The 57011-nt window shown below is 66.2% G+C and carries 49 protein-coding genes (2 of these 49 cut by a window edge); 21 read left to right on the top strand and 28 right to left on the bottom strand.

Annotated features, from left to right (window positions below; all coding sequences use genetic code 11):
* From FG94_RS11595 to FG94_RS11570, 6 genes are all read right to left on the bottom strand, one after another.
* Positions 1–173 carry the beginning of a hypothetical protein gene (locus FG94_RS11595; RefSeq protein WP_036211399.1) on the bottom strand. It extends 286 nt beyond the left edge of the window, so the window shows 173 of its 459 coding nt (coding positions 1–173); it begins with the start codon at positions 171–173; the stop codon falls past the left edge of the window.
* An 82-nt stretch (positions 174–255) separates the two neighbouring features.
* Complete coding sequence (locus FG94_RS28565; RefSeq protein ID WP_307188118.1) at positions 256–840, bottom strand: septal ring lytic transglycosylase RlpA family protein; 585 nt, start codon at positions 838–840, stop codon at positions 256–258.
* A gap of 57 nt (positions 841–897) precedes the next feature.
* A complete protein-coding gene (locus tag FG94_RS11585) occupies positions 898–2157 on the bottom strand; it encodes a cytochrome c (protein ID WP_036211396.1) in 1260 nt (419 codons plus the stop codon).
* Positions 2154–2879 carry a c-type cytochrome gene (locus FG94_RS11580; protein WP_036211393.1) on the bottom strand — a complete coding sequence of 242 codons (726 nt, stop codon included), beginning with the start codon at positions 2877–2879 and terminating at the stop codon, positions 2154–2156. The genes FG94_RS11585 and FG94_RS11580 overlap by 4 nt, the downstream gene beginning before the upstream one ends.
* A 56-nt stretch (positions 2880–2935) precedes the next feature.
* On the bottom strand, positions 2936–3577 hold the full coding sequence (locus tag FG94_RS11575) for a 3'-5' exonuclease (protein WP_036211390.1): 642 nt from the start codon (positions 3575–3577) through the stop codon (positions 2936–2938).
* Positions 3577–4143, bottom strand: coding sequence for a ProQ/FINO family protein (locus FG94_RS11570; RefSeq protein WP_373964922.1), 567 nt, complete (start codon positions 4141–4143; stop codon positions 3577–3579). Before FG94_RS11570 ends, FG94_RS11575 begins: the two co-directional genes overlap by 1 nt.
* Positions 4144–4710: 567 nt before the next feature.
* Between FG94_RS11570 and rpoD the strand changes: the two genes are divergently transcribed.
* Positions 4711–7431 (top strand): RNA polymerase sigma factor RpoD, encoded by a 2721-nt coding sequence (gene rpoD / locus FG94_RS11565; RefSeq protein WP_036211387.1) that lies wholly within the window; start codon positions 4711–4713, stop codon positions 7429–7431.
* A 123-nt stretch (positions 7432–7554) separates the two neighbouring features.
* Complete coding sequence (locus FG94_RS11560) at positions 7555–8337, top strand: transporter (RefSeq protein WP_036211384.1); 783 nt, start codon at positions 7555–7557, stop codon at positions 8335–8337.
* Here the strand turns inward: FG94_RS11560 and FG94_RS11555 are convergent.
* Both FG94_RS11555 and FG94_RS11550 read right to left on the bottom strand, forming a co-directional pair.
* On the bottom strand, positions 8232–9167 hold the full coding sequence (locus tag FG94_RS11555; protein ID WP_081925938.1) for a PEP-CTERM sorting domain-containing protein: 936 nt from the start codon (positions 9165–9167) through the stop codon (positions 8232–8234). The two genes, FG94_RS11560 and FG94_RS11555, sit on opposite strands and share 106 nt — an antisense overlap.
* Positions 9168–9170: 3 nt before the next feature.
* A complete protein-coding gene (locus FG94_RS11550; protein ID WP_036211380.1) occupies positions 9171–9539 on the bottom strand; it encodes a hypothetical protein in 369 nt (122 codons plus the stop codon).
* 225 nt (positions 9540–9764) lie between these two features.
* On the opposite strand from FG94_RS11550, the gene FG94_RS11545 reads away from it, so the two are divergent.
* Both FG94_RS11545 and FG94_RS26000 read left to right on the top strand, forming a co-directional pair.
* A complete protein-coding gene (locus FG94_RS11545; protein WP_161783962.1) occupies positions 9765–10877 on the top strand; it encodes a glycoside hydrolase family 10 protein in 1113 nt (370 codons plus the stop codon).
* Between the two features lie 57 nt (positions 10878–10934).
* Entirely contained in the window at positions 10935–11963 is a 1029-nt protein-coding gene (locus FG94_RS26000; protein ID WP_051996511.1) for a hypothetical protein, read from the top strand.
* 127 nt (positions 11964–12090) lie between these two features.
* Here FG94_RS26000 and ppc read toward each other — a convergent pair whose 3' ends face one another.
* Complete coding sequence (gene ppc / locus FG94_RS11540; protein WP_036211378.1) at positions 12091–14895, bottom strand: phosphoenolpyruvate carboxylase; 2805 nt, start codon at positions 14893–14895, stop codon at positions 12091–12093.
* Positions 14896–15120: 225 nt separating this feature from the next.
* Between ppc and hemC the strand changes: the two genes are divergently transcribed.
* The 5 genes from hemC to ppa all read left to right on the top strand — a co-directional run bounded on the left by hemC (position 15121) and on the right by ppa (position 19820).
* On the top strand, positions 15121–16065 hold the full coding sequence (gene hemC / locus FG94_RS11535) for a hydroxymethylbilane synthase (RefSeq protein ID WP_229445926.1): 945 nt from the start codon (positions 15121–15123) through the stop codon (positions 16063–16065).
* A 3-nt stretch (positions 16066–16068) separates the two neighbouring features.
* Entirely contained in the window at positions 16069–16842 is a 774-nt protein-coding gene (locus FG94_RS11530; RefSeq protein WP_036211372.1) for a uroporphyrinogen-III synthase, read from the top strand.
* Positions 16839–17978 carry a uroporphyrinogen-III C-methyltransferase gene (locus FG94_RS11525; RefSeq protein ID WP_036211369.1) on the top strand — a complete coding sequence of 380 codons (1140 nt, stop codon included), beginning with the start codon at positions 16839–16841 and terminating at the stop codon, positions 17976–17978. Before FG94_RS11530 ends, FG94_RS11525 begins: the two co-directional genes overlap by 4 nt.
* A gap of 1 nt (position 17979) precedes the next feature.
* The gene (locus tag FG94_RS11520; RefSeq protein WP_081925935.1) at positions 17980–19176 is read left to right on the top strand and encodes a heme biosynthesis protein HemY; all 1197 of its coding nucleotides are present in this window, start codon (positions 17980–17982) and stop codon (positions 19174–19176) included.
* A gap of 104 nt (positions 19177–19280) precedes the next feature.
* Complete coding sequence (gene ppa, locus FG94_RS11515) at positions 19281–19820, top strand: inorganic diphosphatase (RefSeq protein ID WP_036211366.1); 540 nt, start codon at positions 19281–19283, stop codon at positions 19818–19820.
* Between the two features lie 119 nt (positions 19821–19939).
* Here ppa and FG94_RS11510 read toward each other — a convergent pair whose 3' ends face one another.
* From FG94_RS11510 to FG94_RS11465, 10 genes are all read right to left on the bottom strand, one after another.
* Entirely contained in the window at positions 19940–21403 is a 1464-nt protein-coding gene (locus FG94_RS11510; RefSeq protein ID WP_051996509.1) for a PA domain-containing protein, read from the bottom strand.
* Positions 21400–21810: a post-PEP-CTERM-1 domain-containing protein gene (locus tag FG94_RS11505; protein ID WP_036211363.1), complete on the bottom strand. Its 411-nt coding sequence runs from the start codon at positions 21808–21810 to the stop codon at positions 21400–21402. The genes FG94_RS11510 and FG94_RS11505 overlap by 4 nt, the downstream gene beginning before the upstream one ends.
* Positions 21811–21820: 10 nt before the next feature.
* The gene (locus FG94_RS11500; protein ID WP_051996508.1) at positions 21821–22525 is read right to left on the bottom strand and encodes a choice-of-anchor J family PEP-CTERM protein; all 705 of its coding nucleotides are present in this window, start codon (positions 22523–22525) and stop codon (positions 21821–21823) included.
* 235 nt (positions 22526–22760) lie between these two features.
* A complete protein-coding gene (locus FG94_RS11495) occupies positions 22761–23843 on the bottom strand; it encodes a branched-chain amino acid ABC transporter permease (RefSeq protein WP_036211521.1) in 1083 nt (360 codons plus the stop codon).
* A 5-nt stretch (positions 23844–23848) separates the two neighbouring features.
* Positions 23849–24871: a branched-chain amino acid ABC transporter permease gene (locus FG94_RS11490; protein ID WP_036211360.1), complete on the bottom strand. Its 1023-nt coding sequence runs from the start codon at positions 24869–24871 to the stop codon at positions 23849–23851.
* An 8-nt stretch (positions 24872–24879) separates the two neighbouring features.
* Positions 24880–25617 carry an ABC transporter ATP-binding protein gene (locus FG94_RS11485; protein ID WP_036211357.1) on the bottom strand — a complete coding sequence of 246 codons (738 nt, stop codon included), beginning with the start codon at positions 25615–25617 and terminating at the stop codon, positions 24880–24882.
* On the bottom strand, positions 25610–26410 hold the full coding sequence (locus FG94_RS11480; protein ID WP_036211354.1) for an ABC transporter ATP-binding protein: 801 nt from the start codon (positions 26408–26410) through the stop codon (positions 25610–25612). The genes FG94_RS11485 and FG94_RS11480 overlap by 8 nt, the downstream gene beginning before the upstream one ends.
* 1 nt (position 26411) lies before the next feature.
* Positions 26412–27614: a substrate-binding domain-containing protein gene (locus FG94_RS11475; protein WP_036211351.1), complete on the bottom strand. Its 1203-nt coding sequence runs from the start codon at positions 27612–27614 to the stop codon at positions 26412–26414.
* 19 nt (positions 27615–27633) lie between these two features.
* A complete protein-coding gene (locus FG94_RS11470) occupies positions 27634–28536 on the bottom strand; it encodes an alpha/beta fold hydrolase (protein ID WP_036211348.1) in 903 nt (300 codons plus the stop codon).
* 120 nt (positions 28537–28656) lie between these two features.
* On the bottom strand, positions 28657–30948 hold the full coding sequence (locus FG94_RS11465) for a TonB-dependent receptor (protein WP_036211345.1): 2292 nt from the start codon (positions 30946–30948) through the stop codon (positions 28657–28659).
* A gap of 272 nt (positions 30949–31220) precedes the next feature.
* Here FG94_RS11465 and FG94_RS11460 point away from each other — a divergent pair, with 272 nt between their 5' ends.
* Positions 31221–32132: a LysR family transcriptional regulator gene (locus FG94_RS11460; protein WP_036211342.1), complete on the top strand. Its 912-nt coding sequence runs from the start codon at positions 31221–31223 to the stop codon at positions 32130–32132.
* 21 nt (positions 32133–32153) lie between these two features.
* On the opposite strand, the gene FG94_RS11455 is transcribed toward FG94_RS11460, so the two are convergent.
* Together FG94_RS11455 and FG94_RS11450 are read right to left on the bottom strand one after the other, a co-directional pair.
* A complete protein-coding gene (locus FG94_RS11455) occupies positions 32154–32540 on the bottom strand; it encodes a response regulator (RefSeq protein WP_051306468.1) in 387 nt (128 codons plus the stop codon).
* Positions 32541–32603: 63 nt separating this feature from the next.
* Positions 32604–33743, bottom strand: a complete 1140-nt coding sequence (locus tag FG94_RS11450; protein ID WP_036211339.1) for a GNAT family N-acetyltransferase — start codon at positions 33741–33743, stop codon at positions 32604–32606.
* Positions 33744–33794: 51 nt separating this feature from the next.
* On the opposite strand from FG94_RS11450, the gene FG94_RS11445 reads away from it, so the two are divergent.
* The 4 genes from FG94_RS11445 to FG94_RS11430 all read left to right on the top strand — a co-directional run bounded on the left by FG94_RS11445 (position 33795) and on the right by FG94_RS11430 (position 39533).
* Positions 33795–35843, top strand: coding sequence for an NAD(+) synthase (locus tag FG94_RS11445; protein WP_036211336.1), 2049 nt, complete (start codon positions 33795–33797; stop codon positions 35841–35843).
* Between the two features lie 26 nt (positions 35844–35869).
* The gene (locus tag FG94_RS11440) at positions 35870–36208 is read left to right on the top strand and encodes a P-II family nitrogen regulator (protein ID WP_027866032.1); all 339 of its coding nucleotides are present in this window, start codon (positions 35870–35872) and stop codon (positions 36206–36208) included.
* Positions 36209–36397: 189 nt separating this feature from the next.
* Entirely contained in the window at positions 36398–37876 is a 1479-nt protein-coding gene (locus FG94_RS11435; RefSeq protein WP_036211333.1) for an ATPase domain-containing protein, read from the top strand.
* The gene (locus FG94_RS11430) at positions 37869–39533 is read left to right on the top strand and encodes an ATP-binding protein (RefSeq protein WP_051996504.1); all 1665 of its coding nucleotides are present in this window, start codon (positions 37869–37871) and stop codon (positions 39531–39533) included. Before FG94_RS11435 ends, FG94_RS11430 begins: the two co-directional genes overlap by 8 nt.
* Here the strand turns inward: FG94_RS11430 and FG94_RS11425 are convergent.
* The 4 genes from FG94_RS11425 to trxB all read right to left on the bottom strand — a co-directional run bounded on the left by FG94_RS11425 (position 39530) and on the right by trxB (position 44146).
* Positions 39530–40135, bottom strand: a complete 606-nt coding sequence (locus FG94_RS11425; protein WP_027866030.1) for a trimeric intracellular cation channel family protein — start codon at positions 40133–40135, stop codon at positions 39530–39532. The genes FG94_RS11430 and FG94_RS11425 overlap by 4 nt on opposite strands.
* A gap of 64 nt (positions 40136–40199) precedes the next feature.
* A complete protein-coding gene (locus FG94_RS11420) occupies positions 40200–42380 on the bottom strand; it encodes an ATP-binding protein (protein WP_229445921.1) in 2181 nt (726 codons plus the stop codon).
* A 116-nt stretch (positions 42381–42496) separates the two neighbouring features.
* Positions 42497–43165 (bottom strand): Smr/MutS family protein, encoded by a 669-nt coding sequence (locus tag FG94_RS11415; RefSeq protein WP_027866028.1) that lies wholly within the window; start codon positions 43163–43165, stop codon positions 42497–42499.
* Between the two features lie 15 nt (positions 43166–43180).
* Positions 43181–44146, bottom strand: a complete 966-nt coding sequence (gene trxB / locus FG94_RS11410; protein WP_036211327.1) for a thioredoxin-disulfide reductase — start codon at positions 44144–44146, stop codon at positions 43181–43183.
* Positions 44147–44352: 206 nt separating this feature from the next.
* On the opposite strand from trxB, the gene FG94_RS11405 reads away from it, so the two are divergent.
* From FG94_RS11405 to FG94_RS11395, 3 genes are all read left to right on the top strand, one after another.
* Complete coding sequence (locus FG94_RS11405) at positions 44353–46833, top strand: DNA translocase FtsK (protein ID WP_036211324.1); 2481 nt, start codon at positions 44353–44355, stop codon at positions 46831–46833.
* A gap of 87 nt (positions 46834–46920) precedes the next feature.
* On the top strand, positions 46921–47556 hold the full coding sequence (gene lolA / locus FG94_RS11400; protein ID WP_036211321.1) for an outer membrane lipoprotein chaperone LolA: 636 nt from the start codon (positions 46921–46923) through the stop codon (positions 47554–47556).
* Positions 47557–47636: 80 nt separating this feature from the next.
* Positions 47637–48572, top strand: coding sequence for an NADP-dependent oxidoreductase (locus FG94_RS11395; protein ID WP_036211318.1), 936 nt, complete (start codon positions 47637–47639; stop codon positions 48570–48572).
* Between the two features lies 1 nt (position 48573).
* Here FG94_RS11395 and FG94_RS11390 read toward each other — a convergent pair whose 3' ends face one another.
* Positions 48574–49122, bottom strand: coding sequence for a hypothetical protein (locus FG94_RS11390; RefSeq protein ID WP_152570948.1), 549 nt, complete (start codon positions 49120–49122; stop codon positions 48574–48576).
* Between the two features lie 145 nt (positions 49123–49267).
* Here FG94_RS11390 and FG94_RS11385 point away from each other — a divergent pair, with 145 nt between their 5' ends.
* Positions 49268–50572: a replication-associated recombination protein A gene (locus tag FG94_RS11385; RefSeq protein WP_036211312.1), complete on the top strand. Its 1305-nt coding sequence runs from the start codon at positions 49268–49270 to the stop codon at positions 50570–50572.
* A gap of 82 nt (positions 50573–50654) precedes the next feature.
* Here FG94_RS11385 and FG94_RS11380 read toward each other — a convergent pair whose 3' ends face one another.
* The gene (locus tag FG94_RS11380; protein WP_051996502.1) at positions 50655–52022 is read right to left on the bottom strand and encodes a choice-of-anchor Q domain-containing protein; all 1368 of its coding nucleotides are present in this window, start codon (positions 52020–52022) and stop codon (positions 50655–50657) included.
* 313 nt (positions 52023–52335) lie between these two features.
* A complete protein-coding gene (locus tag FG94_RS11375; protein ID WP_051996501.1) occupies positions 52336–53445 on the bottom strand; it encodes a right-handed parallel beta-helix repeat-containing protein in 1110 nt (369 codons plus the stop codon).
* Between the two features lie 331 nt (positions 53446–53776).
* Here FG94_RS11375 and FG94_RS11370 point away from each other — a divergent pair, with 331 nt between their 5' ends.
* The 3 genes in view from FG94_RS11370 to FG94_RS11360 are tightly spaced (at most 59 nt apart) and all read left to right on the top strand, a layout consistent with a single transcriptional unit that may run on beyond the window.
* On the top strand, positions 53777–55117 hold the full coding sequence (locus FG94_RS11370) for a lipopolysaccharide biosynthesis protein (RefSeq protein WP_036211309.1): 1341 nt from the start codon (positions 53777–53779) through the stop codon (positions 55115–55117).
* The gene (locus FG94_RS11365; RefSeq protein WP_036211306.1) at positions 55114–56442 is read left to right on the top strand and encodes a glycosyltransferase; all 1329 of its coding nucleotides are present in this window, start codon (positions 55114–55116) and stop codon (positions 56440–56442) included. Before FG94_RS11370 ends, FG94_RS11365 begins: the two co-directional genes overlap by 4 nt.
* Positions 56443–56501: 59 nt before the next feature.
* Positions 56502–57011: the start of an O-antigen ligase family protein gene (locus FG94_RS11360; RefSeq protein ID WP_036211303.1), read on the top strand. 666 nt of this gene lie beyond the right edge of the window; 510 of the gene's 1176 nt are visible here — the first part of the coding sequence; its start codon is at positions 56502–56504; its stop codon lies beyond the right edge, outside the window.

Here is a 57011-nt window from a genome sequence, read left to right as displayed (position 1 = left end):
TGCGAACCGGGGAATGGAGTGGCCACTCCGTCAAAAGTGTACGAGCATTTATATTGGCTGAGCAGTTGGTCGAAGCGATCCCAGTGGACAGCTTCGGTATCCTGCACGTAGATGTCCCGAAGCGACCCATCGCGCTCCCATAGTCCGGCTGCTTCGTGGAAGTTTGGCTTCATACAAGTGGACAACCGATTGGAAAAGTGTGCGGAATGAATGTCCGCTTCTGGCCGGGTCTGTCTCAGGAATGTACTGGAGCCTCTACGGCAGGATCAGGTCAATCTCGACCAAGGCCCTGCCTTTCGCCACATAGCCGAGCTTGGCGGCGGCCACATACGATAGATCAATGATCCTGTCAGAGAGGAATGGACCGCGGTCGTTCACGCGAACGACTAGCGTCCGACCGTTCTCGACGTTGGTAACCCTGACGTAAGAGGGGATGGGAAGCGTCGGATGCGCAGCCGTGAGCTTCATCACGTCGTAGAGTTCACCACTTGCCGTCGGCAATCGGTGGTAACGGGTTCCGTACCAGCTTGCCACGCCACGCGCACGGTAGGGCATTAACTTGTTCATCGGCCGGTAGCTGTTTCCCATGACAACATACGGCTTGAGGGTACCGGAGACAAGCCGTTCTGCCCTAGGTACTGGCTCCTTGACTGCATCGATCTGCGCCTGCGTTACGCCTTTTGGTGGGCCATCGTTGAGATAATAGCGCCCACCAGCTTTCGTTGGCTGAACTTTTGGTGTCGAACAGGCTACAAGAGACAGCGCCAGCGCAGCGACCAGCCCTAGTCTTGAACAGATAGGTAATATGCTTCTCATCGTTCCCTTCCACATGTTTTTCATCGCGCCCGACGGTTCGCAGACTTGTCACTATCTCAGGCGCTCCGAGCGCTTGCCCTGCTAATCCAGCGGCACGCTACGGTAACGGTTGACATCCGGCGCCGACACCGGCGCCGCCTCATTGCCCCAGCTGGCGCGCACATAGCTCAAGACGGCCGCCACCTGCGCATCGTCCAGCTCGTGGCTATAGAGCGGCATGCCATAGGGGCGCGGATTGCCGGCCGTGCCGGGCGGGAAGCCGCCATGCAGCACCATCCGGATCGCGTTCACGGCCGGGGTGAGCGTCACCGCGCGGTTACCGGCCAGCGGCGGATAGACCGGGGCCTTGCCCTTGCCGTCGGCACCATGGCAATCCACGCAATACTTGCCGTACAGGCGGCGTCCCTCGGCCAGCAGCGGCTCGCTCGGGCGTTCGCCGCTGTCCGCCGGCTTGTCCTGCGTCGCGGGCAGCGACTTCAGGTAGGTCGCCATGGCGCCCAGGTCGGAGCCGTTCAGGTGCTGCAGGCTGCGCACCACCACTTCGGCCATCGGCCCGGTGGCCGAGCCGCGCGGCGATATGCCGGTGGCAAGCAGGGCGACGATGTGTTCCTTGTCCCAGTCGCCCAGGCCCGCTTCGCCGCTCGCGGTGAGCGAGGGGGCGTACCAGCCGATGGTCGGAATCAGGCCGCCCGAGAGCGTGTTGCCGGCCGCGCCCAGCCGGTTGCGCGTGCTGTGGCATGCGCTGCAGTGGCCCAGGCCCTCGACCAGGTAGGCGCCGCGGTTCCATTCGGCGCCGCGGGTGGGCTGCGGCGTGAACACGGCCGGGCGGAAGTACAGCAGGCGCCAGCCCGCCAGCAGCGCTTGCTGGTTGTACGGGAAGTCCAGTTCGTGCGCCTGGTTCGGGCGGCGCTGCGGCGCCAGGCTCCGGAAGTAGGCGAACATGGCATCAGAATCGGTGCGCGAGACCCGGGTGTAGTTGGTGTACGGGAAGGCCGGGTAGAGCAGGCGGCCGTCGCGCGACTTCCCGTTGTGCAGGGCATTCCAGAAATCGTCGGCGGACCAACGGCCGATGCCGGTTTCCGGGTCCGGCGTGAGGTTGGGACCATACAGGCGGCCGAAGGGCGTGTCGAGCGCGCGCCCGCCTGCATACTTCGCTCCGCCGCGCGCGGTGTGGCAGGCCACGCAGTCGCCGGCGCGCGCCAGGTAGGCGCCGCGCGCGATGTTCTCGGGCGTGGCCGCCCACGCGGCGGGCGAAGTCGAGGGGATGAATTCCTCGCGCGGCCAGGCCAGCGCCACGACGGCGGCGGCAACCAGGGCCAGGACCAGGGCGTAGCGCTTCATGGCGCCTCCGGGGCGCTGCCGCAGGCCAGCGGCAGGGGACGCGCGATCGAGGCGGCCGGGCGCGGATCGCTTGGTGTGGGCTGGGCCGCGAGCCAGTGCGAGACGGCGTTCACGTCTTCCAGCGTCAATCTGGCCGTGATCTCGGCCATGCAGTCCGGCGCATGGGCGCGGCGCGCCTTGTTGCGCCAGGCGCCGAACTGCGCGTTGACGTAGTCGCGCGGCAGGCCGAGCAGGCCAGGGATCGTCGGTTCGACGCCGGTCAGGCGCTGGCCGTGGCAGGCCACGCAGGCCGGCAGCTTGCGCGCACTGTCGCCCTGCATGACCAGCTGGCGTCCGCGCTCGAGCAACTGGGCCGGCATGCTGGACGCCTCGGCGGCGTGCGCCGCGGGCGGCTGGGCGGCGAAATGGCCGGCGATCTCGCGCAGGTAGGCGTCGGGCAGGTGGTCCACCAGGTAGGTCATGAGCGGATACTGGCGCCGGCCTTCGCGGAAGTTGAGCAGCTGGTTGTACAGGTAGCCGGCCGGCTTGCCGCTGATGCGCGGGAAGTAGCTGTCGTTCACGGGATTGCCGCGCGCGTCGATGCGCGCATGGCAGGAGGCGCAGGCCAGCAGGCGCTGGGCCAGGGTGTCCGGCACCTGGGCGGGCGGGCTGGCCTGCGGCGCGGCCTGGAGCACGCCCGCGGACAGGATCAGGACTGCGAACAGCATGCGGCGTCGACTCATGGATGAACTCGGCAGTAGCAATGCCGGCATGATAACGCGGATGGGGCTGTCGTAGGTCAGGAAGCGCGGCGCGGCGGCAGGCTGGTGTCGTCGGCGGGCGGATTGGCGAGCCAGTGGCGGTACAGGCGCAGGGCCACGTGGGCGTCGTCGGCCGCGTACAGGACTTGCTTGTCGCTCAGTTGGGGCAGGGCCCAGTTGGTGGTAGTGATGCGGCGCGACTTCTGCAGGCGCTGGCCGAAGAAGCGCGCCACCGCGGTCTTGGCGCCGAGCGTGTTGCGTTCGCCGCGCCGGCGCATGGCCGTGGCCAGGTCCAGCACCTTGCGCGCGTCGATGCCGAGCTTGCTGCGCAGGCGTTTCAGGTCGTCGCCCAGCCCGAAGCCGACCTTCAGGATGCTCTCGGATTCGAGCACGGGCTTGAGCACTTCCAGCGCCGTCTGTGCGCTGGCGGCGCTGCCGATCTGGAACAGGTAGGCGATGTCGTCGGTGGCAAGCTGCACCAGGTGCGGTCCGGTCGAGACCTCGCCCTTGGAAAAGGTGGGCTTGGATTCGGTGTCGAAGCCGATGACATCGGCCTGCGACAGGGCCGCCAGCGCGGCCGCCGCCTCGACCGGCGTGCGCACGATGCGCACGTCCGCTAGGCGGATGCCTTCGTAGGGCGGCAGCAGTTCGTCGGACTCTGCGACGCTCGGCCCGGACATCAGTTGCGCGAGAACTTGGCCGCGAGGGCGTTGAGCTTTTCCTGGCGCTGGCGGTTCGCCTCTTCGGCCGCGGCGGCCTCGCGCTCGGCCTTCTTGCGCTCGGCTTCTTTCTTGAAGCGCTCCTGCAGCTGTTCCTTGGCGTGCTGGCGATGGGTGTCGGTGACTTCGGCGCCCGGGCTGCCGTCGAGGTTGTAGCGGACCTTGGCCTTTTCCATGGCGCGCAGGTAGCGCATCGAGCCGGTATGGATGCCGAGCGCGGCGCGCATGGCCTTGCGGTTCAGGTCGGGCATCTGCGCCAGCAACTGCTTGTCGATGCCGATCGCCAGCGGCAGGCAGTCGCGGAAGGCCGGGAACGCCTGTTGCAGCTGCTTGAGCAGGGCGCGGGCCGACGGGGCCGGGGCGGCGCCCGCAGGGGCGGCGGCCGGCGCTTCTGCGGCAGGCGCGGCACCGGCCGCCCCGTCCTGTGCGGGCGCCGGGGTGGACGTGTCCACGGACGGCGTGTCAGGCGTGGCAGGAGCGGTGGTGTCGACGGTCTCGGCAGCGGTAGTGGTATTCATTGACTTCATTGTAAGAACGGGAAAGCGAAGGATAGCACGGCGCCCGTACGCCGGTGCGGGCCGTATTGTACTTGTTCCATTAATCTTGAGAATTTGATTGAAGATCCGATGCGGGTGGACAGGCGTGCTGCCGCGAAATCGTGTATGATCCGCCTCTTGCCTTGCGCACGGCTTGCGCCGGCGCAGATGGGTCGGAGGACCCGGCGAAGCGCCCGTGTCATATTCAGATTGGTGATATCCCTTATCGGATATTTCAATTATCACCAATTCTTGCAATGCGGCATAATATCGCCTTCCTCCTGTTCTTCGCTGAACATGAGATGCAAGCCCGTTTCATCCGACGGGCTTTTTTTCGTTCCGACATGCACACCGTGATTTCAAACACCGTTTATTTCTCCCCAGCCCGCCGCCATCCCGCCAGGAGTGCAGGCAGCCTCGGGGGAACCGTGCTTGAAGTCCGCGTGTCCGCCCTCAGCTAGGGCCATCCCGCTTCCAAACCCACACCGGACCCGACCCTGGGTCTTGCTGACATTGATTCGCAGGCAGCCGCATGCCTCGACTGGAGAGAGTTTTACTATGAAAAACACCGCCAAGACACTGACACTGACCGCCAAGAAAACGCCCGCCAAGGCGACGGCACAGCTGGCAGTGCCGAAAACCGCGACCTCCTACTTCCTCGAGACGGAAGCGGCGGCCAAGGTGACGGTGGTGAAGACCCGCTCGCGCCTGGCGTCGGCCAAGGCCGCGCTGGAAGCGGAGCAGGCGCCTGGCGAGGTGGATGTCGCGGCGAACGAAGCCGTGCTGGACACCCCGGCCGTCGCCGAGCCGGTGGCGGAAGTTGTCGAAGCGGTCGCCGAAGTTGCACCGGTTGCACAGGCCGAAGCTGTTCCGGCCGCCGAGCCGGCGCCGTTCGAAGACTATACGGCTGCCGTGCCGAACGCCGCGGCGACCGTGGTCGTGCGCAAGCGCGGCTCGAAGCTGGCCGCCCTGAAAGGTGCGGCGCATGCGCTGCACGCTGCCGAAGCGCCGCAGGCCGAGGCCGAGGCTGCGCCCGCAGCGTCGGCAGCACCCGCCGCGCCGGCCCTGGAAGAAGCCCCGGCCGCGCCGAAGGTCGTGCGCACCCGTACCCGCCGCACCGACGCCAACGCGCTGCCGGCGCCGGCAGCCCCGAGCACCGCCGTGGGCGCCGTCAGCGCCACCACCGACGCCGCCGCACTGGCCGCGATCGACACCTCGGGCTACCTGCTGCCGCAGGTGAAGGTCCCGGGCCGCCGCGGCCGCAAGCCAAGCGAATTCGTGCCGGAGAACGACGAAGTCGCGGCACTGAACGCGGTCGAACGCGCCGAAATGAAGGCCGCCTCCAAGCTGCGCGAGCGCAAGGCCAAGGGCCTGGCCGGCATGCTGGGCGGCGAAAGCGGCTTCTCGGAAGCGGAACTGGAAAAGCGCCGCCAGCAGATCAAGAACCTGATCAACATGGGCAAGGAGCGCGGCTACCTGACCCACGCCCAGATCAACGACCAGCTGCCGGAAAACATTGTTGATCCGGAAGCGATCGAAGGCATCATCGCGACCTTCAACGACATGGGCATCGCGATCTACGAGCGTGCTCCGGAAGCGGAAATGATGCTGCTGTCGGATAACGTACCGACCGCCACCAGCGACGACGAAGTGGAAGCGGCCGCCGCGACCGCGCTGTCGACCGTCGATTCCGACTTCGGCCGCACCACCGACCCGGTCCGTATGTACATGCGTGAAATGGGCGCGGTGTCGCTGCTGACGCGCGAAGGCGAGATCGAGATCGCCAAGCGCATCGAGGACGGCCTGAAGGACATGGTGCAGGCGATCTCGGCTTGCCCGACCACGATCTCGGAGATCATCGCGCTGTCGCACAAGATCGCGTCCGACGAGATGAAGATCGACGACGTGGTGGACGGCTTCGTCGACCTGAACGATGCCGCGCCTGCGCCCGCCGCCGCGCCGGCACGCGCCGGCGACGACGAGGAAGAAGAAGAGGAAGTCGAGGAAGAGGAAGAAGAGGGCGCCGCCGGCGGTGGCGCGGCCGGCTACTCGACCGAGCAACTGGCGCAGCTGCGCAAGAGCGCGCTCGAGAAGTTCGCCCTGATCGAGAAGCAGTTCGACCGCATGGGCCACGCCTTCAAGACCAGCGGCTATGGTTCGGACGAGTACGAGGAAGCCCAGGCCATCATCTCGAACGAGCTGCTGGGCATCCGCTTCACCGCCAAGATCGTGGAAAAGCTGTGCGACACCCTGCGCGGCCAGATGGACGAAGTGCGTTCGATCGAGCGCGCCGTGCTGGACATCTGCGTGAACCGCTGCGGCATGCCGCGCGCCCACTTCATCAAGGTCTTCCCGGGCAACGAGACCGACCTGGCATGGGGCGACCGCGAAGTCGACTGCGCCTACCCGTACAGCGCGGTGCTGAGCCGGAACCTGCCGGCCATCAAGGAACTGCAGCAGCGCATGATCGACCTGCAGGCGCGCGTGGCGCTGCCGCTGGCCGACCTGCGCCGCATCAACAAGCAGATGGCGGCAGGCGAGAAGCGCGCCCGCCAGGCCAAGCGCGAAATGACCGTGGCCAACCTGCGCCTGGTGATCTCGATCGCCAAGAAATACATCAACCGCGGCCTGCAATTCCTCGACCTGATCCAGGAAGGCAACATCGGCCTGCTGAAGGCGGTGGACAAGTTCGAGTACCGCCGCGGTTACAAGTTCTCGACCTACGCGACCTGGTGGATCCGCCAGGCGATCACGCGTTCGATCGCGGACATGGCCCGTACCATCCGCGTGCCGGTGCACATGATCGAGACCATCAACAAGATGAACCGCATCTCGCGCCAGATCATGCAGGAAACCGGCAGCGAGCCGGACCTGCCGACCCTGGCGGCCAAGATGGAAATGCCGGAGAACAAGGTTCGCGAGATCATGAAGATCGCGAAGGAACCGATTTCGATGGAAACCCCGATGGGCGAGGACGGCGATTCGCAGCTGGGCGACTTCATCGAGGACAACACCACCCTGGCGCCGCTGGACGCCGCGCTGCACGCCTCGATGCGCAACGTGATCAAGGAAGTGCTGGACTCGCTGACCCCGCGCGAAGCCAAGGTGCTGCGCATGCGCTACGGCGTCGAGATGTCGAACGACCACACGCTGGAAGAAGTAGGCAAGCAGTTCGACGTCACCCGCGAGCGTATCCGCCAGATCGAAGCCAAGGCGATGAGCAAGCTGCGCCAGCCGTCGCGGTCGGACAAGCTGAAGACCTTCCTGCACAACCAGTAATTTTTACCGTTTGGTAAAAGATGCCGTCCAGTGATGAACTGGACGGCATTTTTTTGTCCGGTGCGGCCGGAGCACCCGGTTTGCGCTACCTTTCATGCAAGGCATCCACTTCGCGAGCATCCCATGAAGCACACCACCATGCTGGCTGTGGCAGTCGCCCTGTGCGCAGCCGGCGCGCAGGCCCAGGACGTCATCGAAAGCGGCCGGCCCGACTTCGTCGAATCGAGCACGGTCGTGGGCAAGGGCCGGTTCCAGCTCGAAGCCGGCCTGCAGTATGAACGCGACCGCAACCGGGCGGGGCGCGAGCGCGTCCTGTCCACGCCCACCGTGCTGCGTTTCGGCGTCGCCGACACTGTCGAGCTGCGCGTCGAGACCGAGGGGCGCATGAATCGGCATGTTGGTGCGGGCGGCGGGCGCAGCACCGACGCAGGCTACGGCGACACCACGCTGGCCCTGGGCTGGCACCTCATCGACGCCGCCGGCAGCCGCCCTTCGGTCGGCCTGCTGGCCTCGGCGGAATTCGACAGCGGCTCGCGCGCCTTCCGCGGCGAAGGGGTACGGCCCGCGCTGCGCGTGATCGGCGAGTGGACCTTGCCGAACGGTATGGCGCTTGGCGTCATGCCGGGGATCGGCGTCGAACGCGATGGAGAAGGCGCAGGGCGCTACCGCTACGGCCTGTTCGGCATCGTGCTGGCGAAGGACTTCGGCGAGCGCCTGCGCGGCATCGTCGAAGTGGCGCTGCCGCATATTGCGCGCAGCCGCCACGGCGGCACCGAGGCGAGCTTCGACGTCGGCGCCGCTTATCTCCTGTCGAAAGACGTGCAGCTCGACGCGATGCTGTCGCGTGGACTCAATAGCCGCACGCCGGATGTCGCCTTCACCGTCGGCCTGTCGATCCGGCGCTGAGTGCGCGCGCGGCGCCATCCGAGCAGGGCGGCGCCCGCCAGCAGCATGGCATGGCTGGACGGCTCGGGCACGGCGCTGATGGGCGAGGCCCAGGCTTCGGCGCCGAGCGACAGCTGCAGGTCGGCCCAGCGCGCGTATCCGTAGGGATTGCTGAAGTCGACCGTCAGCGTGCCCGTTTCGGCGAAGCCCGGTGCCAGGCCCGCAGCCGTGCCGGTCTCGCGCTGGACACGAATCTCATCCCTGTTACCGTAGGTCAGGTAGTCGACCACGCCGAAGCCCAGCAGGAGGCGCAGGTACTCGCTGTGCGAGTCCTGCTCCTCGGCGCCGGCACTGCCGTTCATGTCGACGCTGAGCGAAACGCGGGTATTCGGCGACAGCCAGAATCCCAGCTGTTCGCTGCGCACGTCGGCCGTGAGATGCGTGTATGCTCCCGCCGGCGGGGCGGTCTCGACCGATAGCGACAGCAGCTGGCCGAGCGGGTCCGGATGCGCGTACGCGGTCGACAAGGAGACATGCGGGCCGGGCGCGTAGTCGATCTGGGCAGGCTGGCGCGCCTCGGGATTGGCATAGCGGTTGTAGTATTCACCCCAGCTCCAGTCGGTGCTGGAGGCATCGTACATGACCGACATGTAGCCGTTCGACCCGCTCCAGCCCTGGTTTTGCGGAAGCACCCATTCGAGCGATGGCGTGACCGCATCGTTCGGATCGAGATCGATCAACGTGAAGCGCAGGTTTCCCAGCGTCGCCTGGCCCTGCACGTCGGCCAGCGCCGGGGCGCTGGCGAGGGCGCAGGCAATAGCCAGCGCCTGGAGTCGCATATCGGTTTTCATGGTTCACCTCCTGGTCAATGCGCTGGTCGTGGCGTCCTTCGCGGGCAACGGCCCAGCAGGGGTGCGTCGATGGGCAGCATGGCCCAGGACGCGGGTTCGGGCGCCGCGCTGACCGGCGTCGTACACTCTCTCACTTGTATGGATTTCGACATGGCCACCCCGGCCGAGCGTGGCATTGGCTGCGGCGTTATCGCCAAGGCTGTGGGCGAGCGAGGACGGCAGGCCGGGAATGAGCAGTGAAGGCGTCACCGCATCCCCAAGGTCGAGGTCGAACCGGCCACCCTGCAGCGTGCCGGCCGCTGCCTGCCTCACCACATCCGGCATGCCATTCCGGATCGCCATGGCGGCCTCCTCAAGGATTGGTGCTGCCATCCTAGCATCGCATTTGCGCTGTCCGGCACGATTCTGCTGCGGCCGTGGCCGCCACGCGACTCATGCATGACAGTTATGCCGGCCCCAGCTAAATTCATTGGTTGTCAAAATTGCTCGCGCGTACCCTGTTTTGCGGATGGCAACACATCGGCGCGTGGAGAGGCGCCGGTGAGCGCCACCAGCGCTCCCCTGGTGCGCTCACCTCAACCTGCAAAAAAAGACAACATGAAAAAACTTTTGCTTGCAGCGGCAGCCGCCATGCTCGTCGCTTCCATTTCCCACGCCGATGCACAGACGGTGTCACCCAAGCGCGAGATGCGCGGCGTGTGGATCAGCACCCACATCAGCCTGGATTGGCCCAGCCGCCTCGATACGCCGGCCCAGCAGCAGGCCAAGCTCAAGGCCATCCTGGACCACAACAAGGCCACCGGCATGAACGCCGCCTTCCTGCAGGTGCGCAGCCAGTCCGACGCCATGTACCCGAGCGAGCTGGAACCCTGGTCCTACTACCTGACCAACCAGCAGGGCCGCGCCCCCAGCCCCGCCTGGGACCCGCTGCAGTTCGCGATCGACGAGACCCGCAAGCGCGGCATGGAATTCCATGCCTGGATCAATCCCTACCGCGCGGTGGCCACGGCATCCAACCAGAACAACACGGCGATGTACGCGCCGAACCACGTGTCGCTCGCCCATCCGGAATGGCTGCTCACGGTCGGCACCGTGAAGATCCTGAACCCCGGCCTGCCGGCGGTGCGCGACCACGTCGTGAACGTCATCATGGACATCGTCAACCGCTACGACGTGGACGGCATCCACTTCGACGACTACTTCTACCCGAACGGCACCACCGGCGACGACGCGGCGTACTACGCCGATCCGCGCGGCTTCCCGGATACCGCAGCCGGCCGCGCCGACTGGCGCCGCGACAACATCGACATCCTGATCGCGCGCGTGAACGACAGCATCCGCGCGGTCAAGCCCTGGGTGAAGTTCGGCATTTCGCCGTCCGGCATCTACCGCAGCAGCACCGACCCGGCCGTGGGCTCCCCGACCAGCGCCGGCGCCCTGCAGCACTACACCCACATGTTCGCCGACACCCGCAAGTGGATCCGCGAGGGCTGGGTGGACTACCTGGCGCCGCAGGTCTACTGGTACATCGGCCAGGCCGGCTCGGACTACAAGCTCCTGGTGCCGTGGTGGAACGACAACGCCTACGAGCGCCACATGTACATCGGCCTGGCCGACTACAAGATGCGCGACACGGCAGGCTGGAGCAACCCGAACGAGATCAACAACCAGATCGCGCTGAACCGCGCTTCGGCCAACATCTCGGGTTAGGTCCACTTCCGCCACCAGTTCCTGCAGAACGACCCGCTGGGCTACCGTACTTCGCTGATGAACAGCACCTATGCGCGTCCGGCACTGCTGCCGACCATGGCCTGGAAAGGCACGGCGGCACCCGGCGCACCGTCAGGCCTGGCGGCCAGCGTGGGCGAGAACAACGCGGTGAACCTGGCCTGGGCGCCGGCGGCGGAGAGTAGCGACGAACTCGAGAAGACCCGCAAGTACGCCATCTACCGCTCGCCGGATCGCGAGATGGACCTGGACAATCCGGCCAATCTGCTGGGCGTGACCGACACCGCCACCAGCGCCTTCGCGGACGCCAGCGTCGCGCCGGGCCAGTATTACTACTACACGGTGACGGCGCTGAACCGCCTGAGCACCGAGAGCGCGCGCGCGGGCACGGTCAGCAACGACTTCGAGGCGCCGACCGTGCGCACCCGGGAGGTCTCGGTCACGCTCGCCAACGGCAGCGCCTCGATCGCCGCGAGCGAGCTCGATGGCGGTACCAGCGACAACTGGGGCGTGGAGTCCTTGACGGCCTCGCGCACCAGCTTCTCGTGCTCTGACATCGGCGCGCAGAAGGTGGTGCTGAGCGCCGTCGACAAGGGCGGCAACAGCGCCAGCGCGGAAGGCCTGGTGCGGGTGCTGGGCCACGTGCCGCAGCCGTCGATCAGCGTGAGCCCGGGGCCAGGGGAAGCCACCGGCCTGCCTGCGAACACGATCGCGCTGGGCTACGGTCCGCAGAGCGTGAGCCTGACTGCGAGCGATGCGGCGGGTTCGTCGACCTTCACCTGGAGCCCGGCCGGTGGGCTGTCGACCGCCAGCGGCGCGGTGACCAGCTTCGCGCCGAGCGCTGCGGGCAGCTTCAGCTTCACGGCGCAAGCAAGCAGCCCGGAAAGCTGCTTCGCGCAGGCCAGCACCACGGTCAACGTGATCGATGCGCGCTGCGGCGAGGGCAAGGTGATGGTGTGTAACAAGACCGGCAGCGCGGGCAATCCGGGGGCGCAGGTGTGCGTGTCGCCGAATGCGGTGCCGGCGTTCCTGAAGAAGGGCAGTGTGCTGGGAGCCTGCTCCAGCTGATGTTCGTAGGGTGGGCGGATTCTCCGCCCACGCGGTGATCGTTAGCAGCAAGATCATCCGGTGCGAAAGCGGAGTCGCTATCTATCTCCGCGTGGGCGGGAAGACCCGCCCACCCTACAATAACGGCTCAGCCGGTATTTCTCAGGCCCGCCGCCACCCCATTGATCGACAAGTGAATCCCGCGATGCACCCGCGGATCCGCATTGTCCCCCAGCTTGCGCCGGCGATGGATCAGCTCCACCTGCAGGTGGTTCAGCGGGTCGAGGTAGGCGAAGCGGTTCTGGATCGAGCGCGCCAGCAGCGGGTTGCCCGCCAGCCGTTCGCTCACCCCCGTCACCGATTTCAGGCAGCGCAGCGTTTCGCCATGCTCGGCGGTGATGCGGCGGAAGATGCGCTCGCGCAGCTCCACGTCCGCCACCAGCCCGGCATAGCGCGAGGCGATCGCCAGGTCGGTCTTGGCCAGCACCATGTCCATGTTCGACAGCAGGGTCGCAAAGAACGGCCAGCCTGCATGCATCTCCTGCAGCAGCGCCAGGCGTTCCTCGCGGTCGCCGTCCGCCAGCCAGCCGCTCACCGCGGTGCCGAAGCCGTACCAGCCCGGCAGCAGCAGGCGGCACTGGCCCCATGAGAAGCCCCAGGGAATCGCGCGCAGGTCTTCGATGCGGCGGGTCGACTTGCGCGAAGCGGGACGCGAACCGAGGTTCAGTTCCGCGATCTCGGCGATCGGCGTGGCGCTGAAGAAGTAGTCGGTGAAACCCGGAGTCTCGTACACCAGGTTGCGGTAGGCGCGGTAGGCGCGCTCGGACAGCTCGGCCATCACGGCTTCAAAGCGCGCCAGTCTGGCGTTGTTCACCTCGTCCGCCGGGTGCGGCACCAGGCTCGCCTCCAAGGTCGCCGCCACCAGCAGTTCCAGGTTGCGCCGGCCGATCTCCGGATTCGAGAACTTCGAGGCGATGATCTCGCCCTGTTCGGTGAGCCTGATCTGGCCGTTGACGGTGCCCGGCGGCTGGGCGCGGATCGCATCGTAGCTCGGGCCGCCGCCGCGGCCCACGGTGCCGCCGCGGCCGTGGAACAGGCGCAGCTTGACGCCCTTGGCGGCGAACACGTCGACCAGCTTGAGCTCGGCCTGGTACAGCTCCCAGTTCGAGGTCAGGAAGCCGCCGTCCTTGTTCGAGTCCGAGTAGCCGAGCATGACCTCCTGCAGGCGGCCCTGCTGCTCGATGACGCCGGCCACCAGCGGGATCGACATCCACTCGTCCATGATGCCGCTGGCGCGCTGCAGGTCGGGGATGGTCTCGAACAGCGGGATCACCATTACGTCGCTGGTGCCGCTGGATACCCGCATCAGGCCGGTCTCCTTCTGCAGCAGCAGGACTTCCAGCAGGTCGGACACGGTCTCGGTGTGCGAGATGATGTAGTTGCGGATCGCGCGGCTGCCGTAGCGCTGGCGGATGTCGCGCGCCGCGCGCAGGATCGCCAGCTCGGAATTGGTCTCGTCCGAATAGCTCTCGTAGGGCGAATACAGGGGGCGCGGCTGCGCCAGTTCGCGCAGCAGCAGCGCGACCTTGTCCGCCTCGCCCAGGGCAGCGTAGTCCGTTTGCGCGCCGGCGCGCGCGAACAGCTCGGCCAGCACGCGCTCGTGCACGTCCGAACTCTGGCGCATGTCGAGCGAGGCCAGGTGGAAGCCGAAGATGCGCGCGGCGCGCTTCAGGCCTGCCAGGCGCGGCTCGACCAGGACGGCGCCGTGGTTCGCGCGCAGCGAATCGGCCAGCACCTCGAGGTCGGCCGCGAACAAAGCGGCGTCGAGGTAGGGCGGGGCTTCGCCGACTTCCTTGCGCAGGATGTGGTCGACGCCCAGTTCGCGCGCGGTGGCTGCCAGGCGCGCGTAGATGCCGATCAGGGCGCGGCGGTAGGGCTCGTCGCTGCGGTGCGGGGAATTGTCGACCGAGGCATCGGCCAGCGCCTGCATCTGCGGCGTCACCGGCACCATCAGGGTCGAGGTGGACAGTTCGGCGCCGAGGGCGTGCACCTCGTCCAGGTAGAAGTCGAGGATGGTGGTCGACTGGCGCACCAGCGCATGGCGCATGGTGTCGGCATTCACGTTCGGATTGCCGTCGCGGTCGCCGCCGATCCAGCTGCCCATCTGCAGGTACTGCGATTCGCCCAGCCTGGCTTCGCCGCCGTAGCAGGACGCGATCTCGTCCTCGATGTCGTCGTACAGGCCCGGCACTTCGCGGAGAAAAGTAATGCGGTAGTAGGACAGCGCGTTGTCGATCTCGTCGGCGACGGTCAGCTTGGAGTAGCGCAGCATGCGGGTCTGCCACAGGGTGGCGATGCGCGCCTGCAGCAGCTGGGTGTTGCGATTGAGTTCCTTGGGCGTCAGGCCGCGGTCGCGCTCGGCCAGCAGGCGCGCGATGTCGTGCTCGGCGTCGAGGATGCTCTTGCGCTGCACTTCGGTCGGGTGCGCGGTGAGCACCGGCGCGATCAGGGCGTCCTTGAAGAAGTCTTCGACGACCTCGCGCGGCACGCCGGCATCGACGAGCTTGCCGAGCGCGTGGCCAACGCTGCCCTGGCGCGGCGCCGCGCCGCGCATCAGGTGGGCGCGGCGGCGGCGGATGTGGTGCTGGTCCTCGGCGATGTTGGCCAGGTGCGAGAAGTAGGAGAAGGCGCGCACCACCGAAATGGTCTGGTCGCGCGTGAGCCGGTGCAGCAGGGTGGTGAGTTCCTCGCCGGCGACCGGGTCGGCATCGCGGCGGAAACGCACCGCCGTCTGGCGGATGGTCTCGACCACCTCGAACACGGCTTCGCCTTCCTGTTCGCGCAGCACGTCGCCGAGCAGGCGGCCGAGCAGGCGGATGTCTTCTTTCAATGGCGCGTCCTTGTCCAGGGCGCTCTGTACGGCAGGGTTGTCTAGTGCAGCAGGGTTTTCCATATCGACCACAAATGAATTGTTAGTGCATGGCGGTTGGCCATCGTCTGCAGGAGGCCCCATGCTAAAATTTGTGATCTTGAGCAAGGGCCGTTAACCGGCATCGTCCTGGTAGGCTAGATGACAGTGAAAGAATCCGTGTTGAAAGCAAATGAATCGGCGCAGGAAGCGCCAGCGAAGCTGACGCCTCAAAAGCTCATTATCGCATCCCGCGAGAGCCGCCTGGCCATGTGGCAGGCGGAACATGTGCGTGCCCGACTCGCCGCATTATATCCGCAGTGCAGCGTTGAAATTCTCGGAATGACAACACGTGGCGACCAGATCCTCGACCGGACGCTCTCCAAGGTAGGCGGCAAGGGCCTGTTCGTCAAGGAGCTGGAAGTGGCGATGGCCGAAGGCCGCGCCGACCTGGCCGTGCACTCGCTCAAGGACGTGCCGATGGAACTGCCGGAAGGCTTCGAGCTGGCCGCCGTGCTCGAGCGCGAAGACCCGCGCGACGCCTTCGTGTCGAACGACTATGCCAGCCTGGATGCATTACCGGCAGGCAGCATCGTCGGCACCAGCAGCCTGCGCCGCCAGGCCCTGATCGCCGCGCGCTACCCGCAGTTGGTCATCAAGCCGCTGCGCGGCAACCTCGACACCCGCCTGGGCAAGCTGGACCGCGGCGAGTACGCCGCCATCATCCTGGCGGCGGCCGGCCTGAAGCGCCTCGGCCTGGCGCAGCGCATCCGCGCCTTGCTCGAACCCGAAGACAGCCTGCCGGCGGCCGGACAGGGCGCGATGGCGATCGAGATCGTCAGCAGCGCGCGCAGCGACGGCGTCGACCTGCGCGCGCTCCTGGCGCCGCTGAACCACGAGGCCACCGCGCGCGCCGTCACGGCCGAGCGCAAGGTCTCGAAGATCTTCGGCGGCAGCTGCCAGATTCCGCTGGCGGCCTTTGCGACCGTCACCGGCACCGCCATGCGCCTGCGCGCGATGGTCGCGACCCCGGACGGCCAGCGCACCGCGCAGGCCGAGGTGGCGGGCTCCTGGGAGCATCCCGAATTCCTGGGCGAGCAGGTGGCGATCCTGCTGGAAGACCAGGATGCGCATGCGATCCTGGAAGCGTGCAAGCAGGAGGCGGCGCAGGAGACGGCCGCCGAAGCATCGCCGGCGCCAAGCCAGGGCGGTTGACCCATGCCTGATCGGGCAGTCGTCATCACCCGGCCGCGCGCCCAGGCGCAGCCGCTGGCCCAGGCCGTGCGCGCGCTGGGGCGCCGGGCCGTGGTGCTGCCGCTGCTCGAGATCGCGCCGCTCGACGATAGCGCGCCGCTGCGCGCCGCGCTGGCCGAGCTGGCGTCCTGTGCGATGGTCGTGTTCGTCTCGCCGAATGCGGTGGACGCCGCCTTTGCCCACCTGGACGGCTGGCCGGCCGGCGTGCCGATCGGCGTCGTGGGGGAGGGCAGCCGCGCGGCGCTGGCCCGCCACGGGGTCACGGACGAGAACGCCACCATCCATTGCCCGCCTGATCCGGCCAACAGCGATTCGGAACACCTGCTGGCCAGCCTGGACCTGTCGGCCTTCGCCGGGCGCCGCGTGCTGATCGTGCGCGGCGAAAGCGGGCGCGAACTGATGGCCGACACCCTGCGTGCGGCCGGCGCCCAGGTCGCCCCGGTCGCCGCCTATCGCCGCAGCGTGCCGTCCTTGAGCGCGGCGCTGGCGGCCGAGCTGGACGCCTTGCTGGCAGGGCCAAACGACTGGATAATCACGAGTTCGGAAGCCTTGCGCGGCCTGGCGGGGCTGGTGCGGGAGCGCGATCCCGCTACCGGCCTGGCCCGCTTGCAGGCGCAGCACCTGATCGTTCCCCACGCACGGATAGCGGAGACGGCGCGCGCGCTCGGATGCGATCGGATCACCCTCACGGGTTCTGGCGACGCACGCTTACTTGCCGCGATACAATCTCAAGAATGAACGAACAACAAAATAATCCAGAACACATCCCGTCTGGCAGCGTCACGCTGCAGAAGGCGCCGGCGCCCGCGTCGCGGGGGGAGGGGCTGCTCCAGGCGCTGCAGCGCCCCCTGCCGGCGGCGGTCGCCATCCTGGCCCTGTTGCTGGCCGTGCAGACCTGGACCTCGCACAACCGCATCAACACCCTGCGCCGCGACATGGCGCAAAGCCTGCAGAAAGGCAACGCCGTGAATGCCGAAACCGCGGCGCTGGCGCGCGAGGTATCGGATACGGCCAAGGAGTTGCAGATCAAGGTCGGCGTGCTTGAAAGCCGCCAGTCCGAGGCCCAGACCCAGCAGCTGGCGCTCGAGCAGCTCTACCAGGACCTGTCGAAGAACCGCGACGAATGGGCGCTGTCCGAGGTCGAGCAGGTCCTGAACACGGCCAGCCAGCAATTGCAGCTGGCCGGCAACGTGCAGGGCGCCCTGATCGCGCTGCAGAATGCCGACCGTTCGCTGGGCCGTTCGGACAAGCCGCAGTTCCTGAACATCCGCCGCGCCATCGGCGCCGACATCGAGCGCCTGAAGGCGATGCCGGCGGTCGACCTGGCCGGCGTCGCGCTGCGCCTGGACAACGTCATCGCCCAGATCGACACGCTGCCGATGCTGTCCGACGAAAGGCCGCTGCTGCCGGCGGCCCCGGTGCGCAGCACCCGGAAGCCAGATGGCAGCGTTGTTGCCAAGGGCGCTGCCGAAGCCGCGCCGGACAAGCTGAGCCTGGGCCAGCGCATGATCCAGACCTGGCGCAACTGGAGCCAGGAGATGTGGGACGACGTGCGCCAGCTGGTGCGCGTGCGCAGCGTCGACACGCCGGAAGCGCTGATGCTCTCGCCCACCGAGTCCTTCTTCGTGCGCGAGAACCTGAAGCTGCGCCTGCTGAACGCGCGCCTGGCCCTGCTGTCGCGCAACGAGGCGACCTTCCGCGACGACCTGGCCAGCAGCCAGGAAATCCTGCTCAAGTATTTCGACACCCGCGCCCGTGCCACCCAGTCGGCGCAGGCCGCGCTGCGCCAGGTGCAGGCGAACAACCTGACGATCGAGATGCCGACGCTGTCCGAGAGCCTGAACGCAGTGCGCAACTACAAGGCGAAGCAATAAGATGCGGCTCCTCCTCTGGTTAGTCGCCCTGATGGCCGCGGCCATCGGCATTGCCGTGACGGCACGCTTCAACCCGGGCAACGTGGTGCTGTTCTACCCGCCGCACCGGCTCGACATGTCGCTCAACCTGTTCGTCGTGCTGCTGGTGCTGCTGTTCCTGACCTTCTACGGCCTGGTGCGGGCGCTGAAATCCACCCTCAAGATGCCACAGCGCGTGGCCGCCTATCGCCAGCGCAAGCGCGAGCGCGAAGGCAACAAGGGCTTGCGCGACGCACTCAAGGCCCTGTTCGAAGGCCGCTTCGGCCACGCCGAGAAAGCCGCCATGCGCGCCGCCGAGCTGCCGGAAAACGCCGGCCTGGCGGCCCTGATCGGCGCCAGGGCCGCGCACCGCATGCGCGAGCCGGCGCGGCGCGACGCCTGGCTGGCCGGCATCGCCCACGACAACACGCTCAAGACCGCGCGCCTGATGACGGTGACCGAGCTGCTGGTCGACGACCACCAGCCGGAAGCCGCACTCGAGGCGGTCGCCGAACTCAATGCCAGCGGCCAGCGTCACATCCACGCGCTGCAATGGTCGATGAAGGCCCACCAGCAGGCGCGCAACTGGCCGGAGGTGCTGCGCCTGGTGCGCATCCTGGACAAGCGCAAGGCCCTGCATCCGGCGCTGTCGACGCGCCTGCGCGAGCTGGCCTACGAAGCCCTGCTATCCGAGCGCAACGTCGATGCGGAAGCGATCCGCCGCCTCTGGTCCGGCGTACCGGCGGCGGAGCGCACCCTGCCCACGGTCGCGGCGCGCGCCGCCAATGTCTTCAATGCCTGCGGCCTGCACGACGAGGCGCGCCAGATTGCCGAAGAGGCGCTCAAGGCCAACTGGGACGACTGTGTGGTGCGCGCCTACCGCGAGGCGGCCGGCCCCAGCGGCTCGCCCTCGCTGCTGGCCCAGATCGAGCACTGCGAGGCCTGGCTCAAGGAACGTCCGCGGGACGCCGAGCTGGCCCTGACCCTCGGCGCCTTATGCCTGAAGCAGAAGCTGTGGGGCAAGGCGCAGCGCTACCTGGAGCAGGCGCTGTCGGACGCCCTCGATGCGGCGATGGTGCGCGAAGCGCACCTCAAGCTGGCCCAGATGCATGAGGCGCTGCGGCAGGAAGGGGAAGCGGCGCACCATTACCGGCAATGTGCGCTGGCCAGCATCCTCTGATGCCGGATTGTCAGCGGATGCGCGCCGCCACCGGACGCGCCATCCGCTTGCCGCTTTCGCTATAATGACGCACCTTATTAAAACTTCAGCAAGCAAGGAATTCCATGAGCCTGAATAACGTCCCAGCCGGCAAAGACGTGCCGAACGACTTCAACGTCATCATCGAGATCCCGATGAACGCCGACCCGGTCAAGTACGAGGTCGACAAGGACAGCGGCGCGATCTTCGTCGACCGCTTCATGGGTACCGCCATGCACTATCCGTGCAACTACGGTTACGTGCCGCAGACCATCGCCGACGACGGCGACCCGTGCGACGTGCTCGTGATCACCCCGTTCCCGCTGCCGCCGGGCGTGGTGGTGCGCTGCCGCGCGCTGGGCGTGCTGAAGATGACCGATGACGGCGGCGGCGACGCCAAGGTCATCGCCGTGCCGGTCGAAAAAGTCCTGCCGATGTACAAGAAGATCCAGAAGCTGGAAGACCTGGAAGAACTGCGCCTGCAGCAGATCCAGCACTTCTTCGAGCACTACAAGGACCTCGAGCCGGGCAAGTGGGTCAAGATCGAAGGCTGGGCCGATGCGGAAGCCGCCAAGGCCGAGATCACGGGCGGCGTCGAAGCGTTCAAGCGCAAGGGCCAGGAATAAGCACCGGTGCAAGGCGCGCCGCGTGAACGCACGTAGCGCGCCTTGCAAGCGATAAAAGCCGGCGTCCCTCATCGGGATGCCGGCTTTTTTATTACCAGCCGCGCATTACCAGCCGCGCATCACCAGCCGATATCGCGCAGCAGCGGGAAGGTCAGGTCGTACGGCGGCCTGACCACGTGCCGCAGGTCAGCGTTGATCGACGGCTCCATCAGCTGGTTCGGCTTGGCTTCGGTGGTGTAGTGCGACACCGAGGACCCCGGCTGGTTGATGCTGGGGCTGTACATCAGGATGCGCCGTTGCCGGTCGGTGCCCGCCAGCCGGGTGGGGTCGATGCCGAAGGTGGCGATCACCCCCGACATCGTCCGCGAGCGCTGCTGCAGCGCCGCCTTGATGGCCACGCCGTCGGACAAGGTGATGCGCAGCGACGGGATCCTGATGCTCGGATCGGCGCCGCTCAGGCCGATGACGTCACCCGGAACATTGTCCACCACTAGCATGCCGATCGCGCCGGCCGCCTGCACGTTACGCGCCTTGGTGACGAAATCGCAGCTGCCGCGGTCCACCAGGGCGATGTTGTTGCGCACCGCCAGGGCATTGTTGAAACTGAGTGGCGTGCAGGCCAGCCCGGTGCCGTTGGGCTGGTCGACCACCGGCATCAGCTGGCCGCTGACGGCGCGGGCGCCGACCGGTGGACCGAAGGACGCATCGCCGACGTAGTAATCGCCCCTGGCGGCCCCGGCGTTCGCACCGCCGATGTTCAGGTTGCTGCGTGGCGCCAGCACGCGCGGCACCGCGGCGGTGACGTTCGGGCCGTTCCAGGACAGGCCGCGCCAGGTGATGGCGGAGATGCGGCGCTGCTCGTCGGTCATGGCCACCCAGGGCATGTTATTGCGGTTGTTCACCAGGAAGTAGTCCCAGATCGAGGGGATGCCGAAGAACAGCTCGCCCGTTTCGTCGTCGGTGAAGGTCTGGAAACCGAGTCCGTGCGCCATTTCGTGCAGCAGTACCGTGACCAGGTCGATCTGGCCGTTGGCACGCCGGTCCAGGCCCAGGTAGAAGGGCGAGCCCGGCAGGCAATCGGGGAAAAGGCCGAGGCGCGAGTTGAAGCGCGCGATGATGTGCGGCTCTTCCGGCGCGGTCAGGTCGGCGCCGGCCAGCTTGCTGGCCAGCGCCGCCGGATACCAGGTGTTGGCGCGCGGCGCGTTCGGGAAATCGGTCCAGATCTCGGCGGCGCCGGCGGAACCGAGCACCGCGCCGCTGGCCGTGCACGACAGGGGCACGAAGGCGGCGCCGATGCGGATCGTCACGGGGCTGTCGAGCGTGGCGCCCCAGATGCTTGCTGCGCGCTGGAAGGCGATCAGGCGCTGGGCGCCCAGCGTGGTGCCGGTGTTGCCCCCGACGGGTGCGGCCGGCGTCGGGTCGTTGAAGCCTTCGCCGGGCGCGTTCAGGTTGACGATGACGATGGTGGCGGCCGCCTGCGCGGCGCCGATGCCGCCGAGCATGACGGCAAAGGTGGCGGCAAGCGCGCAGGCCAGCGTGGCGGCGAGACTGCGCAGGTGGGCGGTGAACTGGGCAGCTTTCATTGGCGATGCTCCTCTTGCGTGGCGGCGCCGTGCTGGTGCGCGCCCTGGACCGCATGGTCGGCGGCATGCGCGCCGTGCACGCATTGCTCCTCGAGCTTGCCATCGGCGCCGCGGGTGACGACCGAATACACCATGCCGCGTTCGCCGAGCTGGACCGAGCGGCGTCCGCCGGGACCGGTGACCATCTTCGGCGCGGGCGCGGCCACGCCCGCCGCCGAGGCGTTGGTGCGCGGGTGCAGGGCGCGCGCCTCGTCCGCGGTGGGGGCGCGCAGTTCGCCGGTGTCGGCGTCGCGCACGACCACCATTCCCTGCTGGGCTGGCGCCGCCTGGGATTCGGTTTGCTGGGCGCAGGCGGGGAGGGCCAGCGCGGCAAGCGGCAGGAAGCACATCAATTTATGGATGAACATGGCATTCTCCTCAAACGGTGGGGGGCGCCTCTTTGACGGATGGCGCCGGCGCCCGCCTGCGCAGGCGCCGGGCATGCGCCCCGACGGCGCCGAGGCCCGCCAGCAGCATCAGGTAAGTCGACGGCTCCGGCACGGCGGTGACCACCTTGACGGTGTCGAGCCCGATGTAGGAAAGCGTCTCGGCATTACCGAGGTAGCGGAAAGCGAAGCGTCCTTCTCCTTGGACATCGAGGCTCGTCGTCCATTGCGCCCACTGCGTGGGAAAACTGTTCTCGCCGCCGATGGTCAGGAGCAGGGTGTCGAAGCCGTCGGCGCTGGTATTGCCGCCGTAGCTGAAGCGCACCTCGAGCTGGTCGAAGAAGCCGGGATCGGGCGCGCGGTTGGTGAAGAAGGACAGGGTGGTCAGGCCGTTCAGCGACAGGGTCGGGGTGATCAGCCAGTTGTACACCAGGCCGAGGCCGTTGGCGGCGCTCAGGTAGTTGACGCCGGCATACGAGCCGGCTGCGCCCGACTGTGCGGAGAAAATGCTGGTATTGCCCTGGAACCATGCGTTCCCGGGTGGCGTGCTGCGGTTGATTTGCGCCCAGTCGGACAGGCCGGCCACGCTGCCGAAGCCTTCGTCGAGGACGACAAGGCCCGCGGCATGGCCCGGCAGTGGCGCCCACGTGGCCGCCGCGACGAGCGCCGCGCCGGCGAGTGAGGTAAGTCGCTTCATGATTCCCCTTTCGTACTGAGCCAGAAAGAAAATGGTGATCCACGCGCGCTGGCTGACGGCGAGCCCATATTGTCTTTATGGTATGGGCAGGCCGACGAGCAAGCTTGATGTTCATTCAATGCGGGTGGACCGGGGCTCGGCCCGAGTCAAGGGCGGAAGGGGAACTAAATCGCGAAAAAGCAAACGGCCTCCGCAGGGGAGGCCGAGAGCTGCTGCTGAGAAATAAAGGTAAGGCTTACCTGGCTTGCCGCGCCAGGAAACTGCGCAACCTGAGCTTGCCGACGATCCCGATCGGGAAGAAATAGATCGACAGGATGAACAGCACGCCCAGCCACAGCATCCAGCGGTCCGGATGGATCAATTCCGCCAGCAGCGGCACGCCTTCCATGGCATCCGAGCCACGCTTCATCAGGACTTGCAGGTAGTTCTGCGCGATGATGAACAGGGCCGCGCCCACCACCGCGCCGTACATCGTGCCCATGCCGCCGATGACGACGATCAGCAGGATGTCGGTCATCACCTTGAAGCCGAGCGAGGTGTCCGGGCCCACGTAGCGCAGCCACAGGGCCATCAGCGCGCCGGCCAGCGCCGCCACCAGCGCCGCCAGGCAGTTGGCCCAGATGCGGTAGGTCATGGTGCGGTAGCCCAGCGCCTCGGCGCGGAACTCGTTCTCGCGGATCGCCTGCAATACCCGGCCGAACGGCGAATTCACCAATCGCAGCAGGAACAGGAACAGTACCAGGGACCCGAAGAACACCAGATAATAGGTGAGCAGCTTGCCGTCGATCGAGCGCCCGAAGACCTCGTTTTCCATCAGCGTGAAGCCGGGCGTGAGCACTTCCGGCACGCTGAAGGTGATGCCGTCCTCGCCGCCGGTGAAGTCCGACAGCTGCGAGGCCAGCACCGCGAACGAGGAAGCGACCGCCAGCGTGATCATGGCGTAGAAGATGGCGCGTACGCGCAGGGCGAACAGGCCGACCACCAGGGCCAGGGCCAGCGCCAGCAGCAGGGCGATGCCGAGGCCGGTCAGCGCCGCGCTCCAGGTCGGCTCGTCCACGCGCGCCAGCCCGAGGCCGATGCCGTAGGCGCCGATCCCGTAGAACATGGTGTGGGCGAAAGAGACGATGCCCGTGTAGCCCAGCAGCAGGTCATAGGACGCCACCAGCACGATGTAGACGCAGATCGTGGCGGCGGTGTTGAGCGGACGCGCGCCCGAGAACAGGAAGGGCGCGAAGGCCAGTCCCAGCAGGATCAGGAGCAGGCTTGCTGCCAGCAGGCGGCTGCGCGGCATGTCGGCGGATAAAAGTCGGTGCAGCATGTTCATCAACCCCGCATCTTCGAGTACAGGCCGGCCGGACGCCACAGCAGGATCGCGATCATCAGGATGATGTTCGAGACCAGCGCTACTTTTGGGGCCAGGAAACCGGCATAGTTGGTAACCAGCGCCATGAGCAGGGCGCCGATGAAGCAGCCGCCCACGGAACCGAGGCCGCCGATGATGATGACGATGAAGATCAGCACCATCATCTCGCCGCCCATGGCGGCGGTCAGCGTTTCCTTGTACAGGCCCCACAGCACGCCGCCCATGCCGGCCAGCGCCGAACCGGCCGCGAACACGATCACGAACAGGCGCTTGATGCGGTAGCCGAGCGCTTCCACCATCTCGCCGTTCTCGACGCCGGCGCGGATCAGGAGGCCGATCTTGCTGCGGTTCAGGGTCAGGAACATGCCCACAAAAACCAGCAGGCCGATCACCACCGCCACCAGGCGGTATTTCTCGATCGCCGCGTCACCCAGGAAGATGGCGCCGCGCAGCGCGGTCGGCAGCGGCAGGGCGATGGTCTCGGCGCCCCAGATCACATGGATCAGCTGCTCGGCCACGATCATGCCGCCCATGGTGATCAGGATCTGCTTCAGGTGCTGGCCGTAGACCGGCATGATGATCACCCGCTCGAACGCCCAGCCTAATAGCGCGGTAACGACCATCGCCACCGTGATGGCCAGCGCCAGCACGCCCAGGTTGATCAGGAGCGAGTCCATCTCGAGCCAGCCGCGCATCGGCAGCAGCACCATGGTCGCCGCGAAGGCGCCGACCGACACGAAGGCGCCGTGGCCGAAGTTCAGCACGCTCATCAGGCCGAACACGAGGGTCAGGCCGCTCGCCATGATGAAGATCATCATGCCCATCGCCAGGCCGGCGACGGTCAGGGTGACCCAGGTGGGGAAGCTGCCGACCAGGGGCAGCATGGCCAGCATCAGGACCGGCACCAGGAGCAGCGGCGCGATGTCGCGCGGCGCGCTTGGCAAAGGTGTGTCCTTGCTGGCAATGGGAAGGCTTGCACTCATGGTGATTCCTATTGATGTGAATCCAAAGACAGGCCGAGCAGGCGCTGTTGCAGCTCGTCGTCGTCCGCCAGCGCCGCCATCGAGCCCGCATGCACGACGCGGCCGTCGTCCATCACGCTGACCGTGTCGCCCAGCGAACGAACGAAGTTGAAGTTCTGCTCGACCAGCAGGATGCTGGTGCTGGTGTCCTTCAGCTCGCGGAAGGCGGCCATCAGGCTCTGGATGATGGCCGGGGCCAGGCCCTTGGTCGGTTCGTCGACCAGCAGGAGCTTCCTCGGCTCGACGATCGCGCGCGCGATCGCCACCATCTGCTTCTGGCCGCCCGAGAGGTTCCCGGCCGGGTAGTTCCAGAATTTCTTCAGCGCCGGGAAGAAGCTGCAGATCCAGTCCACGCGTGCCCCGTCCAAAGGACCATTCCGGGCGGCGAGGTACAGGTTTTCGCGCACCGTCAGGTCGGAGAACACGGCCATGCTTTCCGGGACGTAGGCTATTCCTGAGCGCGAGATGTCGGGCGTGGCCATCTTCGTGATGTCGCGGCCCTCGAACGTGATGGAGCCGGCGCTGGCCTTCCACAGGCCCATGATGGTGCGCAGGGTCGTGGTCTTGCCGGCGCCGTTGCGGCCCAGCAGGATCGACAGGCCGCCGCGCGGGACCACCAGGTCGACGCCCTGCAGGATGTGGTACTGGCCGATGTGGGTGTGCACGCCCTTCAGGACGAGCAGCGGCTCGTTGGAGGTATCAGGCATGGGCGAGGTTTGTTGATTCAGGTGTTCCAAGATAGGCTTCCTGTACGATCTTCGATTGCATGACTTCAGCCGGCTTGCCGTCCGCGACCAGGGTGCCGTTGTGCAGCACGATGATGCGGTCGGCCAGGGCGCGCACCACGTCCATCTTGTGCTCGACCAGCAGCACGGTCTTGTTGCGCTCCTGCTTGACGGCATGGATCAGGTCGAGCACCACCGGCACTTCGTCCACGCTCATGCCGGCGGTGGGTTCGTCGAACATCATGATGCTGGGTTCCAGCGCCAGCAGGATCGCCACTTCCAGCTTGCGCTGGTCGCCGTGCGAGAGCGTCGCGACCCAGGCGTCGCGGCGCTTGACCAGGCCCACGCGCTCCAGGTAATGCTCGGCGCGCGCGATCAGTTCCCGATGGCTCGACCAGATCGAGAAGAAATTCAGGCCTAGGCCGGCGCGGCTCTGCACCGCCAGGCGCACGTTTTCCGCCACCGTCAGGTTGGGGAAGAGGTTGGTGAGCTGGAAGGCCCGGCCTACTCCCAAACGGGTGCGCTTGGCGGCGCCGGCGCGGGTGATGTCCCGGCCGTTCACCAACACGCTGCCCGAGGTGGCCGCCAACTGCCCCGACACCAGGTTGAAATAGGTGGTCTTGCCGGCGCCGTTGGGCCCGACGATGACCGTCAGGGTGCCGGGATGGAAGTCCGCCGTGACCGCGTTCACCGCGACGTGGCCGCCGAAGCGGATCGTCAGGTCGCGGGTGGACAAGGAAGGTGCAGCGGACTGCAGCGATGCGGGAGCCGTCATGTCAGCGCTTGTTCCGCACCGGCAGCGGCAGTTCGGATGCCGGGATCTCGCGCACCAGTTCCAGCAGGTCCCACTCGTTCTTCTGGTCCTTCTTGATGCGGAAGTGGTACATCGGCTGGATCGCCTGGTGGTCTTCCTTGCGGAAGCTCATCCGGCCCTTGGGCGTTTCGAAGGACAGGCCTTCCATCGCCGCCACCATCTCGTCGCCGTTCTTGGCGTTGGGCGCCTTCGACAGGGCCGCAACCACCGCGCCGGCCGCGGCCATGCCACCGGCCGTGAACATATCGGGCGGCATCTTGAAGCGCTTGGTGTGCTCCGCCACCAGCCAGTCGTTCATCTTGTTCTTCGGGAAGCCGTAGTAGTAATTGATGGTGCCTTCGGTGCCGGCGAAGTTCTTCCAGGTCTTCATCACCGGCATGATGTTGCCGCCCGGGGCCAGCGCGATGCCGAAGCGCTCCGGCTTCATGTCGGCGATCTTGTTCAGCGGATTCGGGCCGGCCCAGACGATCTGCAGCACGCGCGGCTGCGGCTTGTCCTTGAGCTTGTCGAACAGGCGCTGGGCCGGTGCGGTGAAGTCGGTGGCGGTGGCCGGCGCGTACTCCTCGTGCACGACGACGGCCTTGCTGCCGGTGGTCTTGAGCGCTTCCTTGCCGGCCTCGATGGCGTCGCGCCCGAAGGCGTAGTCCTGCGCCAGGAAACCGACGCTGCCGCTCTTGAAGGTGCTGGCGGCGGCCAGCGCATCCTGCATCGAGCTGCGCGCGGTGCGGAAGATGTACTTGTTCCACTTTTCCTGGGTGATCGCGTCGGCCACGGCCGGTTCGACGATCAGCACCTTCTTGTATTCCTTGGCGACCGGCAGCATGGCGATGGCCGAGCCGGACGAGGTGGTGCCGACCGCGATGTCGACCTTGTCGTCGCCGTAGGCTTCGGCCAGCAGGGTGCGGCCCAGCGACGGGTTGGACTGGTCGTCCTTGACGATGACCTTGATTCTCCGGCCATTGATCTGCATGGTGCCGCCGGTGAGGTATTCGAGGCCCATCATGAAGCCGGTCTCGGTTTCCTTGGCATAGGCTTCGAGCGGGCCGGTCTTGCCGGCGATGAGGGCGATCTTCAGGTCCTTGCCCTGTGCATACGCGCCAGGCGCAGCGCTCGCCGCGAAGGCGGCGACGATGGCGATGGACAGGGGTTTGATCAGGTGGTGCATGTCAGTCTCCTTGTGATTCTTACGGTAGCTTGGACAGGAAAGCGCGGATCGCCTCCAGCGCTTCCGGCTCGGTGAGCATGGGCGCATGGCCGACGTTCGGCACTTCCGCGTACTGCAGTTCCGGGGCCGCCTTGCGCATCCAGTCGGCCTGTTCTTGCTCGACCAGGTCGGACAGCGCACCGCGCACCAGGAGGGTGGGGCGGCGCCGCGCCAGCCGGCGGAAGGCCATGCGCGCGGCCAGCGAGGTCGGACGCAGTTTACCCGTCTGTATCGCTTGTGCGATATTCGGATCGTAACGCAGCGCCAGCTGGCCGTCATCCTTCTGTTCGAAGGCGCGGCGCGCCCACTTGCCCCATTCCTCGTCGGAGTTGGCTGGGAAGGCGCAGGCGTTGATGTCGCGCAGGTAGGCGGCAGCGTCGTCCCAGCTCGCGAGCGCATTGCAGCGGCCCGCATAGCCCGCGATGCGCTGCAGGCCGCGCACGGACAACACCGGGCCGACGTCGTTGAGGACGGCGGCGGCGATCAGATCGAGGCGCCGCGCCGCCAGGGTCATGGTGATCAGGCCCCCCATCGAGGTGCCCACGAAGATGGCGCGCCCCAGGCCCAGGTGCTCCATCAGCCGAGCGACGTCGGCGGCGTAGACGTTCGGGTTGTAGTTGTCGGGATTGGGATCGTGCGCCGAGTGGCCGCGGCCGCGCACGTCGACCGCGATCACGCGCCGGCCCATGGCGGAAATGATGGGCGCGAGTTCGTCGAAGTCGGCGGAGTTGCGTGTCAGGCCGTGGATGCAGATGACCGGCAGCCGCGCGCCGGCGCCGGCGTCGGTGGCTGCGCCTGTGGCCGCGCTTGTTGGCGGATAATCGCGCGCGTACAGCGCCAGCCCGTCGCTGCTGGTGTAGCTGATTGGTGTGTAGATAGACACGCTGGCTTGTATCCTGTGTTCGTTCGGGGCGCTTTGCAGCGTTTGTTCGGGCGGCAAGCTTCCGGGCCGGCGCCGGGAGGGCGCCTGCCTGGAGATGCTGCGGGTACTTCGGTGGAAGGTTTAGAAGCGGTACTCGAGCGTTGCCGAGACCTGGCGTGGGTTGCCGTAGAACGCGGTCAGGGTGCCTTCGTTGCCCAGGGTCGGGAACAGGTAGCCGCCGGTCTTGTAGTGCTTGTCGCTCAGGTTCTTGCCGTGCAGGCCGACGCGGACCTTGCCGTCGGTGCGGGTCCAGACGATGCTCGCGTCATACAGCTTGTACGATTCCTGGTCCAGCAGCGATGCGGTCTCGAACTGGGCGGTGGCGCCTTTGTACGAGGCGCTGCCGATCAGCGACAGCTTGCCGCCATAGCCTGCGACCGGCATCGGGATGTCGTAGTTGAAGCGCAGGTTGGCCGAGTTCTTCGGGGTGTTCTGGAAGGTGCGCTGGCTCGCCACGTTGACGCCGGCCGAGATGTATTCCTTGTACTCGGCGTCGATGTAGCTGTACATGCCCGCGATCATGAAGTTCGGGGTGAGGTTGGCCACCGCTTCCAGTTCCGCGCCCTTGATCTTGGCCTTGCCGGCATTGGTGGTCACGCCGGCGAAGCTGTCGTCCTTGCCGTCGCCGTTGGTGTCGATCGCCACCGAACCCGGGATCTGCACGTCCTGGTAGTCGCTGTAGAACACCGCGGCGTTGGTGGTGATGCGGCCGCCGTTGAAGGCCGACTTCAGACCCAGCTCGTAGGTCTCGATGGTTTCCGGCTCGTAGCCGCGCTGCGCCACCGCGATCGGGATGCGGGTGCCGACCACGTTCAGGCGCGGCTCGAAGCCGCCGCCCTTGAAGCCTTCCGAGTAGGACGCGTAGACGTTGTGGTCCTGGTTCAGCTTGTAGTTGAGGGCCACGCGCGGGGTGAACTTCTTGTCTTCACGCTTCAGGACGCCGCCGCGCAGGTCGGTGTCGGTGCGGAACAGGATGGCGCCGGCATTGCCCAGGGCCGGGGAGCCGCCCGCGCCCAGGTAGATCTGACGCAGCACTTCGGCTTCACGCTTGTCGACGGTGTAGCGGCCGCCCAGCGAGACGCTGAAGGCGTCGGTGACGTTGTAGCTGCCGTCGGCGTAGATGGCCCAGGCCTTGGTGTCGATGTCGCCCATCGTGTAGGTCGAGGTCGGGACCGCGCCGCCGAGGATGGTGTCGAAGTGGTTGAAGGCGTTGGCATCGATGTAGTAGATGCCGGCCACGCCCTGCAGGCGGTCGCCGTTGTAGGTGAGGTTGAATTCCTGGCTGAACTGCTTGTTGGTGTACAGGGCCGGGACTTCCATGTCGACCACCGCCAGCGAGTCGAAGTCGATCGGCGCATAGGACTTGTCCTTGCGCGAGGCCGTGATCGATTTGAGGGTCCACTCGTTATTCAGGGTGTATTCGACGGTGGCCGACACGCCGTGCGCCTTGACTTCCTGGTCGTGGCCGAGCGCCTTCATCAGGTTGGCGCGGGTGTCGAAGACGTTCGAGAGGATCGGGGCGCCGCTGGTGCGGCCGACGATCAGGCGGTGGCCGTTCTTCGGGCTGGAGTCGTCCTGGGTGACGTCGCCGGCGATGCGGATGAACAGGTCCTGGTTCGGGGTGAACTCGGCCGACAGGCGGGCCGCCGTCACATCCTTGTCGTAGTTCTCGCCGCCGGTGGTCAGGTTCTTGCCGAAGCCGTCGCGCTTGAAGCGGGCGAAGGTGCCGCCGATGCGTGCGGTTTCCGAGATCGGGGTGCTGGCGGTGGCGACGATTTCCTTCTGGCCGTACTGGCCGATGGTGGCGCGCAGGCGCGCGTCGGTCTGCGGTGCCAGCTTGCGGGTGACGTACTTGACGGCGCCGCCGATGGTGTTGCGGCCGTACAGCGTGCCCTGCGGGCCGCGCAGCACTTCGATGCGCTCGACGTCGTAGATGTCGGCCACGGCGGCCTGCGGCCTGGCCAGGTAGATGTCGTCGATGTAGATGCCGACGCCCGACTCGAAGCCGGCCAGCGGGTCGGCCTGGCCGACGCCGCGGATGAAGGCGGTCAGGGTCGAGTTGGTGGCGCGCGAGGCTTTCAGGGTGGTGTTCGGCAGCGCGGTGGCGAGGGCGGTGATGTCCGGCGTCGCTACCTTGGAGAGCTGGTCGGCGCTGAAGGCGGTGACCGAAACCGGCACGTCCTGCAGGGTTTCTTCGCGGCGGCGGGCGGTCACGACCACCTTGTTGACGCCGCCTTCTTCGGCACTGGCCACCGGCGGGGCGGTGGTGGCTTCCTGGGCGAAGGCCACGTTGCCGCCCGAGAGGACGAGCAGGGCGACGGCCGACTGGATGGCGGGGTTCAGCAGCTTCAGTTTGTTCTTGGTCAGACGCATTCATGTCTCCTAATTTTTGATAGCGGCATGCGTTCAGGTTTTCGCATGGTCAGCAGTGTGCCTTGCTCCGGTTTGGTTAGATAGTCAACAATCGCCCACCCCTTTGTGCAAAAATGCACACCCCGCTGCACCAAGCTTGTGCGCGTGTTGACGAGGGAGGATTCCGGCGGTGCACCGTTTGTGCGCTGCCGCATGGGAAAAGCGCCAAACGATTGCAGGGGGAATGTGCACTAGTGCACAATATGTCATCTTGATATCAAACAACCCCTCCGATGAATACGCTGCCTGAGTGGACCGACCTGCGATTCTTCCTGGAGCTGGCGCGCGCCGGCACCCTCTCGGGCGCCTCGCGCCGGCTGGAAGTGGAGCACACGACCGTGGCGCGCCGCATCGACCGGCTGGAAGCCCAACTCGGTTCGACCCTGTTCGACCGCTCGCGTGAAGGCTACGAGCTGACCGAGGTCGGGCGCGCGTTGCTGCCGCATGCGGAGGCGATGGAAGGGGCGGCGCTGGCGGCGGCCGAACAGATCGGCGGGGCCGAGGTGGCGGCGCACGGCGTGGTGCGGCTCGGTGTGCCCGAGGTATTCGGGGTGCGGGTGGTGGCGCCGCTGCTGGCCAGGCTCTTGGCCCAGCATCCCGACCTGTCGATCGACCTGCTGGCGCTGCCCAGCTTCGCCAACCTGGCCAACCGCGAGGCCGACCTCGGCGTCACGATGGATGCTCCCACCACCGGCCGCTACATGGTGACGCGGCTGGCTTCCTTTCACTTCTACCTGTATGCCTCGCCGATCTACCTGGCCAAGCATCCGCCGATCCGCACCCAGGCCGACCTGGCCGGCCACGACTTCGTCGACTACGTGCAGGACCGGCTGGCCAGCCGCGAACTGTCCTACCTGAACGAGCTGGGTTTCACGCCGCGGCGGCGCATGTGCTGCTCGGGCATGACGGCGCAGCTGGAAGCCGCGTCGCTCGGCATGGGCCTGATGATGGCGCCGCCCTATGCGGTGCCCGACAACGGCCGCCTGGTGCGGGTGCTGCCGGATTTCCACGCCGAACGTGCATTCTGGCTGGCGGCGCCGACCGACCTGTACCGCCTGCGCCGGGTGAAGGTGGTGTGGAACCTGCTGCGCGAATGCGCGGAGAGCCATCCGGACCTGTTCGTGGCGGACGACGCGGGCGCGTGACAGCCCCGCGCCAGGGGCGTATCAGGCAGTGAGTCCATTGCGCTCGAGCGTGCGCGCGAGATCGGCGTGGAAGGCCGAGAAGTCCAGGGCCTTTTCGACAAAACCGCAGGCCCCGAGCATGCGGGTGCGCACCTGGTCCGAACCGCTGCGCGAACTCGACAGGACGATGATGGGGATGTCGGACAAGAAGGGTTTCGAGGAGAGTTCCTTCAGCACTTCGAAGCCGTCGACCTTGGGCAAGGCCAGGTCCAGCAGGATGACGTCGAAGTCGCGGGTCTGGTCCAGCGTGTTCAAGGCTTCTTCGCCGTCCGAGACCACCGTCACCTGATAGGCGTTGTCGCAACGTTGCAGAGCCCGTTGCGTCAACTCGGCGTCCAGGGGCAGGTCATCTACGATCAATACTTTCATTCGCGGATAGTACCCGAATCGCAGGATTGTGTCGAAATTTCACATTTTTCCATCGTCCGGAGCTCAGCGGCCGGGGCGGAACGGATTGCGTTCGTTGAGCTCGTCCATGTAGTCGTCGATCCCACCCCGCTCGCGCTCCAGGAAGCGCTCGATCGCGTCCGCGAACGAGGGATGGGCCAGCCAGTGCGCCGACCAGGTGCGGGTCGGCAGGAAGCCGCGCGCCATCTTGTGCTCGCCCTGGGCGCCGCCCTCGAAGGCCTGGATCTCCTGTTCGATGCAGAACTCGAGCGGCTGGTAATAGGCCGCCTCGAAGTGCAGGCAGGGCACGTGTTCCAGTTCGCCCCAGTAGCGCCCGAACAGCGTGCTCTCGTTGTGGATCACCAGCGAAGCCGCGATGTCGCGCCCCTCGCGCGAGGCGATGACGAGCAGGATGTTGTCGGGCATGCTCGCGCCGATACGCCGGAAGAAGTCCAGGTTCAGGTAGGGTGTCGAATAGTGGGCCTTGTAGGTGTGGCGGTAGCAGCGGTTGAACAGGACCCAGTCCGCGTCCGTCGCATCGCGCCCGGGCACGCGGCGCATCGTCACGCCAGCCTCGCGCACTTTTCGCCGCTCGGCGCGGATGTTCTTGCGCTTCTTCTGTTCGAGCGTGGCCAGGAAGTCGTCGAACGTGCCATAACCGCCGTTCAGCCAATGGAACTGCACCCCGCTGCGCAGCATGAAGCCGGCATCCTGCAACTGGCGCGCCTGCTCCTCGGGCGGGAACAGCACATGGGTCGACGAGACTTCGCTTGCGCCCTGTGTCGCCACCAGCACGTCGACCAGCGCGGTCCGGGCGGCATCGCTGACTGCCATCAGGCGCGGACCGGCCACCGGCGTGAACGGGATCGCGGAGAGCAGCTTCGGGTAGTACTCGACCCCGTGCCGGTGGTAGGCGTCGGCCCAGGCCCAGTCGAACACGTACTCGCCATAGGAGTGGCCCTTGACGTACAGGGGCAGGGCGGCCGCCAGCTGCTCGCCGTCGTAGAGGGCGATGTACTGCGGCTGCCAGCCGGTCTCGGGCGCCGCGCTGCCCGATTCGTGCAGCGCGTGCAGGAAGGCATACGACAGGAAAGGATTGGAATCTTCCTGTGCCGAGACCAGCGCGTCCCACTGTTCCTGGCCAATCTCGGACAAGGAAGAAACGATATGCGTGCGATAATTCAAAATGACATCCCTAACGAATTGATGAGCGACGACTTCGCGAAAGTCTCACCAATGAACAAGCAATTCTTCAATCTCTACACGCACCACTTCGCCCGCGTCGCCGTGGCCATCCCGCGCTGCCGCATCGCCGACCCGGCCTTCAACGTCGAGCAGACCTTGACGCTGGCCCGCCAGGCCGCCGACGAAGGCGCCGTGCTGGTGGCCTTCCCCGAGCTGGGACTGTCGGCCTACAGCTGCGAAGACCTGTTCCACCAGCGCGCCCTGCTCGACGGCTGCCTCGAGGGCCTGGCGAAGATCATCGAGGCTTCGAGGGCGCTGCCGGTGGCGCTGGTCGTCGGCCTGCCGCTCAAGGTCAACCACCAGCTCTTCAATTGCGCCACCGTCGTTGCGGGTGGCCGGGTGCTGGGCGTGGTGCCCAAGAGTTTCCTGCCTAATTATGGCGAGTTTTACGAATCCCGGCAGTTCAGTGCGGCCGATTGCGCCGCGGTGGAGAGAATCGACCTGTTCGGCGCAAGCGTGCCTTTTGGTGCGAACCTGCTGTTCGAGATCGAGAACCTGCCCCTGTTCCGCTTCCACGTCGAGATCTGCGAAGACGTCTGGGTGCCGATTCCCCCGTCCTCGTTCGCCGCAATGGCCGGCGCCACGGTGCTGGTCAACCTGTCGGCCTCGAACGTCGTGGTGGGCAAGAGCGGCTACCGTCACCAGCTGGTGAGCCAGCAGTCGGCGCGCTGCCTGGCCGCCTATCTGTACACCTCGGCCGGGCGCGGCGAGTCGACCAACGACATGGCCTGGGACGGCCAGTCGCTCATCTACGAGAAGGGCGAGCTGCTGGCGGAATCGGAACGCTTCAGCGACGATTCGCACGTGATCTTCGCCGACGTCGACCTCGACCGCCTGTCGAACGAGCGCATGCATGCGACCACCTTCGCGCAATCGGTGCGCCGCCATGCGGAAGAAGTGTCGAAGTTCCGCCTGGTACAGTTCACGCTCGCGCTGCCCCTGGAGCGCGACATGCCGCTGGCGCGTACCATCGAACGCTTCCCCTATGTGCCGGCCGACGTGGCGCGCCGCGACGAGCGCTGCCTTGAAGTCTACAACATCCAGGTGCAGGCCCTGATCCAGCGCCTGTCGAGCACCGGCATCAAGAAGGTGGTGATCGGCGTTTCCGGCGGGCTGGACTCGACCCATGCGCTGCTGGTCTGCGCCAAGGCCATGGACCGCCTTGGCCTGCCGCGCACCAACATCCTCGCCTATACGATGCCGGGCTTCGCCACCAGCGAGCGCACGCTCAAGCAGGCCAACGACCTGATGGCGGCGGTGGGCTGCAGCGCCCAGCTGATCGACATCCGCCCGAGCTGCATCCAGATGCTCAAGGACCTCGGCCATCCCTACGTGGAGGGCAAGGCGGAATACGACATCACCTTCGAGAACGTGCAGGCCGGCGAGCGGACCAACCACCTGTTCCGCCTGGCGAACTTCCACAACGGGATCGTGATCGGCACCGGCGACCTGTCCGAACTGGCGCTGGGCTGGTGCACCTACGGCGTGGGCGACCACATGTCGCACTACAACGTCAATGCGAGCGTGCCCAAGACCCTGATCTCCTACCTGGTGCGCTGGGTGGCCGAGACCGGCGCGGTGGTGGAAAACGGCGCCGACGTGCTGCTGAAGATCCTCGACACCGAGATCAGCCCCGAGCTGGTGCCCGGAGGGGACAAGGACGGCAAGCCGGCCCAGATCACCGAGGACACTATCGGCCCCTACGAGCTGCAGGACTTCAACCTGTACTACACGCTGCGCTACGGCCTCAAGCCGAGCAAGGTGGCCTTCCTTTCCTGGAGCGCCTGGCACGACCGCGAGCAGGGCAGGTGGCCGAGTGCGGCCAACGTGCGCAACGAGTACGGGCTGGATGCGATCAAGAAGAACCTCGGCATTTTCCTGTGGCGCTTCTTCAAGACCAGCCAGTTCAAGCGCACCTGCGTGCCGAACGGGCCGAAGGTCGGCAACGGCGGCTCGCTGTCCCCGCGCGGCGACTGGCGCGCACCGTCGGATTCCGAGGCCACCGTGTGGATGGACGACCTCAAGAATATCCCTGATTGATTCCTGTTTTTTAGAGAGAAAAGAAAATGAAACAGATTACCTGCGTGATCAAACCCTTCAAGCTGGACGAAGTGCGCGAGGCGCTGGCCGAAGTGAACGTCACCGGCCTGACCGTGACCGAAGTGAAGGGCTTCGGCCGCCAGAAGGGCCACACCGAGCTGTATCGCGGCGCCGAGTACGTGGTGGACTTCCTGCCGAAGGTGAAGATCGAGGTGGTGGTCGACGACGGCATGGCCGACCAGGTCGTGGACGCCATCATCAAGGCAGCCCGCACCGGCAAGATCGGCGACGGCAAGATATTCGTGCAGAATGTGGAGCAGGTGATCCGCATCCGTACCGGCGAGACCGGTCCCGACGCCGTCTAAGCCGGCGCTTCCAGCTTCGCGGCTGGTATCCGGCGTTTCCCAAGCTCATCAGTTGTAGTCCTATTCTTGCTTCATGAGAAGCCAGCCTGCTATTCGAGCGCAGGCTGAGCTGAGCTATCATGCATAAAAATTGTCTAATTGGCATGTGTGCGTGTAGCTCGCTCTTCCAACAAGCCTAGAGAGAACAACATGAGCGACCTGGAAAAAATCCATACCGGCATCCCCGAACTCGACATGGTCTTGCGCGGCGGCTTGCCGAAACAGCGTATCCACCTGATCGAGGGCCGTCCCGGCTCCGGCAAGACCACCATCGGCCTGCGCTTCCTGATCGACGGCGCGGAAAAGGGCGAGAAGTGCCTGTATATCTCGCTGTCCGAGACGGTGGAGGAACTGCGCGCCACCGCGGCCAGCCATGGCTGGTCGCTGGACGGCATCGGACTGCGCGAAGTCGTGCCGGCGGAAGCCCAGCTCGGGCGCCAGCAAAGCGTGCTGTTCCCGTCGGAAGTCGAACTGGGCCAGACCATCTCGGCGATCACCGAGGCGGTGCAGGAAGAGGCGCCAAGGCGGGTGGTGATCGACTCGATGTCGGAACTGCGCATGGTCGCCGATGACCCGATGCGCTACCGGCGCCAGATCGTCGCCCTGAAGCGCTTCCTGCTGGGGCAGAACTGCACCACGCTCTTGATGGACGACCTGACCGACGAGCCGCGCCAGTACGACCTGCAGGGCACGGTGCACGGCGTGATCACGCTGGAGCAGCGCGAGCGCGAATTCGGCGCCGCGCGCCGGCGCCTGCGGGTGGTCAAGATGCGCGGCGCCGAGTTCCAGAGCGGCTGGCACGACTTCGCCATCACCGAGCGCGAGGTGTTCGTGTTTCCCAGCCTGATCGCGGACGAGCACAAGGGCGAACGCATCCGCGACACGATCACCAGCGAAGTCCCGGCCCTGGACACGATGCTGGGCGGCGGCCTGATGCGCGGCACCTCGGTGATGATCCTCGGCCCCACGGGCGTCGGCAAGTCCTCGCTGGCCCTGCAGTACGCCAACGTGGCGGCCGAGCGCCGCGAGCACGTCGCCTATTTCGCCTTCGACGAGTCGAGGGAAACCCTGATCGACCGGGCCAACGGCCTGTCGATGCGCGCCGCCGATGCCATCAACAACGGCACCATCTACTGGGAACGCATCAATCCCTCGCGCATCTCCCCGGGGGAATTCATCTGGAAGGTGCGGCGCCAGGTGGAGGACCATGGCGCGGCCGTGGTCGTGATCGACAGCCTGAATTCCTACCTTGAGACCATGCACGAGGAGAAGGCGCTGATGCTGCAGATGCACGAGCTGCTCAGCTACCTGTCGCACCAGGGCGTGCTGTCGATCCTGGTCGTGGGCCAGAGCGGCCTGCTGGAAAACGTGGGAGACCCGCTCGACATCGCCTTCATCAGCGACACCGTGATCCTGATGCGCTACTTCGAGGCCGAGGGCGAGGTCCGCAAGGCGATCTCGATCGTCAAGAAGCGGCCGGGCCGCCATGAAAGCAGCATCCGCGAGTTTTCCCTGACCAGTGCCGGCGTCGCGGTCGGCCCGCAACTGGGCGGCTTCGAGGGCGTGCTGACCGGCGTGCCGCGCGCCGCGCAGGAGGATTCCGACCCGCCGCCGGTGCAACATGACTGACCCGCGCAAGCCCGGCGCCAGCGTGGTCGCCGCGATCTGCGCGCCTTTCGGCTACGACGAACAGGCGCTGGCCGGCCTGCTGGCGGAGTGGGGCGCGCAGGCCCGGCCCTGTGCCGACGGGGCGCAGCTGGTCGCCGCGGTGGAGGACCCCGGCGTCTGGCTGCTGCTGCTCACCGACGACGCCCTGGAGACGCACGCGACGCCGCTGGCCGCTGCCCTGCAGGGCCAGCCCGCCTGGTCGGACATGCCGCTGATCGTGCTCAGCGCCCAGGCGGGCAGCGGTGGCTCGCACCTGCAATGGAGCTTCCTGCGCCAGTTCGCGAACCTCACGGTGTTGGGACGGCCGGGTTCCGCCAACGTCCTGCGCACCGCCTTCGATGCCGCCTGCCGGGCACGCGCCTGGCAGTACACGGTGCGCGACCAGATGCAGACCCTGTCGGGCGCGGCGACGCTGCTGGAGCAGCGGGTGCTGGAACGCACCGCCGAACTGGTCGCCGAGACTGAAACCCGCAAGCGCGTCGAAAGCGCCCTGAACGAGGCGCGCAAGCTGGAAGCGATCGGGCGACTCACCGGCGGCGTGGCCCATGACTTCAACAACCTGCTGCAGGTGATCCAGGGCTCGACGACCCTGCTGCCGCTGGTCGAGCCGGGCAGCGAACGCTGGCAGCGCGCCCTGCATGCAATCCAGCGCGCGGCCTCGCGCGGCGCCAAGCTGACCCACCAGCTGCTGGCCTTCGGCCGGCGCCAGGCATTGAGCGGCGGCGCGCTCGACATCGCACGCCAGCTCGAGGAGATGCAGGACTTGCTGCAGCAGTCCCTGCGCGAACGGATTGCGCTGACCTTGGAGGTGGAACCCGGCCTGTGGCTGGCCGATGCCGACCTGACCCAGCTCGAGGTGGCGCTGCTCAACCTGGCCGTCAACGCCAAGGACGCGATGCCGGACGGCGGCGCGGTCACCATCCAGGCCCGCAATCTCAGCCTGCCGTCGCCGGGCTTGCCCCAGCTGGAACTGAGCGGCGACTTCGTCTGGCTGAGTGTGCGTGATACCGGCACCGGCATGCCGCCCGAGGTGGTGCGCCAGGCCTTCGATCCCTTCTTCACGACCAAGCCGGTCGGCGCCGGGACCGGTCTGGGTCTGAGCCAGGTGTACGGTTTTGCCAAGCAATCAGGCGGCACGGCCTGGATCGACAGCTCGGCGCAAGGGACGGCGGTATCGATCCTGCTGCCGCGCAGCAGGGCCGCCAGGAGGCAGGAGAAGGAGGACGGTGCCACCTCGCCGCCCCTGGTGGCGGGCGCCCGCGTGCTGTATGTCGAGGACGATGCGGCGGTCGCCGACGCGACCCTGGAGTTGCTCGCCAACCTCGGCTGCGAAGCCACGCTGGCACGCGACGCCCAGGACGCGCTGCGGCATCCACTGGAGCGCTTCGACCTGGTGTTCTCCGACGTCGTCATGCCGGGGGCCATGGACGGCATCGGCCTGGCGCATCACCTCCGCACGCAGCACCCGAAGCTGCCGGTGCTGCTGGCCAGCGGCTATGTGGTCGCGCCCGAGCGCCTGCACGGGCTGGACGTCAGCGTATTGGCCAAGCCTTATACGCAGGAAGAATTGCGCAGGGCACTGGCGCGCCTGTTGGCGCGAGGGGAAAGGAGCGCTTAGCGCCCCATCTGCAGATCGAACTTCCAGGTGATCAAGCGCAGCCCGCTGATGAACAGCGCGCTGGTCCACAGGGCGAAATCCGGCTCCACGCCATAGTGGCGCATCATGAGGTACAGCCAGTTCCCCAGGAAGGCGCAGATCGCGTAAGGCTTCCCGTCGCGGAACACCATCGGCACTTCGTTGCAGACGATGTCGCGCAGCACCCCGCCGAAGATCCCGGTGATCACACCCATCATCGAGGCGATGAAGATCGGCATGTCGGCCGCCAGCGCGGCGGATACCCCGGCTATCGAGAACAGGCCCAGGCCGACCGCGTCGGCGATCACGATCAGGCGTTCCGAGACGATCTGGCGCAGGGTGCGGATCAGGGGAGAAGCCACCAGGGCCAGTACGAAGATCAGGATCGCGTATTCCTGGTGGATGACCCAGAACAGCGGCCGGCGGTCGAGCAGGATGTCGCGCAGGGTACCGCCGCCGAAAGCGGTGATGAAAGCCACCGTGAAGACGCCCACCAGGTCCATGCGCTTGCGCCGCGCTTCGATGAAGCCGGAGAAGGCGCCGACCAGGATCGCCATGATTTCGATGAACTTGATGAGGGTCATGCGGTAATGAAGAGCGGACAGTGTTGCTAGACTACCATGCCGCTCTGCATTTACGAACGTCGACCTATAACAGCGGGAGCCTTACCGAGAAAATGACATCGTTTCCATCATGGCGGTAGGCGATGTCGCCATGGTGCTCGCGTACGATCTGCTGCGCGATGTACAGTCCCAGCCCCATGCCCGTGCGGTTGCGCGGGTTGTTCAGCGAGGCGCGCTTGAAGGGGTTGAACAAGGTCGCCACCAGTTCCGGCGGGATCGGGGCGCCCGCATTGCTGACGTCGACCACCGCTTCCTTGCCGTCGACCCGGACGCAGACGCGCACCGGCTTGCCCACCTCGCCATGGTGGCGCGCATTGCTCAGCAGGTTGGACAGCACCTGTCCCATCCTTCCGCTGTCGGCATTGACCATCGCCTGCTCGTCGCAGGCCAGCTGGAAGGGGATGGTCGGGTAGGCCAGGCGCGCTTCGTCGATCAGGTCTTCCACCAGGGCCGTCAGGTTGACCGGCTCGAGCGCCACGCCCAGGCCCAGGCCGCCGTCGATGCGGCTCATGTCCAGCACCTGCGTGATCATGCGCTGCATGCGGCTGGTGGAAGACTGGATGCGCTTGCCCAGGGTCGGCTGGCTGTTGCCCTTCTCGAGCACCATGCCGGCCATGTTGATCGAATGGAGCGGGTCGCGCAGGTCGTGGCCGAGCATGGCCAGCAGCTGGGCGCGCGTGGCTTCGGTCTGGGCGCGGCGCGAGTTCATCACGCGCACCAGCTCGGCCAGGGTCAGGCGCGAATTGGACAGGACGGTCGATTCCCACGGATGCGCATGGCCGCGCACCGTCTGGTACCAGGCGTCGAACGAGCCGCGCGGCGTCAGGCGCTCGCCGAGCGGGCCGAAGGCCGTGGTCTTCTCCGGACGCCCACCCCAGGCGACCTGCTCGATCTGCTCGACCCGCAGCACCACGTTCCAGCCGTTCGCGGCCGGATCGAAGGGCAGGGCCAGCAAGCCGACCCATTTGCCGAGCCGGTCGCGGATCGCTTCCGGCCAGTCCTCCAGCTTTTCGCGCACCACCAAATCGTGCGCGCCCTCGGGCAGCGAGGCGACGATGGCCTCGGCCAGTTCGTGCGGCACATCGCCCCGCACCTGCACCTTGTGGTAGTAGCTGGTGACCTGGGCCTGCGCCTGGGTCGCTTCCAGGATGGCGTCGGAGAAGCGGCCGAAGGTCTCGAGCGGATCGTCTTCCAGCAGCAGGTCTTCGACCAGCTTGGTGCGGGTCGAGGCCGCGCGCTCGATCAACCCGGTTTCCAGACGCGACTCGATGCTGTGGATGGTCGAGGCCATCACCTGGGCCAGCACGTCGCAGGCCATGCGGATCGAGTAGGGCACCAGCTTGCGCGACATGTGGTGGCAGGCGATCAGCCCCCATAGCCGGTTGTTGATGACGATCGACACGCTCATCGACGCGCCGACGCCCATGTTCTTCAGGTACTCGATGTGGATCGGCGAGACGCTGCGCAGCACGGCATGGCTCATGTCGAGCGCCAGCGCATCCGGCGCGCCCAGCAGCGGCACCATGGTGTCGTTGACGTCGATAATCGAACGCAGCGTGTTCAGCACATACAGGCGGCGTGCCTGGACCGGAATGTCCGAGGCCGGGTAGCGCTGGCCGAGGTAGGGCACGATATCCTCGCGCCGGGCTTCGGCCACCACGTCGCCGCTGTCGTCCGGGCGGAAGCGGTAGGCCATCACGCGGTCGAATCCGGTGATCTCGCGGATCTGCTCCACCGCGATCGACAGCAGGCCTTCGATGGTTTTCTGGCGGCGCAGGCGGTCGATCGAGGCATGCGCCTTCACCGCGAACAGGGCCACCTCGTCGGCGCTCGCCTCACGCTGTTCGAATTCGGCAGTCACCCGGCCGAGGGCGGCATGAACGACGCAGTCGAAGTCGGCGCCGCCGATACAGACCGGAACCATCGAAGGAGTGACTTCAGGCTCGCCCGGTCCGATGTACTCGACCAGCAATTCGAGCGCGGCGGGCGGCAGGTCGAGCGAGGCATAGGGGGCGCCGAGTTCGGGCGTGAGGCCGAGCAGCGCAGGGGCATTGGCGCTCCAGCCTTCGAGCGCGCCGTCGGCAGTGAAGAAAAGGAGGGCGCCGTGAGGCTGGATCGAACCGGGGATGTGGATCGGCTCGTCGGCGCAGTTCAGCAGGTCGACCTGGCGGCCGTGCTCCATCGGAATCACGGAAGTACCCTTCAATTCGCCACCATTCCCTTCTCGTCAATTTCGGCAAATGCCGGTCCACCGCATTTTACAGGTAATACATACGAGGACACATCATATTGTTGTGTCCATGTTGCACTCCGTGCGGCGGCTCACTCGAGCAAGGCGGGACGCAGCAGGACGATCAAAGCCCCGTGTCCGCCATCTTTCTTACCTGCAACGCAGAAGGCTACCACTTCGCTTTTTTGCACCAGCCAGCTGTGCACGATCCCGCGCAGGACCGGCTGGCCCTGCGGCGAGCCGTAGCCGATGCCATGGACGATGCGTACGCAACGCACGCCGCGGCGGTTGGCGCGGTGGAGGAAGTCGGTGAGGGCGTCGCGTGCCCCGTCGCGGTTCAGGCCATGCAGGTCGAGCTCGTCCTGCACGGGCCAGTGGCGCTTGCGCAGCTTTTTCACGACGTCCGGCCCGACGCCCGGTTGGGCGTAGCTCAGCGACGGGTCTTCGTCGAGCAGGCCGTCGACGTCGAACTCGTCGGACAGCGACTCCCGTAGGACCGCTTCGATTTCCTCTTCCTCGGTGAGCGGGGTGCGGTCCTTGAAGGCGCGGTCGGAGGCCACGTACACCGGACGGTATACGTAGCGGTCCGATTCGGGAATCTTGGTCACGCCCTGCATCGCGCCGCGGAACTCCACGGCGCGCTCCTTCGCGATCCGCTCGCGCTTCTCGCGCTCGGCTCGCTCGATGGCGCGCAGGCGCTCGTCTTCCTTGAGCTTGTCGCGCAAGCCCTTCAGTTCAGCGAAATCCTTCATGCCCGCCATCGTACCGCTACTTGCTTATTTAGGATCGTCTTCCAGTGCTTCGAGATAACGCTGCGCGTCGAGCGCGGCCATGCAGCCGGTGCCCGAGCTGGTGATCGCCTGGCGGTACACGTGGTCCTGCACGTCGCCGGCGGCGAACACGCCCGGCACGCTGGTGGCGGTCGCCATGCCCTCGGTACCCGAGCGGGTCTTGATGTAGCCGTTCTGCATGTCCAGCTGGCCTTCGAAGATGCCGGTGTTCGGCTTGTGACCGATCGCCACGAACAGGCCGTGCACGGCGATGTCCTTGGCTGCGCCGGTCTCGGTGGACTTGATGCGCAGGCCGGTCACGCCGCTGTTGTCGCCCAATACCTCATCCAGGGTGTGGTTCAGTTCGAGCACGATCTTGCCTTCCTGGACCTTGTGCATCAGGCGGTCGACCAGGATCGGTTCGGCGCGGAACTTGTCGCGGCGGTGGATCAAGGTGACCTTGGAGGCGATGCCGGCCAGGTACAGGGCTTCCTCGACCGCGGTATTGCCGCCGCCGATCACCGCGACTTCCTGGTTGCGATAGAAGAAACCGTCGCAGGTGGCGCAGGCCGACACGCCCTTGCCCATGAACGCCTGTTCCGACGGCAGGCCGAGGTACTGGGCCGAGGCGCCGGTGGCGATGATCAGCGCGTCGCAGGTGTATTCGTTGCTGTCGCCGACCAGGCGGATCGGCTTCTCGTTCAGGAAGGTGGTGTGGATGTGGTCGAACACGATCTCGGTGTTGAAGCGCTCCGCATGCTGCAGCAGGCGCTGCATCAGCTCCGGACCCTGCACGCCCAGCGGGTCGCCCGGCCAGTTCTCGACGTCGGTCGTGGTCATCAACTGGCCGCCCTGTTCGACGCCGGTGACCAGCATCGGGCTCAGGTTGGCGCGCGCGGCGTACACCGCTGCGCTGTAGCCGGCAGGACCGGAACCGAGAATCAGGACTTTGGCGTGTTTGGTAGTAGTCATGGGAGGCTTCAATAAGAGATGAACAAGCGGAAACTGGGGGCGGCCTTTAGAAAGATCAAGGCTCGGTTTGCAACACAAGATTATAGACGATGATGCACACGAGCATGAATCGTAGGCCAGCCCAGCCGTATATGGCTTAGAATGGGCGGATTGTCGATAGCGAACACTTCTGTTTCGCTTTCCATGTCACTTTCGTAGTACAAGCAATGAGCAAGAACAGCCAAGCCAGCACTTCTGGATACACCCGCACTGCGCAATCCACACGCGCCCGCCAGCCCCTGCCTGGCCGGCTGTCGCGCCTCCTGTCGGAAGCGCGCTGGATCGCCATGGCCGTCGCCTTCCTGTATTTCGTGCTTATTTTATTAAGCTACAACAAGGGCGATCCGGGCTGGTCGCACGCCAATTCCGTCCCCAGGATCGCCAACCTGGGCGGCAAGGCCGGGGCCTGGCTATCCGACCTATTGCTGTTCATCTTCGGTTTCTCGGCCTGGTGGTGGGGCGTGATCTTCCTGCGCGGGGTCTGGAAGGGCTGGCGCCGCCTGACCGACAAGCTGGCCCCGGTGGGCGACGAACCGCTTCATGCCGGCGAGATGTACGTGCGCTGGACCGGTTTCGCCATCATGCTGGCCGGCAGCCTGGGCCTGGAATACCTGCGCCTGTGGACCTGGAACGTCGAGCTGCCGCGCGCCGCCGGCGGGGTGCTGGGCCAGCTGATCGGCCATTCGGCCCACGTCGCCTTCGGCTTCACCGGCGCGACCCTGCTGCTCCTGCTGCTGTTCGGGCTGGGCTTCTCGCTGTTCTTCCAGGTGTCCTGGCTCGCCGTGGCCGAGCGCATCGGCGAGTCGGTCGAGAACACGATCGACTGGTTCCGCATGCGCATGGAAGACCACGAAGACCGCAAGCAGGGCGAAGCCGCCGCCGTCAAGCGCGACGAGCTGGTGGTCAACGAGCGCCAGAAGTACACCGAAAAGCATCCGGCCCCGCCGCCGATCGTCAAGGCCGAGCCGGCGCTGGAGCCGCGCGCCGAGCCCGTGATCCTGCCGCCGTCGACGCCGGCCTCGCTCGCCATGCCGCCGGCGGCCCCGTCGCCGGTGGCCAGCGCCGCCTCGACCATCAAGATTGAGCCGCAGATGACCAGCGTGCCGAAGTCCGAGCGCGCCCAGAAGGAAATGCAGACGCCGCTGTTCCACGAGCTGGCGGGCGACGGCGGCCTGCCGCCGCTGGCGCTGCTGGACGAAGCCCCGCCGGCGCAAGAGACGGTGGCGGTCGAGACCCTGGAATTCACCAGCCGCCTGATCGAGAAGAAGCTGTCCGACTTCGGCGTCGAAGCGAAGGTCGTGGCCGCCTATCCGGGCCCGGTGGTCACCCGCTACGAGATCGAGCCGGCCACCGGCGTGAAGGGCAGCCAGATCGTCAACCTGGCGCGCGACCTGGCGCGTTCGCTCTCGCTGACCTCGATCCGCGTGGTCGAGACCATCCCGGGCAAGAACTACATGGCGCTCGAGCTGCCGAACCCGAAACGCCAGATCGTGCGCCTGTCGGAAATCGTCGGTTCCAAGGTTTATGGCGACAGTGCCTCTGCGCTGACGGTCGCCCTGGGCAAGGACATCGCCGGTAAACCAGTCTGCGCCGACCTGGCCAAGATGCCGCACCTGCTGGTGGCGGGTACCACCGGTTCGGGTAAATCGGTGGGCATCAACGCGACCATCCTGTCGCTGCTCTACAAATCCGACCCGGCCGACGTGCGCCTGATCCTGATCGACCCGAAAATGCTGGAGATGTCGGTGTACGAAGGCATCCCGCACCTGCTGGCGCCGGTCGTGACCGACATGCGCCAGGCCGGCCACGCCTTGAACTGGGCGGTGAACGAGATGGAGCGCCGCTACAAATTGATGTCGAAGCTGGGCGTGCGTAATTTGGCAGGCTACAACGGCAAGATCGTGGAGGCGGCCAAGCGCGAGGAGCACATCCCGAATCCGTTCTCGATCATGCCGGACAATCCCGAGCCGCTCGAGAAGCTGCCGACCATCGTCATCATCATCGACGAACTGGCCGACCTGATGATGGTGGTGGGTAAGAAGGTGGAAGAGCTGATCGCCCGTATCGCCCAGAAGGCGCGTGCGGCCGGCATCCACCTGATCCTGGCCACCCAGCGTCCGTCGGTGGACGTGATCACCGGCCTGATCAAGGCGAACATCCCGACCCGCATCGCCTTCCAGGTCTCGTCGAAGATCGACTCGCGCACCATTCTCGACCAGATGGGCGCGGAAACGCTGCTGGGCATGGGCGACATGCTGTACATGCCGCCGGGGACCGGCCTGCCGATCCGCGTGCACGGCGCCTTCGTGTCGGACGACGAAGTGCATCGAGTTGTAAAACATCTCCAGTCGCTCGGTGAACCGAACTATATTGAAGGCATTCTCGAAGGCGGTACGCTGGAAGAGGGCAATGCCGAGGGCATCCCGGCGGGCGAGGGCGGCGGCGAATCCGACGCGCTCTACGACCAGGCCGTGGCTGTGGTGCTCAAGAACCGCAAGGCCTCGATCTCGCTGGTCCAGCGCCACCTGCGCATCGGCTACAACCGCGCGGCCCGCCTGATCGAGCAAATGGAACAGAGCGGCCTGGTGTCGCCGATGCAGTCGAACGGCAACCGCGACATCCTCGTCCCGGCGACGACCGCCGAATAACCGCGCCTATCCGCTGTTGTAGGGTGGGCGGGTCCTCCCGCCCACGCGGTCAACGATGGGCGGCGGACCACAACAAGAGGAATCCATATGAAATTCACGACCACCCGTTTCGCAGCACTCATCGCAACGACCGCGTTCGCCCTGTCGGCCAACGCCGGCGCCGCCGCCCTCGACCAGTTCAAGAGCTTCGTCGCCACCACCAAGTCCGCCAAGGGCGAATTCACCCAGCAGCAGCTGACCAAATCCAAGAGCGGCAAGGCCGCCCCGGTCTCGAGCGGCACGTTTGTATTCGCCCGCCCCGGCAAGTTCATCTGGACCTACCAGAAGCCCTATGAACAGTTGCTGCAGGCCGACGGCGAAACGCTCTACATCTACGACAAGGACCTGAACCAGGTCAGCACCCGCAAGCTGGGCAACGCCCTGGGTTCGTCGCCGGCCGCCATCCTGTTCGGCAGCAACGACCTGGAAAAGAACTTCACCCTGTCGGAGGCCGGCGAGCGTGACGGCGCCGAATGGCTGACCGCGGTGCCCAAGACCAAGGACACCACCTTCGAGCAGATCGGCATCGGCCTGAAGGGCGGCGTGCCGGTGGCCATGGAGCTGAAGGACCAGTTCGGCCAGGTCTCGCTGCTGAAGTTCACCAACTTCCAGCGCAACCCGGCGCTGGGCGCCCAGCAGTTCAAATTCGACGTGCCGAAGGGCGCCGACGTCGTCAACCAGTAAATCCCGCTGCCGGGCGCTCCGCCCGATAGCCTTCCGTACAATCGGTCTTCACGACCAACGGCAGGCCAAAGGAGCGCCCAATGAAGGCAGTACGCATCCATCAGTACGGAGGACGCGAGGTCCTCTCCCTTGACGAGATTCCCGTTCCCGACATCGCTCCGGATGAGGTGCTGGTGCGGGTCGTCGCCGCATCCATCAACCCGGTCGACTGGAAGGTCCGCGCCGGCTACCTGGCCCAGATGATGCCGCACCGGATGCCGCTGACCCTCGGCTGGGACGTTTCCGGCGTAGTGGCGGCGGTGGGCAGCCAGGTCACGCAGTGGCAGGTCGGCGACGCGGTCTACTCGCGGCCCGACCTGGCGCGCAACGGCACCTACGCCGAGTTCGTCGCCATCCGCCCCGGCGAATGCGCGCGCAAGCCGCGTACCATTTCGCACGTCGAAGCAGCTTCATTGCCGCTGGCCGGGATCACCGCTTGGGAGGCGATGATGGACACCGCCCGGGTCCGCGCCGGGCAGCGCGTGCTGGTCCACGCCGGCTCGGGCGGCGTCGGTTCGCTGGCGATCCAGTTGGTGAAGGCGGCCGGGGCCACCGTGGCCGCCACGGCATCCGGCCGCAACCGTGCGCTGGTGGAGTCGCTGGGCGTCGACCAGTTCGTCGACTACACGACAACGACGCTGCTCCACGCGGTCGAGCCGGTGGACGCCGTGTTCGACACCATCGGCGGCGAGGTGCAGGAAGCCTCGTGGTCGCTCTTGAAGCCGGGCGGCATCCAGGTGTCGATCATCAGTCCGCCGGACGAGGCCAGGGCGGCCGCGATGGGCGTGCGCGGCGGCTTCGTCTTCATCGGACCGAATGCGCCGGTGCTCGACAAGCTGGCCGGGATGGTCGACGGCGGCCGGCTGCGGCCGATCGTCGGCGCCGAGTTCGCACTGGAAGACATCGCGCAAGCCCATGCGCTGAGCGAAAGCGGCAGGGCGGTCGGCAAGATCGTGCTCTACGTCGGCAAGCCTTGATTCAGTAGATCGTGGTGCGCAGGTCGATGTGCTTGCTCGGTGCGAGCGCCAGGAAGCTGGCGTCCGTCGGCGCGGCCTGCAGGGTCACCCAGACCGTGTGTTCCTCATAAAAATAGGAACGGTTCGAACCGGAGACCGAGGCGCGAAAGCGCGCGTTCCAGTCGATCCGGACCGCATCGCCCAGCCCGCCCTCGAACAGGGGCGAAGCCAGCCAGGCCGGCCACCTGGTGGTCAGCATGCTGTCCCACGGCCGGAACAGGGACACGGCAAATCCTTCGCCCACGCGCCAGGCCTTCAGGTTGTCCGGGCGGGCAGGACGGTCGTGGGCCCAGGCCGGATCGTCCATGCGGCGCACCAGGTGGCGCGCTTCGAAACCATGCTCTTCCAGCGCTGCCACCTCGTGGCGGATCGTGGCCTCGCCGCTCAGGATGGGCAGGCGGTGCACGCGCGGCACGGCCAGCCGCGTCCCGGCATCGGCGGCGGCGCGCGAGGCCCTGGTCCACCTGGACCAGATGTCCTGGATCATGAGGACGGGCGCGGGATGTGTCATGGGGCGGCTCCGGCGTGGAAACGGGGAATTATAGGGCAGGGCGCGCCCGTGCAGCCTGCCTCGGCCGCCTGCATCGGCTACACTAGACACATGCACAACACTCCGCAACATTTCGCATTTCCCTCGAGCGTCCCGGGAGCGCATCATGGATGACCTCTTCAAGACCGAACCCTCGCCGCCGCTGGCCGAAGCCCTGCGGCCGCGCACCATCGACGAAGTCATCGGCCAGAGCCACCTGCTCGGCCCGGGCAAGCCGCTGAACCTGGTGTTCAAGTCGGGCAAGCCGCACTCGATGATCCTGTGGGGCCCGCCCGGCGTGGGCAAGACCACGCTGGCGCGCCTGACCGCCTACGCCTTCGACTGCGAGTTCATCGCGCTGTCGGCGGTGCTCTCGGGCGTGAAGGATATCCGCGCCGCCGTCGAACAGGCCGAGCACTACCTGCAGCAGGGCAAACACACCATCCTGTTCATCGACGAGATCCACCGCTTCAACAAGTCGCAGCAGGACGCCTTGCTGCCCTTCGTGGAATCGGGCCTGGTGACCCTGATCGGCGCGACCACCGAGAACCCCTCGTTCGAGGTCAACTCGGCGCTGCTGTCGCGCTCCCAGGTCTACGTGCTCAAGGCCCTGAGCGACGACGAGATGCGCCAGCTTCTCAAGCGCGCCCAGGAGCGCGTGCTGCAGCACCTGAGCTTCGACGAGGTCGCGGTCGACACCCTGGTCGGCTATGCCGACGGCGACGCGCGCCGCTTCCTCAACCTGCTGGAACAGACCAAGACCTCGGCCGAGACGGCCGGCGTCACCCGCATCACCGCGGAGTTCGTCGAGAACGCGCTGACGCTGAATGCGCGCCGCTTCGACAAGGGCGGCGACAACTTCTACGACCAGATCTCGGCCCTGCACAAGTCGGTGCGCGGCTCGCATCCGGACGCGGCCCTGTACTGGCTGTGCCGCATGCTTGACGGCGGCGCCGACGCCAAGTACCTGTCGCGCCGCATCGTGCGCATGGCATGGGAAGACATCGGCCTGGCCGACCCGCGTGCGCTGCAGATCGCCAACGACGCCGCCACGACCTATGAGCGCCTCGGTTCGCCCGAAGGCGAGCTGGCCCTCGGCCAGGCCGTGATCTACCTGGCGATCGCCGCCAAGAGCAATGCCGGCTACAACGCCTTCAACGAGGCGATGGCTTTCGTCAAGAAGGACAAGTCGCGCGAGGTCCCGGTCCACCTGCGCAACGCGCCGACGAAATTGATGAAGGAACTCGGCTACGGCCACGCCTACCGCTATGCCCACGACGAGCCGCATGCCTATGCGGCGGGCGAGACCTACCTGCCGGAGGGAATACGCGAACCGGGCTGGTACCGTCCAGTGCCGCGCGGGGTGGAATCGAAGATCGCCGAGAAGCTCGCCTTCCTGCGCAGTCTCGACGACGAGGCGGGCGCGTCATGACGAAAAAGCCCCACGATGGACTGGCCATCGTGGGGCTGTGCAGGATATGGCGGAGCCGTTCGGCTCCGCCTGGCTTCCGAGATCAGTAGTTCTCGTAGGCGCCGATATCCCATGCGCCGCCTTTCGGACGCAGCGCATTGACGATGTCGACCGTCGGGGCGGACGCCTTGGTGCCCTTGTTCACGGCCGGCGAGCTGCTCTGCAGGCGGTAGTCGCCGGTGCCGGTCGGGTTGTAGCTGACGAACTTCGGATCGGCGTTGATGGTGCCGGTCGCGCTGCCGACGCGCAGCGAAATCGCCGAGCCGTTGCCGTAGACCAGGTTGTTCGCGGTGACATTGCCCGAACCGATGCAGCTCTGGCCCGAGTAGCAGTACTGCGAAATGCCCTGGCGCGGGTTCTTGTACACGATGTTGTTGATGACCTTCGTGTTCTTCAGCTGGATGTTGCCCGGCTTGTCGCCCACGCCGGTGACGATGCCGCCGCCCATGCCGCTCGAACCGTTGGCGAACACGGTGTTGTTGGCGATGGTCGAGTCGGTCGCGGCGTGCCACAGGTGGATGCCGTAGGCCGAAGCGCGGTAGACGATGTTGTTCATGATCTTGCTGCCCTTGTTGGACGAGTAGATCCCCTGAACGCCGTTGCAGCCGCCCGGCTTGCCGATGTCGTGCACCACGTTGCCGATGATGTCGCCGGCCGAGCTGGTGTAGCTGGCGTTGACGATGCCGGCGCCGCCGGAGCCCGTGCAACCGCCCGACACGGTGATGTGGTGGACGCGGTTGTTCGTCACCAGGGTGTTCGAGCCCATGTTCTGGATGCCCAGGCGGCCCGGGCCGCTGATGTCGAAACCGTTGATCTCGACGTAGCTGCCGTTGTTCAGCCACATGACTTCCTTGCCGCTGCCGACGATCTTGGCGCCCCATTTGGTGTCCGACACGAAGCGGATGCGGGCGGTCGAGGTGCCGCTGAGCTTGGTGGTGACGTTGCCGTTATAGGTGCCCGGCGCCACGTGCACGGTGGTGCTCGCCTTGGCGACCGAGGCGGCCTTGTTGATGGTCTTGAACGGACGCGCCTGGGTACCCGGGTTCGAGTCCGAACCCGTGGTGGCCACGTACAGGTGGTAGGACGAGGTATCGGCCGTCGATGCGGTGCGGTTCTGGTATTCCCGGCTGCTCATCAGGGCGACGCGCACGGTGTCCAGCGGCAGGCCGTTGTTGACGAGACCAACCCAATAGGCGAGGCCGGCGGTGTCCGGCTCGCGGCCGAGCAGGGTACGATAGAGTTCGGTGACCTGGTCGACCGAGCTCGTCGCCGCGGCAACAGTCGCTTCGGATGTCGTGGCCTTGTCAGCGGCGTAGACGTTGCCGCCAATGGCGGTCAGCAGGACAGCGGCGCTGCAGCAGAGGATTGCGTTGACACGGGCATTCGAAGCAAAGTTGACTACGTTTTTCATTAGGGAGTTTCCTTCTCAAAAAAGTGAAAGCGAACCTTTGAGAGTAGGAAACTGCAGGAGTTCAATTTTTTTGGAGAAAAATTTTCTAGCGATAACAATTCCGTAAATACTCTTTCAGATCGGAAAGCAAAACCGATGCGAAAGATTTAATTTATTTGGGAAAAGCTATTCAAAAATGCTCGTTCGCTAAATCTCGCGTGCGTTGCCACATTCGGCATGCAGGAAAGCTGCCGCGAATCAGCATTGGGAAGCTTTTGTTGGCGCCAGGAGGCGCACGACGAGCCAGGCTATATGGATGAGGACAGCGAAGCGCTCAGTGTTGATAAGCACCGATGTCCACTGCGGGAGCACGCGGACGCTCCGCTCCTTCGATATCGCTGGGCGGCGCAAGTGCAGCCAGGCCGCGCTTGCGGGCTGGCGAATCCTTGCGCAGGCGATAGTCGCCTTTGCCATCGGGGCGGAAATCGACAAATAAAGGATCCTGGGTAATTGTCCCAATATCTTTTCCGACTAACATTTCAATCTTCGCAGCATTTCCAAAAACCACATTGTGTGCGACAAGATTGTCAGCGCCGATGCAGGACTCGCCGCGATAACAGTATTGCCTGATCGATGCGCGAGGGTTATAGGCAACAATATTATTGATCACCTTGGTTTCCGTCATCACCACATTTCCCGGCGCATCGCCGGTCCCCATCACGATGCCGCCGCCGGTCGTGGCCGAGCCGTTTGCAAACACCGTGTTATTGGCGACGATGACTTTGTTGGCGGCGTGCCAGAGGTGGATTCCCCATGCCGAGGCGCGGTAAACGATGTTGTTGTAAATTTTGCCGCGCAGGTTGGAGTAATAGATTCCCTGCACGCCCGAACAGGTGCCCGGCTCGCCGATGTCGTGCACGAGGTTGCCGCTGATCTCGCCGTCCGAGGCCTGGTAATTGCTGAACACGATGCCGCCGCCGCCATTGCTGCTGCAGCCGCCCGTCACCGCAAGCTCATGCACGTGGTTGTTGAGCACGCGCACCCAGGAGCCGTAGTTCAGGATCCCGTTGCGTCCGCTGCCGGTCACGTCGAAGCCGTTGATCTCGACGTGTTCGCCATGGTTTTCCCAGACCGCCTCGACACCGCCCCCGATGATCCTGGCGCCCCATTTGACCGTCGAGACATAGCGTATCGGCGCCGTGGGCGTGCCGCTCTTCATCGATTTGATGTTCTCGCGGTAGGTGCCGGGCGCGACGTGGACGGTACTGCCCGGGACCGCACGCCTGGCGGCAGCCCCGATCGTCTGCAGCGGCGCGCCCTCGGTGCCCGGGTTGTTGTCGCTTCCGCGCGGGGTGACGTACAGGGCACGCGGGTCGACCGGGTGCTCGAGCGAGATGCATGCCTTGAGGCCGAGGCCGGCCACCAGCAGGATGCAGACGATCATCGGATATCGAAAGCTTCGCGGGTTCATTGTCTCTGACGACGGGATGAGCGCGGCGCCGTGGCCGCCGGGATCCCGAGCTTAAACCGGCGCACGATTGCGCACCTTGCGTTTGGCCGACTAGCGCGCCATTCCGTCGTTATTTAATTTCGGCAATTGATTCGTCGCGCCTGCCGGCTTGATCGTGCGCAGCATGTCGCGATGACGGGTCCGGATAATGAACTGGAGGCGCCACGGCGGACCGCAGGCGCCGGCGCACCCGGCACATGGCGCGGCGTCCCGGCTCCATCCGCATCCGAACCCGACAGCGAGCACATACAGCGACGACCAGCCTATGCTGACCCAAATGAAGAGCCTGCTTGCGTCGCTGCCGCTCGGTCGCAGCCCGGATTCGCGGCGCAACATCTCGACCGCCATCGGATCGACGATGCTGCGCCAGATGCTCTCGAGCGTCTTGTACTTCGTCGCATTGTGGGTCACCACGCGCCAGCTCGGCCCGCACTACAACGGCCTGCTGGTGACGGCCCTGCTGCTGCCGCAAACCCTGTATGCCGTCCTGAACCTGGGCCTGGCTTCCAGTCACGTCTACCACATGAGCAGCGGAACCCCGGATGCCGCGGCGATGCGCCGCGTCAACTGGATACTCGCTTGCACGCTATGGGGCATCGCCGTGCTCGCGCTCGCGCTGAGCAGCGACGCCATGATCGGGCGCTACCTGCCCGGGACGAGCAAGGACACGGCCTTGTATGCCAGCCTCCTGTTTCCCGCCATGCTGTTGGCGGCCTGGACCGTATCGCTGATCCAGGGCGCGCGCGACTACACCACCTTCAACAAGACCGCGCTGATCCAGCCCTTCACCTTCTGCGCGGGCGTGCTGGTGCTGGGCGCTACCGGCGCCATCAGTGTCGTCTCGGTGCTGTCCTGCCATATCCTGAGCCAGGCCTCGCTGTGGCTGGCCAGCGAAGTGCGGGTGCGGCGCTACCCGGCCGCGCCTGCCGGCGGCGCGCTCGCCCTGGCGAAGATGATCGGCTACGGGCTGCGGGCGCACCTGAGCAACGTGATCACCTTCCTCAACTACCGGGTCGGCCTGTATATGGTGAGCCTGCTGCTCGATCCGTCTTCGGCAGGCATCTACGCGCTCTCGGTGCAACTGGCCGAGGCACTATGGCTGATCGCGAGCGCGGCCTCGGTGGTCGTGTTCCCGGAGTCCGCGGCCGCCAACGGCACCCCGGCGGCGCTGCGCCAGATGGTCGGCCGTATCGCCTTGGCCGTATTCAAGATCACGCTCGTGGTGGGCATGCTGGCGGCGGCGCTGTCGACCGTGTTGATTCCGTGGGCCTTCGGGAAGGATTACGCGAGTGCCGTGCTTCCCTTCATTGTCCTGTTACCGGGAATTATCACCTGGAGCTACATGAACGTCATCGCCAATTCCCTGGCGGGCATGGGCCGGCAGGGCGTCAACATCGTCGGGGCCACGCTGTCGCTGGTACTGAACGGCGCCGGCTGCATGCTGGCGATCCCCGCCTACGGCACCTGGGGGGCGGCGCTGGCTGCCAGCGTGGCGTTCACGGCGACGGCCGCTTATACGGTGTTCATGTACCGGCGCATCATGGCCAGGCGTATCGCGCAGGAAGGCGCCGTGGCAGCAGCGGCGCCAGGAGGAGACCAAGGATGACGACAACGAAGATGTTGATGGTGACTTCGCTGTATCCGTATGGGAATGGCGAGACCTTCATTACAGCCGAGCTCGAACACGTCGCGCCGCACCTCGGCCATATCGAGATCGTGCCCGGCTTCTATTCCCGCGACGAGGCGCCGCGTCCGGCCCGGCAGCCGGTCAACCTGGCCTACGCGGACGGCCGCTGGGGTGCGCTTCGGGTGCCGCGGATGCTCGCCGCACTCGTGATGAGCCTGTTCAAGTACCGCTGGCTGTCCGACTTCAGGCTGATCCTGAAGCGGCCGGGCAAGCTGGCGAACTTCAAGGAGCTGGTCCGCGCGCTCTACCGGGCCAACATGTTCGAGCGCTTCTTAAGGCAGCAGGAGCGCGCGGGCAAGGCCGGCTACGATGTCATCTATTTCTACTGGCTGGTCCCCGAGATCCTCGGGGCGGCGCGCTTCTCCAGGACCTCCGGCGGGAGCACCCGGGTCATCTGCCGTGCCCACCGCGGCGACCTGTACGAGGAAGTCAAACCGGCCGGCTATGCCGGGCTGCGGCGCGAGATCATCGCCGAGGTCGACGAGATCTACTGCATCTCGGAACACGGCAAGCATTACCTGGAGCAGCACTATGCGCACCTGGCCGCGAAATTCCACCTCGCGCGGCTCGGGGTAAACGATCCGGGCTTTCTCAACCGCCAGCCCGGCAGCGGCCCGCTGAGCATCGTGTCGTGCTCCTTCGTCATCGCCAGCAAACGCCTGCACCTGCTGGTCGACGCCATCGCGCACCTGCTGGCGGCCGATCCCTCCCTGCAGGTGCGCTGGACGCATGTCGGCAACGGCCCCTTGCTCGAGGCGGTGCAAAGCCATGCCGCGAGCCGCCTGGGCCCGCGCGCGCAGGCGCTGTTCAAGGGCTACCTGATGCAGGCCGAGCTGATGGACCTGTACCGCGAGGACACGTTCGACCTCATCGTCAACGTGAGCGACAGCGAAGGCATCCCGGTGAGCCTGATGGAGGCCGCCTCGGTAGGCATTCCGATCGTGGCCACCGACGTCGGCGGCAGCCCGGAGATCATCGGCGGCGCCAACGGCGTACTGGTGCCGGCCGACGCCGACGCTGCGACGGTCGCGTCCGCCATCGCGCGCTTCAAGGACCGCGGCGCCGCCGCCGCCGCGCGCCGCGCCGCGCGCCGCTTCTGGGACGAGCGCTTCAACGCGGCCGTCAATTACGAGCGCTTCGGGCGCATCCTCGCCGGCTTGCCCTGCGCGCCGGCCGGCAGCGCCGCGCCGGAGGCCAGTGCAGCGGTGCCGGCGGTGCAGGGCGGCGACCGGGTGGTCGGCTGAAACCCTGGGTACCCATGGGAGCAGGCATGCCAGCGCACCCGCAAGCACGTAGCAGAAGCATGCTGGCAGCCCTTGCGCTGTTCATTCCGCTGTTCCTGCTGTTTACCCCGTTCGAACAGGGCGGGCCGAATCCGAGCATGTTCCCGAAGTATTTCTCGGCCGGCGTCTCGGCACTGGCGCTGGCGCCCCTGTTCGTCATCACCAGGCTGCGCTTTCGGGTGGAGAGCCAGCTGGTGCTGGTGACGCTGGCGATGTTCGTCTTCCATGCGCTCATCGTGAAGCCTGTGCCCTTTCACTTCCTGTTGCTGGTCCTGCTGAACGTGCTGCTGGCCGTCTTCATCTACGAGGCGAGCTTCGCGTGGCGCGCCGAATTCGTGACGGCGGTGTCCTGGCTGCTGCTGCTCAATGCCGTGGTCATCGCTGCGCAGGCACTCATGTTCCACCTGCTGGGCGCGCCGATCTTCGACTTCCACAAGATGATCTTCGGTTCCAACAGCCGCTTCGTCGAGGATTACCTCAACATCGCACGCTTTTCCGGCCTGCACGTCGAGCCGGGCACCTACGCCAAC

The organism is Massilia sp. LC238 (assembly GCF_000735635.1).
Lineage (GTDB): Bacteria > Pseudomonadota > Gammaproteobacteria > Burkholderiales > Burkholderiaceae_D > Telluria > Telluria varians.
This window is presented reverse-complemented; position numbering and strand designations above follow the sequence as displayed.

Coding starts and splice junctions, on each gene's coding strand:
- FG94_RS28565 (WP_307188118.1), bottom strand. CDS start 840: ATGAAAAACATGTGGAAGGGAACGATGAGAAGCATATTACCTATCTGT.
- FG94_RS11585 (WP_036211396.1), bottom strand. CDS start 2,157: ATGAAGCGCTACGCCCTGGTCCTGGCCCTGGTTGCCGCCGCCGTCGTG.
- FG94_RS11580 (WP_036211393.1), bottom strand. CDS start 2,879: ATGAGTCGACGCCGCATGCTGTTCGCAGTCCTGATCCTGTCCGCGGGC.
- FG94_RS11575 (WP_036211390.1), bottom strand. CDS start 3,577: ATGTCCGGGCCGAGCGTCGCAGAGTCCGACGAACTGCTGCCGCCCTAC.
- FG94_RS11570 (WP_373964922.1), bottom strand. CDS start 4,143: ATGAAGTCAATGAATACCACTACCGCTGCCGAGACCGTCGACACCACC.
- rpoD (WP_036211387.1), top strand. CDS start 4,711: ATGAAAAACACCGCCAAGACACTGACACTGACCGCCAAGAAAACGCCC.
- FG94_RS11560 (WP_036211384.1), top strand. CDS start 7,555: ATGAAGCACACCACCATGCTGGCTGTGGCAGTCGCCCTGTGCGCAGCC.
- FG94_RS11555 (WP_081925938.1), bottom strand. CDS start 9,167: ATGAAAACCGATATGCGACTCCAGGCGCTGGCTATTGCCTGCGCCCTC.
- FG94_RS11550 (WP_036211380.1), bottom strand. CDS start 9,539: ATGGCAGCACCAATCCTTGAGGAGGCCGCCATGGCGATCCGGAATGGC.
- FG94_RS11545 (WP_161783962.1), top strand. CDS start 9,765: ATGAAAAAACTTTTGCTTGCAGCGGCAGCCGCCATGCTCGTCGCTTCC.
- FG94_RS26000 (WP_051996511.1), top strand. CDS start 10,935: ATGAACAGCACCTATGCGCGTCCGGCACTGCTGCCGACCATGGCCTGG.
- ppc (WP_036211378.1), bottom strand. CDS start 14,895: ATGGAAAACCCTGCTGCACTAGACAACCCTGCCGTACAGAGCGCCCTG.
- hemC (WP_229445926.1), top strand. CDS start 15,121: ATGTGGCAGGCGGAACATGTGCGTGCCCGACTCGCCGCATTATATCCG.
- FG94_RS11530 (WP_036211372.1), top strand. CDS start 16,069: ATGCCTGATCGGGCAGTCGTCATCACCCGGCCGCGCGCCCAGGCGCAG.
- FG94_RS11525 (WP_036211369.1), top strand. CDS start 16,839: ATGAACGAACAACAAAATAATCCAGAACACATCCCGTCTGGCAGCGTC.
- FG94_RS11520 (WP_081925935.1), top strand. CDS start 17,980: ATGCGGCTCCTCCTCTGGTTAGTCGCCCTGATGGCCGCGGCCATCGGC.
- ppa (WP_036211366.1), top strand. CDS start 19,281: ATGAGCCTGAATAACGTCCCAGCCGGCAAAGACGTGCCGAACGACTTC.
- FG94_RS11510 (WP_051996509.1), bottom strand. CDS start 21,403: ATGAAAGCTGCCCAGTTCACCGCCCACCTGCGCAGTCTCGCCGCCACG.
- FG94_RS11505 (WP_036211363.1), bottom strand. CDS start 21,810: ATGTTCATCCATAAATTGATGTGCTTCCTGCCGCTTGCCGCGCTGGCC.
- FG94_RS11500 (WP_051996508.1), bottom strand. CDS start 22,525: ATGAAGCGACTTACCTCACTCGCCGGCGCGGCGCTCGTCGCGGCGGCC.
- FG94_RS11495 (WP_036211521.1), bottom strand. CDS start 23,843: ATGCTGCACCGACTTTTATCCGCCGACATGCCGCGCAGCCGCCTGCTG.
- FG94_RS11490 (WP_036211360.1), bottom strand. CDS start 24,871: ATGAGTGCAAGCCTTCCCATTGCCAGCAAGGACACACCTTTGCCAAGC.
- FG94_RS11485 (WP_036211357.1), bottom strand. CDS start 25,617: ATGCCTGATACCTCCAACGAGCCGCTGCTCGTCCTGAAGGGCGTGCAC.
- FG94_RS11480 (WP_036211354.1), bottom strand. CDS start 26,410: ATGACGGCTCCCGCATCGCTGCAGTCCGCTGCACCTTCCTTGTCCACC.
- FG94_RS11475 (WP_036211351.1), bottom strand. CDS start 27,614: ATGCACCACCTGATCAAACCCCTGTCCATCGCCATCGTCGCCGCCTTC.
- FG94_RS11465 (WP_036211345.1), bottom strand. CDS start 30,948: ATGCGTCTGACCAAGAACAAACTGAAGCTGCTGAACCCCGCCATCCAG.
- FG94_RS11460 (WP_036211342.1), top strand. CDS start 31,221: ATGAATACGCTGCCTGAGTGGACCGACCTGCGATTCTTCCTGGAGCTG.
- FG94_RS11455 (WP_051306468.1), bottom strand. CDS start 32,540: ATGAAAGTATTGATCGTAGATGACCTGCCCCTGGACGCCGAGTTGACG.
- FG94_RS11445 (WP_036211336.1), top strand. CDS start 33,795: ATGAACAAGCAATTCTTCAATCTCTACACGCACCACTTCGCCCGCGTC.
- FG94_RS11440 (WP_027866032.1), top strand. CDS start 35,870: ATGAAACAGATTACCTGCGTGATCAAACCCTTCAAGCTGGACGAAGTG.
- FG94_RS11435 (WP_036211333.1), top strand. CDS start 36,398: ATGAGCGACCTGGAAAAAATCCATACCGGCATCCCCGAACTCGACATG.
- FG94_RS11430 (WP_051996504.1), top strand. CDS start 37,869: ATGACTGACCCGCGCAAGCCCGGCGCCAGCGTGGTCGCCGCGATCTGC.
- FG94_RS11425 (WP_027866030.1), bottom strand. CDS start 40,135: ATGACCCTCATCAAGTTCATCGAAATCATGGCGATCCTGGTCGGCGCC.
- FG94_RS11415 (WP_027866028.1), bottom strand. CDS start 43,165: ATGGCGGGCATGAAGGATTTCGCTGAACTGAAGGGCTTGCGCGACAAG.
- trxB (WP_036211327.1), bottom strand. CDS start 44,146: ATGACTACTACCAAACACGCCAAAGTCCTGATTCTCGGTTCCGGTCCT.
- FG94_RS11405 (WP_036211324.1), top strand. CDS start 44,353: ATGAGCAAGAACAGCCAAGCCAGCACTTCTGGATACACCCGCACTGCG.
- lolA (WP_036211321.1), top strand. CDS start 46,921: ATGAAATTCACGACCACCCGTTTCGCAGCACTCATCGCAACGACCGCG.
- FG94_RS11395 (WP_036211318.1), top strand. CDS start 47,637: ATGAAGGCAGTACGCATCCATCAGTACGGAGGACGCGAGGTCCTCTCC.
- FG94_RS11390 (WP_152570948.1), bottom strand. CDS start 49,122: ATGACACATCCCGCGCCCGTCCTCATGATCCAGGACATCTGGTCCAGG.
- FG94_RS11385 (WP_036211312.1), top strand. CDS start 49,268: ATGGATGACCTCTTCAAGACCGAACCCTCGCCGCCGCTGGCCGAAGCC.
- FG94_RS11380 (WP_051996502.1), bottom strand. CDS start 52,022: ATGAAAAACGTAGTCAACTTTGCTTCGAATGCCCGTGTCAACGCAATC.
- FG94_RS11375 (WP_051996501.1), bottom strand. CDS start 53,445: ATGATCGTCTGCATCCTGCTGGTGGCCGGCCTCGGCCTCAAGGCATGC.
- FG94_RS11370 (WP_036211309.1), top strand. CDS start 53,777: ATGCTGACCCAAATGAAGAGCCTGCTTGCGTCGCTGCCGCTCGGTCGC.
- FG94_RS11365 (WP_036211306.1), top strand. CDS start 55,114: ATGACGACAACGAAGATGTTGATGGTGACTTCGCTGTATCCGTATGGG.